This window comes from Pseudomaricurvus sp. (assembly GCF_965662505.1).
Classification (GTDB): Bacteria; Pseudomonadota; Gammaproteobacteria; order Pseudomonadales; family Cellvibrionaceae; genus Pseudomaricurvus.
This window is the reverse complement of the sequence record NZ_CBFIHX010000001.1, coordinates 1-57,671: the sequence shown is the minus strand read 5'-3', so window position 1 is coordinate 57,671 and position 57,671 is coordinate 1. Positions and strand designations below refer to the sequence as shown.

At 53.7% G+C, this 57,671-nt stretch carries 52 protein-coding genes (1 of these 52 running past the window's edge); 23 read left to right on the top strand and 29 right to left on the bottom strand.

Features of this window, described 5'->3' with window-relative positions; all coding sequences use genetic code 11:
* The 10 genes from ACTG33_RS00260 to ACTG33_RS00215 all read right to left on the bottom strand — a co-directional run.
* Positions 1–1,288 carry the 5' portion of a response regulator gene (locus ACTG33_RS00260; RefSeq protein WP_439133151.1) on the bottom strand. Its footprint begins 1,184 nt before the window's first position, so only the first 1,288 of its 2,472 coding nucleotides appear in the window; its start codon is at positions 1,286–1,288; its stop codon lies beyond the left edge, outside the window.
* 230 nt (positions 1,289–1,518) lie between these two features.
* The gene (hemW, locus tag ACTG33_RS00255) at positions 1,519–2,685 is read right to left on the bottom strand and encodes a radical SAM family heme chaperone HemW (protein ID WP_439133150.1); all 1,167 of its coding nucleotides are present in this window, start codon (positions 2,683–2,685) and stop codon (positions 1,519–1,521) included.
* 2 nt (positions 2,686–2,687) lie between these two features.
* Entirely contained in the window at positions 2,688–3,302 is a 615-nt protein-coding gene (gene rdgB, locus ACTG33_RS00250) for an RdgB/HAM1 family non-canonical purine NTP pyrophosphatase (RefSeq protein ID WP_439133149.1), read from the bottom strand.
* 96 nt (positions 3,303–3,398) lie between these two features.
* Positions 3,399–3,872: a DUF4426 domain-containing protein gene (locus ACTG33_RS00245; RefSeq protein ID WP_439133148.1), complete on the bottom strand. Its 474-nt coding sequence runs from the start codon at positions 3,870–3,872 to the stop codon at positions 3,399–3,401.
* Between the two features lie 142 nt (positions 3,873–4,014).
* The gene (gene metW / locus ACTG33_RS00240; protein WP_439133166.1) at positions 4,015–4,611 is read right to left on the bottom strand and encodes a methionine biosynthesis protein MetW; all 597 of its coding nucleotides are present in this window, start codon (positions 4,609–4,611) and stop codon (positions 4,015–4,017) included.
* Between the two features lie 83 nt (positions 4,612–4,694).
* The gene (gene metX / locus ACTG33_RS00235; RefSeq protein ID WP_439133147.1) at positions 4,695–5,840 is read right to left on the bottom strand and encodes a homoserine O-succinyltransferase MetX; all 1,146 of its coding nucleotides are present in this window, start codon (positions 5,838–5,840) and stop codon (positions 4,695–4,697) included.
* 247 nt (positions 5,841–6,087) lie between these two features.
* Positions 6,088–8,121: a dynamin family protein gene (locus ACTG33_RS00230; RefSeq protein ID WP_439133146.1), complete on the bottom strand. Its 2,034-nt coding sequence runs from the start codon at positions 8,119–8,121 to the stop codon at positions 6,088–6,090.
* 355 nt (positions 8,122–8,476) lie between these two features.
* Positions 8,477–9,073 (bottom strand): YggT family protein, encoded by a 597-nt coding sequence (locus ACTG33_RS00225; RefSeq protein WP_439133145.1) that lies wholly within the window; start codon positions 9,071–9,073, stop codon positions 8,477–8,479.
* Positions 9,074–9,159: 86 nt separating this feature from the next.
* A complete protein-coding gene (gene proC, locus ACTG33_RS00220; protein WP_439133144.1) occupies positions 9,160–9,984 on the bottom strand; it encodes a pyrroline-5-carboxylate reductase in 825 nt (274 codons plus the stop codon).
* Positions 9,985–10,106: 122 nt separating this feature from the next.
* Complete coding sequence (locus tag ACTG33_RS00215; RefSeq protein ID WP_439133143.1) at positions 10,107–10,817, bottom strand: YggS family pyridoxal phosphate-dependent enzyme; 711 nt, start codon at positions 10,815–10,817, stop codon at positions 10,107–10,109.
* Positions 10,818–10,916: 99 nt separating this feature from the next.
* Between ACTG33_RS00215 and ACTG33_RS00210 the strand changes: the two genes are divergently transcribed.
* From ACTG33_RS00210 to ACTG33_RS00170, 9 genes are all read left to right on the top strand, one after another.
* Positions 10,917–11,951, top strand: a complete 1,035-nt coding sequence (locus ACTG33_RS00210) for a type IV pilus twitching motility protein PilT (protein ID WP_439133142.1) — start codon at positions 10,917–10,919, stop codon at positions 11,949–11,951.
* 70 nt (positions 11,952–12,021) lie between these two features.
* Complete coding sequence (locus ACTG33_RS00205; RefSeq protein ID WP_439133141.1) at positions 12,022–13,164, top strand: PilT/PilU family type 4a pilus ATPase; 1,143 nt, start codon at positions 12,022–12,024, stop codon at positions 13,162–13,164.
* A 122-nt stretch (positions 13,165–13,286) separates the two neighbouring features.
* Positions 13,287–14,378 (top strand): hypothetical protein, encoded by a 1,092-nt coding sequence (locus ACTG33_RS00200; protein ID WP_439133140.1) that lies wholly within the window; start codon positions 13,287–13,289, stop codon positions 14,376–14,378.
* 167 nt (positions 14,379–14,545) lie between these two features.
* Positions 14,546–15,199, top strand: coding sequence for a GMP/IMP nucleotidase (gene yrfG, locus ACTG33_RS00195; protein ID WP_439133139.1), 654 nt, complete (start codon positions 14,546–14,548; stop codon positions 15,197–15,199).
* Between the two features lie 78 nt (positions 15,200–15,277).
* Entirely contained in the window at positions 15,278–15,664 is a 387-nt protein-coding gene (gene hslR, locus ACTG33_RS00190; RefSeq protein ID WP_439133138.1) for a ribosome-associated heat shock protein Hsp15, read from the top strand.
* Positions 15,665–15,755: 91 nt separating this feature from the next.
* Entirely contained in the window at positions 15,756–17,279 is a 1,524-nt protein-coding gene (locus ACTG33_RS00185; protein ID WP_439133137.1) for a S1C family serine protease, read from the top strand.
* Complete coding sequence (locus ACTG33_RS00180; protein WP_439133136.1) at positions 17,276–17,758, top strand: DUF4124 domain-containing protein; 483 nt, start codon at positions 17,276–17,278, stop codon at positions 17,756–17,758. Before ACTG33_RS00185 ends, ACTG33_RS00180 begins: the two co-directional genes overlap by 4 nt.
* A gap of 135 nt (positions 17,759–17,893) precedes the next feature.
* Positions 17,894–18,760 carry an Hsp33 family molecular chaperone HslO gene (gene hslO, locus ACTG33_RS00175; protein ID WP_439133135.1) on the top strand — a complete coding sequence of 289 codons (867 nt, stop codon included), beginning with the start codon at positions 17,894–17,896 and terminating at the stop codon, positions 18,758–18,760.
* Positions 18,761–18,961: 201 nt separating this feature from the next.
* The gene (locus tag ACTG33_RS00170; RefSeq protein WP_439133134.1) at positions 18,962–20,521 is read left to right on the top strand and encodes a phosphoenolpyruvate carboxykinase; all 1,560 of its coding nucleotides are present in this window, start codon (positions 18,962–18,964) and stop codon (positions 20,519–20,521) included.
* 151 nt (positions 20,522–20,672) lie between these two features.
* On the opposite strand, the gene ACTG33_RS00165 is transcribed toward ACTG33_RS00170, so the two are convergent.
* A complete protein-coding gene (locus ACTG33_RS00165; protein ID WP_439133133.1) occupies positions 20,673–21,482 on the bottom strand; it encodes a hypothetical protein in 810 nt (269 codons plus the stop codon).
* A gap of 32 nt (positions 21,483–21,514) precedes the next feature.
* Here ACTG33_RS00165 and ACTG33_RS00160 point away from each other — a divergent pair, with 32 nt between their 5' ends.
* The 4 genes from ACTG33_RS00160 to ACTG33_RS00145 are packed head-to-tail and all read left to right on the top strand — an operon-like array spanning position 21,515 to position 25,071.
* Positions 21,515–22,492, top strand: a complete 978-nt coding sequence (locus ACTG33_RS00160; protein ID WP_439133132.1) for a dialkylrecorsinol condensing enzyme — start codon at positions 21,515–21,517, stop codon at positions 22,490–22,492.
* Positions 22,493–22,498: 6 nt separating this feature from the next.
* The gene (locus ACTG33_RS00155; RefSeq protein ID WP_439133131.1) at positions 22,499–23,656 is read left to right on the top strand and encodes a beta-ketoacyl-ACP synthase III; all 1,158 of its coding nucleotides are present in this window, start codon (positions 22,499–22,501) and stop codon (positions 23,654–23,656) included.
* A gap of 1 nt (position 23,657) precedes the next feature.
* Positions 23,658–24,077 carry a hypothetical protein gene (locus ACTG33_RS00150; RefSeq protein WP_439133130.1) on the top strand — a complete coding sequence of 140 codons (420 nt, stop codon included), beginning with the start codon at positions 23,658–23,660 and terminating at the stop codon, positions 24,075–24,077.
* Positions 24,070–25,071 (top strand): BtrH N-terminal domain-containing protein, encoded by a 1,002-nt coding sequence (locus tag ACTG33_RS00145; RefSeq protein WP_439133129.1) that lies wholly within the window; start codon positions 24,070–24,072, stop codon positions 25,069–25,071. Before ACTG33_RS00150 ends, ACTG33_RS00145 begins: the two co-directional genes overlap by 8 nt.
* Positions 25,072–25,079: 8 nt before the next feature.
* On the opposite strand, the gene ACTG33_RS00140 is transcribed toward ACTG33_RS00145, so the two are convergent.
* The 6 genes from ACTG33_RS00140 to ACTG33_RS00115 all read right to left on the bottom strand — a co-directional run bounded on the left by ACTG33_RS00140 (position 25,080) and on the right by ACTG33_RS00115 (position 30,275).
* The gene (locus tag ACTG33_RS00140) at positions 25,080–26,039 is read right to left on the bottom strand and encodes a beta-ketoacyl synthase N-terminal-like domain-containing protein (RefSeq protein WP_439133128.1); all 960 of its coding nucleotides are present in this window, start codon (positions 26,037–26,039) and stop codon (positions 25,080–25,082) included.
* Positions 26,039–27,208, bottom strand: coding sequence for a beta-ketoacyl synthase N-terminal-like domain-containing protein (locus tag ACTG33_RS00135; protein ID WP_439133127.1), 1,170 nt, complete (start codon positions 27,206–27,208; stop codon positions 26,039–26,041). Before ACTG33_RS00135 ends, ACTG33_RS00140 begins: the two co-directional genes overlap by 1 nt.
* A 5-nt stretch (positions 27,209–27,213) precedes the next feature.
* Positions 27,214–27,483, bottom strand: coding sequence for an acyl carrier protein (locus ACTG33_RS00130; RefSeq protein ID WP_439133126.1), 270 nt, complete (start codon positions 27,481–27,483; stop codon positions 27,214–27,216).
* Between the two features lie 78 nt (positions 27,484–27,561).
* A complete protein-coding gene (locus tag ACTG33_RS00125; protein WP_439133125.1) occupies positions 27,562–28,734 on the bottom strand; it encodes an ABC transporter permease in 1,173 nt (390 codons plus the stop codon).
* A gap of 2 nt (positions 28,735–28,736) precedes the next feature.
* Positions 28,737–29,660, bottom strand: a complete 924-nt coding sequence (locus tag ACTG33_RS00120; protein WP_439133124.1) for an ABC transporter ATP-binding protein — start codon at positions 29,658–29,660, stop codon at positions 28,737–28,739.
* Positions 29,661–29,723: 63 nt separating this feature from the next.
* Positions 29,724–30,275 (bottom strand): methyltransferase family protein, encoded by a 552-nt coding sequence (locus ACTG33_RS00115; RefSeq protein WP_439133123.1) that lies wholly within the window; start codon positions 30,273–30,275, stop codon positions 29,724–29,726.
* 287 nt (positions 30,276–30,562) lie between these two features.
* On the opposite strand from ACTG33_RS00115, the gene ACTG33_RS00110 reads away from it, so the two are divergent.
* Complete coding sequence (locus ACTG33_RS00110; RefSeq protein WP_439133121.1) at positions 30,563–31,426, top strand: class I SAM-dependent methyltransferase; 864 nt, start codon at positions 30,563–30,565, stop codon at positions 31,424–31,426.
* Positions 31,427–31,479: 53 nt separating this feature from the next.
* On the opposite strand, the gene ruvX is transcribed toward ACTG33_RS00110, so the two are convergent.
* The 4 genes from ruvX to gshB all read right to left on the bottom strand — a co-directional run bounded on the left by ruvX (position 31,480) and on the right by gshB (position 34,606).
* Complete coding sequence (gene ruvX / locus ACTG33_RS00105) at positions 31,480–31,914, bottom strand: Holliday junction resolvase RuvX (protein WP_439133120.1); 435 nt, start codon at positions 31,912–31,914, stop codon at positions 31,480–31,482.
* Positions 31,915–31,916: 2 nt separating this feature from the next.
* Entirely contained in the window at positions 31,917–32,507 is a 591-nt protein-coding gene (locus tag ACTG33_RS00100; protein WP_439133119.1) for a YqgE/AlgH family protein, read from the bottom strand.
* A gap of 103 nt (positions 32,508–32,610) precedes the next feature.
* Positions 32,611–33,528 (bottom strand): energy transducer TonB, encoded by a 918-nt coding sequence (locus ACTG33_RS00095; RefSeq protein ID WP_439133118.1) that lies wholly within the window; start codon positions 33,526–33,528, stop codon positions 32,611–32,613.
* 127 nt (positions 33,529–33,655) lie between these two features.
* The gene (gene gshB, locus ACTG33_RS00090; protein ID WP_439133117.1) at positions 33,656–34,606 is read right to left on the bottom strand and encodes a glutathione synthase; all 951 of its coding nucleotides are present in this window, start codon (positions 34,604–34,606) and stop codon (positions 33,656–33,658) included.
* Positions 34,607–34,921: 315 nt separating this feature from the next.
* Here gshB and pilG point away from each other — a divergent pair, with 315 nt between their 5' ends.
* The 8 genes from pilG to ACTG33_RS00050 all read left to right on the top strand — a co-directional run bounded on the left by pilG (position 34,922) and on the right by ACTG33_RS00050 (position 48,194).
* A complete protein-coding gene (pilG, locus tag ACTG33_RS00085) occupies positions 34,922–35,317 on the top strand; it encodes a twitching motility response regulator PilG (protein ID WP_439133116.1) in 396 nt (131 codons plus the stop codon).
* Between the two features lie 180 nt (positions 35,318–35,497).
* The gene (gene pilH, locus ACTG33_RS00080) at positions 35,498–35,860 is read left to right on the top strand and encodes a twitching motility response regulator PilH (RefSeq protein WP_439133115.1); all 363 of its coding nucleotides are present in this window, start codon (positions 35,498–35,500) and stop codon (positions 35,858–35,860) included.
* A 17-nt stretch (positions 35,861–35,877) separates the two neighbouring features.
* Positions 35,878–36,474, top strand: coding sequence for a chemotaxis protein CheW (locus ACTG33_RS00075; protein ID WP_439133114.1), 597 nt, complete (start codon positions 35,878–35,880; stop codon positions 36,472–36,474).
* A gap of 444 nt (positions 36,475–36,918) precedes the next feature.
* Complete coding sequence (locus tag ACTG33_RS00070; RefSeq protein ID WP_439133113.1) at positions 36,919–39,171, top strand: methyl-accepting chemotaxis protein; 2,253 nt, start codon at positions 36,919–36,921, stop codon at positions 39,169–39,171.
* Positions 39,172–39,192: 21 nt separating this feature from the next.
* Positions 39,193–40,050, top strand: a complete 858-nt coding sequence (locus tag ACTG33_RS00065; RefSeq protein WP_439133112.1) for a CheR family methyltransferase — start codon at positions 39,193–39,195, stop codon at positions 40,048–40,050.
* A gap of 55 nt (positions 40,051–40,105) precedes the next feature.
* Positions 40,106–46,678, top strand: coding sequence for an Hpt domain-containing protein (locus ACTG33_RS00060; RefSeq protein ID WP_439133111.1), 6,573 nt, complete (start codon positions 40,106–40,108; stop codon positions 46,676–46,678).
* Positions 46,679–46,723: 45 nt separating this feature from the next.
* Entirely contained in the window at positions 46,724–47,677 is a 954-nt protein-coding gene (locus ACTG33_RS00055) for a chemotaxis protein CheB (RefSeq protein ID WP_439133110.1), read from the top strand.
* 16 nt (positions 47,678–47,693) lie between these two features.
* A complete protein-coding gene (locus tag ACTG33_RS00050; RefSeq protein ID WP_439133109.1) occupies positions 47,694–48,194 on the top strand; it encodes a chemotaxis protein CheW in 501 nt (166 codons plus the stop codon).
* A 38-nt stretch (positions 48,195–48,232) separates the two neighbouring features.
* Here the strand turns inward: ACTG33_RS00050 and ACTG33_RS00045 are convergent, their stop codons facing one another.
* The 8 genes from ACTG33_RS00045 to ACTG33_RS00010 form a co-directional block, all read right to left on the bottom strand.
* Positions 48,233–49,051: an MBL fold metallo-hydrolase gene (locus ACTG33_RS00045; protein WP_439133108.1), complete on the bottom strand. Its 819-nt coding sequence runs from the start codon at positions 49,049–49,051 to the stop codon at positions 48,233–48,235.
* A gap of 148 nt (positions 49,052–49,199) precedes the next feature.
* Positions 49,200–49,928 carry a 16S rRNA (uracil(1498)-N(3))-methyltransferase gene (locus ACTG33_RS00040; RefSeq protein ID WP_439133107.1) on the bottom strand — a complete coding sequence of 243 codons (729 nt, stop codon included), beginning with the start codon at positions 49,926–49,928 and terminating at the stop codon, positions 49,200–49,202.
* 12 nt (positions 49,929–49,940) lie between these two features.
* Positions 49,941–50,786, bottom strand: coding sequence for a methylenetetrahydrofolate reductase [NAD(P)H] (gene metF, locus ACTG33_RS00035; protein WP_439133106.1), 846 nt, complete (start codon positions 50,784–50,786; stop codon positions 49,941–49,943).
* Positions 50,787–50,854: 68 nt separating this feature from the next.
* Positions 50,855–52,255 (bottom strand): adenosylhomocysteinase, encoded by a 1,401-nt coding sequence (gene ahcY / locus ACTG33_RS00030; RefSeq protein WP_439133105.1) that lies wholly within the window; start codon positions 52,253–52,255, stop codon positions 50,855–50,857.
* A gap of 80 nt (positions 52,256–52,335) precedes the next feature.
* Positions 52,336–53,547 (bottom strand): methionine adenosyltransferase, encoded by a 1,212-nt coding sequence (gene metK, locus ACTG33_RS00025; RefSeq protein ID WP_439133104.1) that lies wholly within the window; start codon positions 53,545–53,547, stop codon positions 52,336–52,338.
* 102 nt (positions 53,548–53,649) lie between these two features.
* Entirely contained in the window at positions 53,650–54,645 is a 996-nt protein-coding gene (locus ACTG33_RS00020; RefSeq protein ID WP_439133103.1) for an ArsR/SmtB family transcription factor, read from the bottom strand.
* Positions 54,646–54,823: 178 nt separating this feature from the next.
* On the bottom strand, positions 54,824–55,369 hold the full coding sequence (locus tag ACTG33_RS00015) for a hypothetical protein (protein WP_439133102.1): 546 nt from the start codon (positions 55,367–55,369) through the stop codon (positions 54,824–54,826).
* A 490-nt stretch (positions 55,370–55,859) separates the two neighbouring features.
* A complete protein-coding gene (locus tag ACTG33_RS00010; RefSeq protein ID WP_439133101.1) occupies positions 55,860–56,222 on the bottom strand; it encodes a DUF3703 domain-containing protein in 363 nt (120 codons plus the stop codon).
* Positions 56,223–56,449: 227 nt separating this feature from the next.
* On the opposite strand from ACTG33_RS00010, the gene ACTG33_RS00005 reads away from it, so the two are divergent.
* Entirely contained in the window at positions 56,450–57,592 is a 1,143-nt protein-coding gene (locus ACTG33_RS00005) for a S66 peptidase family protein (RefSeq protein WP_439133100.1), read from the top strand.
* Positions 57,593–57,671: the final 79 nt, after the last annotated feature.

Sequence of the window (57,671 nt, the reverse complement as noted above, 5' to 3'; positions counted from 1 at the left end):
CAGTGGTGAATTTGAAGGCATTGCCAATGAGGTTGATCAGAATCTGTCGCAGGCGAGTGGGATCGCCAATGATGTGCACAGGCGTGGTGGGGGTGACGCTGCCCACCAGTTCGATACCCTGTTTGTTGGCGGTGGCACCAAACAGTTGGATGCAATCCTCAATCAGTTCTTCCAGATTAAAGGGGACGGTTTCCAGTTCCAGTTTGCCGGCCTCAATCTTTGAATAGTCGAGAATGTCGTTGATGATGGTCAGCAGGGTTTCGCCGGAGCGGTGGATCACATCCAGATAATGTTTCTGATTGTTATTAAGCGGGGTGTCGTGCAGCAGTTCGACCATGCCGATCACGCCGTTCATGGGGGTGCGGATTTCGTGACTCATGGTTGCCAGAAACTGGCTTTTGGCCTGGTTGGCTTGTTCGGCGGCCAGCTGTTCGCGACGACTCAGCAGCTTCTCTTCTTTGGCGGCCAGCAGTGCGGTCTCGACCGTGCGGCGTTTTTCAATATCTTCCAGCAGGGACTCGCGCATCTGATTGATGGCCGACACTACGTTGTCCAGTTCATCGGGCTCGGCATCGATGGGCTTGTTGCGTTTCAGGCGCAGACCGATTCCCAGATTTTCCAAAGTCAGTTGGCGGGCGTAGGAGGCGATGGTGTCCATGTGGTGGGTCAGCAGCGCACGCACCAGCAAGAGAATAAACAGACACACAATTAAGGTGGTGCTGCCCTGCACCAGACCAATGTACCAAGCGCGCTGCCATAGCTTCTGGTTCACGCTTTCGAGGCTGGCAGTGACGATCAGCGTGCCCAGTTCCTGTTTGGAATTGTCGTCGTTGAGCTGGCTGCTTCGGCTAATACTGTTGGCCGGGCCACTGGTGCCGGGGGTATAAATCAGCGGGTATTCTTTTACGAGAACGTCTCTGGTGACGCGGTCGACTTCCTCGATGCCCAGTTCCATGTCCAGTGCACTGGCCATCATGGCCTGTTCCTGATTGTTCCAGTCTCGCCAGACAACCGTCACTTGCACCACATCTTCCACTTCCAGAACGCTGTGGATTTGCACGTTCAGCTGTTCTTCGTCAAAGCTCCAGAGGCTTTTGGTGATGCTGGGCAAGGTGCTGATACGCACCTGATCGAGACGTTTACGCAACTCGGACACGTCGTCGTGGTAGCTGTAATACAGCTGCAGCAGGGTGCCGCCTATGGCAAACAAGGTGCTGGTCAACAGGATCAGCACCATCAGTTTGGTGGCGATCGGGTTGCGGTGTCGGTAGTCTCTTAATTTAGACATGGCAGCCTAGAGTGTACCTAATTACTCGCCGTTCAGTGTGACGGATTGTGCTGTAAACCCGACAGAACGATCATTATTTGAGTTTCAGTGTAGCAGTGGCGCGTATAGCTGTATCTTCGATCTTGGAGGCTTCAAGCGCCCAAAAGATACAAGTTTTGTGTTTCTTTCGACTGGTGTGTCTTTCCCGTTCGCGCGTCTTTCAGTTGGGGCTTCTTACAGGTTGTCGGCAGTCAGGGCTCATCCTCCATAAATTCCGCCAGCACCTGATTCAGGTAGCGCTGCCCCAGAGCCGTTGTCGATAAGCGTTGCTCATCTTGCTGTATCAGACCCCGCTGTCCCAGATCCTGCAGCTGTTCTCCGAGACTCTGTAGAGACAAACCCGTGCGTTCGGAAAACAGCGTGCTGTCCACCCCGTCCACCAGTCGCAGGGCATTCATCATAAACTCCAGCGGCAGATCCCGATCGGCAACTGTTTGCTGCTGAGCGGTGAAGGCTTTGTCCGGATTCAGGTAATGCTCCGGCAGTCGGGTCTTGTTCATCCGCAGAATAGTGCCCTGCTCCGGTTGAGTGATTTTGCCGTGGGCACCGGCGCCCAGTGCCAGATAATCGCCGAACTGCCAGTAATTCAGATTGTGACGAGACTGGCGTCCCGCCTGGGCGTAGGCGGACACTTCATATTGGCGATAGCCGTGCTGACCCAGCAGTTGTTCACCGGCCTGTTGAATATCGGCCAGCGCATCGTCCACTGGCAGTGTTGGCGGGCGGCTGTAAAACTCGGTGTTGGGTTCGATGGTCAGCTGGTACCAGGAGATGTGTTCCGGTTCGAGGCCAATGGCGGTGCGCAGATCCTGTTCCGCGTCGACGGGAGTCTGCTGCGGCAGGCCGTGCATCAAATCCAGATTGAGGTTGTCGAACCCCGCCGTGCGCGCCATCTCCACGGCGGACAGGGCTTCGCGCGCGCCGTGAATGCGCCCCAGCTGTTGCAGGTGCAGATCGGAAAAGCTCTGGATGCCAATGGACAGACGATTGATCCCCGCTGAGCGGAAACCGCGAAATTTTTCCTGCTCAAAGGTGCCGGGGTTGGCTTCCATGGTGATTTCGATATCGTCGGCAAAACCGATGTGGCGCTCGGCAGCGCTCAGCATTTGGTCGATGGCTGAGGGGCTGAACAAGCTGGGTGTACCGCCACCGAGGAAAATACTTTGCAGCGCCCTGCCCTGAGTCAGCGGCAAGCTTTGCTGTAGATCGTCCAGAACCGCGGCGACATACTCAGCCTCGGGCAGTTCGCCCGTCGCTTTGTGAGAATTGAAATCGCAGTAGGGACACTTGCGCACGCACCAGGGAATGTGGAGGTAAAGAGACAGCGGTGGCAGCACCAGCGGTGATGGCGACAACATTCTCAGGTCAAACGCTCGAGCAACTGCTGCATTGCCTTGCCGCGGTGACTGATGGCGTTCTTGTCGGCTTTGCTGAGTTCCGCGGCGCTGCAATCGTGTTCGGCAACGTAAAACAGCGGATCGTAGCCAAAACCGCCCTGCCCGCTGATCTTGTGGAGAATCTGCCCTTCCCAGCTGCCCTGGCAAATCACCGGTGTTGGGTCTTCGGCGTGACGCATGTACACCAGTACGCATTGGAAGCGCGCACTGCGCTCATGTTGAGCCAGTCCCTGCAGGCTGTTGAGCAGTTTCTGATTGTTGGCGCTATCCTTCTGATCGCCCTCTTCTCCGGCGAAACGGGAGGAATAGATACCGGGTTTCCCCATTAGCGCATCCACTTCCAGACCCGAGTCGTCGGCCAGTGCCGGCAGGCCGGTAGCGCGACAGGCGTGACGGGCCTTGAGAATGGCGTTCTCGACAAAGCTCAGGCCGGTTTCCTCGGCATCGCTGACGTTCAATTCGGATTGTGGGATTACGTCAAAACCGACGTCGGCCAGCAGCGACCGAAACTCTTTCAGTTTGCCGGCATTTCCGCTGGCCAGCACGATGCGCTGGGTCTGTGGGGTCTGATCTGTCATGTGGGGCAGCTGCTCCGGGGGTTGAGCGGTTCAGGTGATGATCCGAGCGAGTCTATTGATGATCCGAACGAGTCTATTCAGGAATCGTTTTCAGGGTCAGTCTTTATACAGCTTCTTGCTGAATTTAATCGGATAGGTCTTGCCGTCGTGGGTGACCTCAATATTGAAGTGCACGACTTCGTCATTGTTGCTGACGCGGATAGGCGCCAGATAGTAGACCGCATCGTGTTCCTTGATTTCAATGAATTCCAGTGTCCTCTGCTGCTGCATCAGGTTGGCGATGGAGCCGCTGACCTCGGCGGCCAGCCCTTTGCTGTTGCCGCCGTCCGTGCTTTTGATCAGTGCGATATTCAACAGGGATTGTCCCTTGCCGCGGGTAAGATTGTAGGCGCTGGCTACTTCCGGCTGTAAGAAGGTGCTGTTGAAGACGGTATGCAACACCTTGTAGTCACCGAAGGTGGTGAACTGGGAGTCGGCAGCGGCCAGATTGCTGCCCAACAGCAGGCAACACAGCAAGCTAAAACGGGCCAGCAGGCGGCTGGATTCCGGGGTGCGGGATGAGCAGATCATGTGGTGTCTCCTGATGCTGTCTACAGTGGTTGTCTTAGTTTAGCTTGCTATCTTTGGTCTGGCTTCGAACCGGCTTCGAACTGGCTCAGAGATGACGTCCGAAATGATTGGGACGCCTTTCCCGGAGCTTCAGCTTCTTCAGCTACCGATGCTTGCGCAGGTGATAGATGGCGGTTTCGCCAAACAGGTTGGGGCGCAAATCCTTCAGAAAGCGACTGAAGGGCCTCTCGGCCACCACCTGACGCTTGAGGATCTCGATATCCAGCTCGTGGCAGAGAAACTCAAAATCGTCAAAGGTGCAAAAGTGGATGTTGGGGGTGTCGTACCACTGATACGGCAGCAGGTCGGACACCGGCATGCGACCGTTGCAGAACAGGTGCCAGCGCGCCTTCCAATGACCAAAATTGGGGAAAGTGACAATGCACTCCTTCCCTACCCGCAGCATTTCTTCCAGTACTTTATGCGGTGCGTACATGGTTTGCAGTGCCTGGGTCATGACCACGCTGTCGAAGCTTTGATCGGCAAAGTTGTCGAGGCCGCGGTCCAGGTTCTGCTCGATCACATTCAGACCTTTACCAATGCAGGTGGTGATCTGTTCGGCGTCGATTTCGAGGCCGTAGCCGGTCACCTGCTTGTGGTCGCGCAGGTTTTGCAGCAGCGTGCCGTCGCCGCAGCCGAGATCCAGTACCCGGCTACCGGGTTCAATCCACGCTTGAATCACATCCAGATCAATACGCAGGGCATCGGGCGGCATACCGCTGGCGGCTGTGGCCGTATTTGAGAGTGTTGCTGAGGCTGAATTAGCGGAGTCTGAGTAGCTCATTAGTTGGTGCTCACTCCTTTCATATATTCCGTAAACAGGCGGTAGTAGCGATCGATGGGCAGCAAAAAGGCATCGTGGCCGTAAGCCGATTCCACTTCCGCGTAGCTGACCGCCTTGTCGGCACCGATCAGCGCATCGACGATTTCCCGCGAGCGCTCGGGGGCAAAGCGCCAGTCCGAGGTAAAGGACACCACCAGAAATCGACACTTGGCGTGACTGAACGCCTTGATCGGGTCGTCGCCGTACTCGCGGGCAAGATCGAAGTAATCCAGTGCTTTTGTCATCAAGATGTAGGTATTTGCATCGAACGAGCTGGAAAATGCATCACCCTGATAGCGCAAATAGCTCTCAATCTGGAATTCCACCGGTTCATCCAGACCCTGTTGGAAGCTGCCGGAGCGAAACTCACGGCCGAACTTCTGCCCCATGCCGTCGTCGGACAGGTAGGTGATGTGGCCAATCATTCGCGCTACCGACAGACCGTCCTTGGGGTAGGTCTCGTGTACCTGATAATCCCCCTCGTGGTACTTGGGGTCGGACATGATGGCCTGACGTGCAGTCTCGTTGAAGGCGATGTTCTGCGTGGTCAGGTTCATGGCTGAAGCGATCAGCACGCAGTGACGCACCCGATCCGGATATTCCAGTGCCCAGCGCATGGCCTGCATACCCCCGAGGCTGCCGCCGACGATGGCGGCCCATTGCTCAATGCCCAGGCGATCGGCCATGCGAGCCTGGGAGTGAACCCAGTCGCGCACCCGCAAGTTGGGGAAGTCCTTACCCCAGGGCTGGCCGGTTTCCGGGTTGATGGAGCGCGGTCCGGTCGAGCCGTGGCAGCCGCCCAGATTGTTGAGTGCGACGACAAAAAAGCGGTTGGTGTCGATGGGCTTGCCGGGGCCAATGTAGCTGTCCCACCAGCCGGGCTTGCGATCATCCTCGCTGTGGTAACCGGCGGCGTGGTGGTGGCCGGACAGGGCGTGACAGATAAGTACCGCATTGGATTTTTGCGCATTCAGCTCGCCGTAGGTCTCAATCACCAGATCGTAGGCGTCGAGCGTGCGGCCACTGGCCAGCTCCAGAGGCTGATCAAAATGCAGGGTTTGCGGTGTGACCACTCCGACAGAATCGTTGGCAAAGGGTGCGGGCATTGTATCTCTGGTTTCCTTGGGGTCTGGCGCGCAAGTCTAAAGTTGCCCCAGCCTGTCTGCAAGGGCTGGTTATTCGCTAGAAAGGGCTAAAAAAGGGCGCGCGTAAACCCGATAGCATATACCCGAACGCCGTTGGGGGATAGCCATCACAGGGTTTGGGGATAGCTATACAGGGGGGTGGAGATATAACCGTGGGGACCTTCAGAAATAGCGGTGTCTTCTTCAGTGAGACTGGTTTGATCCGCTATCAAGCAGTGCTCACCAGAGCCGCAGAGGCTTGCGCCGTCATGGATTTTCGGGTGCGGTGGGGCGGGGGTGCATCCTGCAGTAGCTGCGGAGGGCGGCAGGGTTGCAGGTCGAGGATACGTTCCAGTTCGGCAAGGCTTTCCCGCTGCTGTGTAATTTGAGTGCCCAGCGTTTGCAGACGCTGGGTCTGGCTACTCTGCTGCTGATTGAGGTGGGTAATGTGCAGCATTTGCTGATCGAGCAGGCTCTTCTGGTAGTGAGTTTCGTGGCTGAGGGGAGCCAGAGCCTCTTGCTTCCAGTGGTCGATGGCGGTGTTCAGGTCGGTGTTCATCGCCCGAACTTCCTGCACCAGGGAGTTGATAAAGCGGCCAATCACGCGCTGCTTGATGTTAAAAATATTGCCTAAAGAGCGTCGGAACTGCTGTGCCTGATGCTCCAGCTGACGCAGTCGCTGCATGTGGTTGCGCAATTGAAAACAATGGCTGCTGGCGTCTTCAGGGCTGCAGGAGTGGTTCTGGGCGCGCTCATAGATAGAGAGCAGGGTGGTGTTGGCTGTCCGGGTCTCTTTTTCGACGCGGCTCATGCGCTGTCGCAATTGCTGGAAAAAATCGTCGACGGCTTTGCTCAGCCCTACAAACGACCAGCTTTTCACCATGTCCTGGTGGGTGCTGCCAATCAGGCCTTCCAGCTGGAAGGAGGTGATGGGCGCGCGCAGCTGCTGGCAGTGTTGATCGATCTGGCGTTGATAGGTGCGCAAATCCAGTTGTTGACGGTGATACTGCTGGTGTTGCTTGCGGATGTCCCTGCGCAGAGACTGAACCTGGGCGTCGAATTGAGCGGGGCGATGCAGCTGTTGTTGCAGGCTTTCCAGTTCGCGATCGGCGCGAAACAGCTGGCTCTTGAGGTTGCTGCGGGTCGATTTGACGATGCGGGCGGCGTCGCTGAGGATGCGCTGGCCCGCCAGTTGCTGTTGATTGTGAGACAGCTGTTGAATCAGCAGGGCTTCCAGTTGCGGCAGGTTGCTGCGCTGTAGCAGGTCCTGATCCCGGCGGGCCTGAGCCAGCAGACCCTGTTTCGCCGAAATCGCGACCACGTTTTCTATCGGCTGTGACAGCATGCGCGCGGTCTGCTCGCGCAGGTCGTGAATGTTCTGTGCCACCGAGTCGGCTGACTCCAGATCGTCCCACAGTGCATCCACTTTATTGAGCAGCGCGATGGAGCTGTGTTGACCCTGCGCCGCCCGCAGTCCTTTCAGGTGATCCTGCCAGATGGTGACATCGCTGTAGCTCAGGCCGGAATCCGCCGCCAGCAGAAAGATGACGGCGTCGGCCTGCTGCAGGGTGCCCAGTGTCAGTTCAGGCTCATTGCCCAGTGCGTTCAGGCCCGGCGTGTCGAGAATGCGCAGGCCGTGGCGCAACAGCGGGTGGTCGAGATTGATCAGGGCGTGGCGCCAGCGGGGCACTTCCAGCAGTCCGTCCTGATTGGCACTCAGTTGTTGGGGATCAAAGCCCATCGCGCGGGCGTCACTGGCATCCACCAGTTTGACCTGAGAGATCGCGTTCATCGCGCGCTCGACGGATTCCGGATGCGCCACATCAAAAGGCAGAGTCACCCAGTTTTTTGGGATGCGCTTAAAGCTGTTCAGGCTGGTGGTGGTGCGGCGGGTTTCGATGGGCAGCAGTCGCACGTAGCCGGGGCCGCTGTGGTCGTCGGTCGGGGTGCCGGGGGTGTAGAAGATTTCGGTGGGGCACATGGTGGTGCGACCCGGTTTCGATGGCAGCAGTCGCTGGCCGTATTCGGTAAACAGCAGGGCGTTAATCAGCTCGGTTTTGCCGCGTGAAAACTCGCCGACACAGGCCACCGTAAAACTGCTGTTATCCAGCAGTGTCAGCGCTTGCTGCAAGCAGTGACGAGCTGCCTGGCTTTGGTTCTGGTGGTCGTTAAACCACTGCTGACTCTGGCGCAGTTGTTGACTGAAAATGTCTTTCCAGCGGGCGAACTCTGCCATGTGTTGATAGAAGGATGTAGCATCCATACGGTTTTGTGGCCCCAAGTCTTGTCAATGCTGTTGTTATTATTGTGTGTTGTCGCGGACGTTTGCAGACCGTTTTTTAACTGAGTCTGCCAACCAGATGGCCAGGCGCTTCTTTGGCGGCTGTGCGGTCTGGCACTGAAATCCTGAAACAACGATTCCTCATTAAAGCGGAAATAAGGCGGCTTTGGAAGGGTGGGGCGTGTGGGCAGGGGTAAAAGGCAACGCCGGTTCGTACAAAAAATAAGGCTTTAGTACGAGGTTGAGGGCTGTGCGTGCTCAGGGCTGTCGCTCACAGGCTGCGGCGTTAGCCTGTGAGTGTTGCACAGCAGTTCGAGAGGATTGCGACTGTGTGCAGTCAGATCCCCATAACCAGTTGTCGGGCAACGCCGCCCATGCCTGCTGCCGCAGCCAGGTATTTGATCAGGATCTGCACCACATTCAGGGCGAGAAAGGCGAAGATGGGTGAGATATCAATGCCGCCCATATCCGGCAACAGTTTGCGAAACGGCGCCATCACCGGCTCCACCAGCTGACGCACCAGCAGCAGGGCCGGATTGTCGCTCTGCGGCGCAATCCAGCTGGTAATCACCATGATCAGCAAACCCCAGAAAAAGATGTTGGCGGTCAGAGCCAGCAAGCCCACCGCGGACCACATCAGGGCGTAGAGGGGATTGATGATATTGCCGATGATGATCAGTGCGCAGACTTCGATGATCAAAAACTGCACGATCAAAGCCAGCAGCAGACCGGCTAAATCAATGCCCATGACGCCGGGAACAATGCGACGAATGGGGATCAGCAACGGGTTAGTGGCTTTCACAATAAACTGCGAAATGGGGTTGTAGAAATCCGCTCGCGCCAGTTGCAGCAAAAAGCGCAACATGATGACCAGTAGGTACAGCGACCCCAGAGTTTGTACGATTAAGGTGCCGATCTCCTGCATGGGCCCCATGGTTTTCTCCTTTTAAGTGTTAATGCTTCTGGCTCAAGTGCACTTCATCAAGTACATCTCAGCCCGAGTTTGCGTGAGGGGCGAAATTACTTGGCGCCCAGTTCCCTGGCCATTTCCCGAGAGCGCTCGGCACAGGTATCCATAGCCTTGGCAACCACATCGCGCAGTTGGCTCTCTTCGAAAGACTGAATGGCCTTCTCGGTGGTGCCATTGGGGGAGGACACCCGACGACGCAGTTCAATCACATCCACATCGCTGTCCTTGGCCAGCTTGGCGGCACCCAGCGCGGTTTGCAGGGTCAGCTCGGTGGCGTTTTCGCGACTCAGTCCCTGAGCGACACCGGCGTCGATCATGGCTTCCATCATCAGGAAGTAATACGCGGGGCCACTGCCGGACACGGCGATAACGGAGTCAATCAGGTCTTCGCTGGCGGTCCACTGGACGATGCCCACCGCTTCCATGATGTCCTGAGCGATGGTTTTTTGCTCGTCGCTGGTACGCTCGTTGGCGTACAGACCGCTGGCACCGGTCTGTACCAGCGCCGGAGTGTTGGGCATGCAGCGCACGATGGCCAGATCATTGCCCAGCCAGGCGTCCAGGCTGCGGATGTCGATGCCGGCGGCAATAGAGATGATCAGCGGTTTGTGCGCCAGATGAGGCCGCAGGGCAGTACACACCTGCTCCATAACCTGAGGCTTTACTGCCAGCAGAATCACGTCGGAGCGCTCCGCTGCCTGGGCGTTGTCGCTGGTAGTGACGACCGGGAAGTTATCGGCCAGCTTGTCCAGTGTGGGCTGATAGGTATCGGTGGCGGTGATTTGACCCGCGCCGTAACCTTTCTGGACCAGTCCGCCGATGATGCTGCTGGCCATGTTGCCCGCGCCGATAAAAGAGATTTTTGTGTCTGTCACGTGATCTTCCTGCGTTGATGTTCAGTGTGTTCGATAACCGCTGTTAACCGCCAAGGGTCCTTTATTCGTAAGGTACTCTTTATTCGTAAGGTACTCTTTGTTCACATAAACCAAGGCCGCTGTCAGGGCGGTGTTGGCCGTTTGCCAAAAATATCCGTGCCGATTCGCACCAGGGTCGAGCCGGCGGCAATGGCCGCTTCCAGATCACCGGACATGCCCATGGAAAGAGTGTCCAGGTGGGGGTGGTGTCGACGGATCTCCGGGTTTGATTGTAGTCGTTTCAGGGTGTTGGCCAATGGCAGCAGTGCCTGTTGTTGCTGCTCAAAATCGTCTCGGGGTGCGGGAATGGCCATAAAGCCCCGTACACAGATATGGGGCAGATCACTCAGGCTTTCAAGCAGATCGTCCAGATCATCCAGTAAAACGCCGGATTTTGTCGGTTCGCTATCCACATTGACCTGCAGGCACAGATTGATCGGAGGCAGCTGCTGAGGGCGCTGGTCATTGAGCCGCACGGCGATTTTGGCGCGATCCACACTGTGAACCCAGTCAAAGTTTTCGGCGATGGCGCGTGTTTTATTGGATTGTACAGGACCAATAAAGTGCCATTCGATGGTTAAATCCTTAAGCTGTTGCTGTTTCTCCAGCGCTTCTTGCAGGTAGTTTTCCCCAAAACACCGCTGCCCCGCCAAATAGGCTTCACGAATATCGCTGGCGGGCTTGGTTTTACTGACGGCAAGTAATCGTGCGCCATCGGCCGGGCGCCCGCAGGCGCTCAGTGCGCTGGCTATGCGATCGTTGACTTGTGCTAGGTGGGTAGGAATCTTAGGCATATACTTGGTACATTATGGGTCTGACTTGGGGTGGACGCTCGATCAGTTCGGGACTGTTTGCAGTATCAGGCAAAAAAAAGCATTTAATAAAGGCTGTTTATGGATATTACGGAACTCTTGGCGTTCAGTGCCAAACAGGGCGCTTCGGATTTACACCTTTCTGCGGGACTGCCACCCATGATTCGGGTCGACGGCGACGTGCGCCGTATTAACCTGCCCGCCATGGAGCACAAACAGGTTCATAGTCTGATCTACGAGATTATGAATGACAAGCAACGCAAGGATTTTGAAGAGTTTCTGGAAACCGATTTCTCCTTTGAAGTGCCCGGTGTGGCGCGTTTCCGGGTCAACGCCTTTAACCAGAACCGCGGTGCCGGTGCGGTGTTCCGGACCATTCCATCGAAAGTTCTGACCATGGAAGAGCTGGGCATGGGGCAGGTGTTCCGCGATATCTGTGCGGTGCCACGGGGGCTGGTACTGGTGACCGGGCCGACCGGTAGTGGTAAATCCACCACCCTGGCGGCGATGATGGATTACATCAACGACCACAAATACGAGCACATCCTCACCATTGAAGACCCCATCGAATTCGTACACGAATCCAAGAAATGCCTGGTGAACCAGCGGGAAGTGCACCGCGACACCCACGGTTTCTCGGAAGCCCTGCGCTCAGCGCTGCGGGAAGATCCGGATATCATCCTCGTGGGTGAGATGCGGGATCTCGAGACCATCCGTCTGGCGCTGACGGCCGCGGAAACCGGCCACCTGGTGTTCGGTACTCTGCACACCACCTCGGCGGCGAAAACCATTGACCGGATTGTGGATGTGTTCCCCGCCAACGAAAAATCCATGGTGCGCTCCATGCTGTCGGAATCCCTGCAAGCGGTAGTTTCCCAGACCCTGCTGAAACGCAACGGCGGTGGTCGGGTAGCGGCTCACGAAATTATGCGGGGTACCTCGGCGATTCGTAACCTGATTCGCGAAGACAAGGTGGCACAGATGTACTCTGCTATTCAGACCGGGGGTTCCCTGGGTATGCAGACCATGGATCAGTGTCTGGCGGATATGGTGGCGCGACGCATCATCAACCGCGATGTGGCTCGTGAGAAGGCCAAGATGCCGGATAACTTCTGATTACAGAAGTGTGAATTAACTGCGGGTTACACCAAAAAGCTACGGGTTAAATTAACAAAGGAATAAGACGATGGATTTTGAACGCCTGCTGGCGCTGATGGTAGAGAAAGGCGCTTCGGACTTGTTTATCACCGCAGGTGTTCCGCCTTCGATGAAACTCAATGGTCGTGTGGTGCCTGTCACCACCACACCGCTGTCACCGGAAAAAGCCCGGGAAACAGTGCTGTCGGTGATGAACGAAAAACAGCGCCACGAATTTCTCGAGAGCAAGGAGCTGAACTTTGCCGTCAGCGCCCGTGGCATCGGTCGTTTCCGTTGCAGCGCCTTCTATCAGCGCAACCTCGCGGGCATGGTGTTGCGTCGTATCGAGACCAACATTCCCAAGATCGATGATCTGGGGTTGCCGGAAGTAATCAAAGAGCTGGCCATGACCAAGCGTGGTCTGATCATCTTTGTGGGGGCCACCGGTACCGGTAAGTCCACTTCGCTGGCGGCGATGATCGGTCACCGCAACCGCAATTCCAAAGGTCACATCATCTCCATCGAAGACCCCATCGAATTTATCCATCAACATCAGGGCTGTATTGTCACCCAGCGGGAAGTGGGCATTGATACCGACTCCTTTGAGGTGGCCCTGAAAAACACCCTGCGGCAGGCGCCGGATGTGATTCTGATTGGTGAGGTTCGCTCGCGGGAAACCATGGAGCACGCCATCGCCTTTGCGGAAACCGGTCACCTGTGTCTCTGTACCCTGCACGCCAACAACGCCAACCAGGCGCTGGATCGCATCATTCACTTCTTCCCGGCGGATCGTCACCGTCAGTTGTGGATGGATTTGTCCCTCAATCTGAAAGCCATTGTCGCCCAGCAGCTTATCCCCACTCCCGACGGTCAGGGGCGCCGCGCCTGTCTGGAAGTGATGCTCAACACCCCGCTGGCGGCGGATCTGATCCGCAAAGGCGACGTGGTAGAGCTGAAAGCGCTGATGACCAAATCGTCCGAGCTGGGCATGCAAACCTTCGATCAGGCGCTGTTCGAACTCTACGATCAGGGCGAGATTACCTACGAAGATGCGCTGTCTTACGCGGATTCCCCGAACGATCTGCGTCTGATGATCAAGCTGGCGTCGGAAACGGACTCGGAGTACCTGTCCAATGCCGCCGATGAGCTGAGCATTCAGGACGATGAGGACGATCGTTCGCGGTTGTTCTAGTTCAAGCTTGTTCTAGTTACGCTTGTTCTAGTTCACGCTCAGATATCTGGCATTTGATATAAACCGCAGAGGCGGACAATCCGCTTCGTCTCTGTCTTGTTTTTGTTTCCCTCGGGTTTTGCATGAGTTTATTAACCCTCCGCGCGGGCGCCAGCGCCTACCGTCAAATTCAGCGCGACGGTCTGTCGCCGGAACACATCAGCAGTGTCTTTGGCGCCTCGGGCGCCGCCAAGTGGCTGGCCATCTATGGGCTCGATCGGGCGATCTTTTCGGAATGGCTGCCAGCGGTAGAAAATCCCATCAATCTGTTCGGCACGTCTGTCGGCGCGTTTAAGCTGGCGGCTGCCTGTCATCGGGATGCGGGGCAGGGGCTGGATGCGCTGGCCCACGCCTACATTCAGCAGAGCTACCCCAAAGGCGTGACCCCCGACGAGATTGAGCGGGAGTTTCGCAAAATTCTCGAGGTGACCATTAACGAGGAGCGGGTTGCCGAGGTGTTGTCGCACCCGACGTTTCGCTTTGGCTGTGGAGCCGTGCGCTGCCACGGCGGGCTGGCCAGTCCCAGTCCGCGGCGGCAGGCGGCTTCCTGCAGCAAGGCGGCGGTGAACAACATGAAGGGTCGGGCGGCGCTGCGCAACAAGCTGGAGCGGGTGGTGTTTCACGATCCGCGAACGACCTTTCCTCTGGCCGTTCACAACGGTGTCGCCAGTGATGGCTACCGCACCGAGGCGGTGGCCTTAAACCCTGCCAATACGGCTCAGGCACTGAAGGCCTCCGGCTCCATTCCAGTGTATATGCACAGCGTGAACGACATCCCTGGCGCTGGTCGCGGCGTCTATCGCGATGGTGGGCTGCTGGATTACCACCCGGTGCCCGGCAGTTTTTGGGGGGAGGAAGACGGGCTGATTCTCTACCCGCACTTTTACCCGGACTGCAAAGTGGGCTGGTTTGACAAGTTTCTGCCCTGGCGCAAGGCCGCGCCGCAGCTGCTGGATAGGGCGGTGATGGTCACTCCCAATCAACATTTCTTCGCCGATACGCGTCTCGGACGGGTGCCGGACCGTCAGGACTTCGCCAAATTTGCCAGCAACGATACCGAGCGCATTCGCTTGTGGCAGGAAGTGGCGGACAAAAGCCATCGTCTGGGTGAAGAGTTCCTGGAAATGGCGTCGTCCGGGGATCTGGCAGCACGGGTGGAGCCGCTCGGCCCGTAGTCGTTTGCCCTCTGTATCTGCAAGCCTGTCTTCTTATCTGTCGTTGGGGCAGAGACGAAATTCGGCGCATTTTTAGGCGCTCTCTGTCGCTTTCAGGCATAATCTGTCCCCGTGGCTGCTGTTTGAAGTAGCCATTTGATATACCGAGACCGGAGCTTCTGTTTTCCATGATTAACTGGAACGAGATCGATACCGTCCTGCTGGATATGGACGGCACCCTGCTGGACCTGCACTTTGATAACTACTTCTGGCTGACCCATTTGCCCAAACGCTACGCCGAAACCTACGGTGTGGATGAGTCGGAGGCCATGGCCAAGCTGGAGGCGCACATCAAGGCGCACGAAGGCACGCTCAAGTGGTACTGCCTGGAGTTCTGGTCGGAATCACTGGGGCTGGATATCCGCAAATTGAAGGAAGAAGTACAGCACAAGATTCAGATTCGCCCGTTTGTGGTGGAGTTTCTGCAGGCCTTGAAGGCACAGAACAAACGTCTGGTTCTGATCACCAATGCCCACCCGCAGAGTCTCGATCTCAAGCTGGAAATCACCGCCATCGACCAGTGGCTGCATATGGTGATCTCTTCCCACGAATTCCAGCAGCCGAAAGAGGCGCAAGAATTCTGGCAGGCGCTGCAGGAGCGCGAACCCTTTGATCCCGAGCGCACTTTGTTTGTCGATGACACCCTGCGCGTGCTTGATTCCGCGCGGGAATTCGGTATCCGTCATTTGTTGTGTCTGCATCAGCCGGACAGCCAGCGCGAGCACCGCCAGATCACCGAATACCCTGCCATCCACCATTTTGATGAGGTGATGCCCCGTTGAGTGAGATGGCTAACGTTTGATGGAAATGGCTAGCGTTTGAGAGAGACAGCTAAAGTGCATGAACGAGGGTGCCAGTGAATGGATAAGGTACGATTAGACAAATGGCTGTGGGCGGCGCGCTTTTTTAAAACCCGCAGCTTGGCCAAGCAGGCCATCGACGGCGGCAAGATTCACTGCGACGGTCAGCGAGTGAAACCCAGTAAAGAGATTCCTCTGGGGGTGAAGCTGACCATTCGTCAGGGCTGGGATGAAAAGGTGGTTGAGGTTATTGCCCTGTCGGATCAGCGCCGCGGCGCGCCGGAAGCGGCGCTGCTCTATAGGGAGACCGAAGACAGTATTGCCAAGCGCGAGGCCGAAGCGGCTCAGCGCAAATTGATTCGCGGTGCGGGTGTAGGGCCTGAACGGCGCCCCACCAAGAAGCAGCGACGTCAGATTCATCGTTTTCTGGAGCAGGATGATTCCTGAACCGGCTCTTTATCGAGCGGTTTCGGACGGTTTATCAAGCGGTTTGGGGCAGTGTGTTGAGCGATTTGGGACAGTGAATGGAGGAAGTCTTTTGAGTACAGGGACGCTACACAGCGGTTTTCGCAATCTGTTCAGTCTGGTGTTGTTTGGGTTGTTGTGTCTGAACGTGCAAGCTGCTGGTAATACCAGCGTTGAGCGGCTGAAGGACGCGGTGGTGAAAATTCACACTACCTCGACTCCGGCGGACTATTTCACGCCCTGGCGGTTGTTGAATGCCAAGCAGAGCAGCGGCTCCGGCTCGGTAATCAGCGGCAACCGGATTCTCACCAACGCCCATGTGGTGGCCGATGCCACCTACATTCAGGCGCAAAAGCACGGCGATCCCCACAAATACCTGGCGCAAGTGGCGTTTATCTCGCACGAGGCGGATCTGGCGATTCTGGAAGTTCTGGAACCGGGCTTCTTTGACGGTCTGCGGCCTCTGGCGGTGGGCTCCCTGCCTGAGCCATTGCAAGATGTGTCCGTGTTTGGCTATCCGTTTGGCGGTACCACGCTGAGCATCACTCGCGGTGTGCTGTCGCGCATTGAGCATCAGTACTACGCCCACGCCGGTGGCTATTTCCTGGCAGGGCAGATCGATGCCGCCATCAATCCCGGCAATAGCGGCGGTCCGGTGATTGTGGATAACAAAATTGTCGGTGTGGTGATGCAGAGCAACACCAGCGGTCGGGCGGAGAATCTCGGCTATTTTGTGCCCCCCAGTGTCATCAAACACGTACTGGAAGACGCCAAAGACGGTCGTCACGATGGCTTTCCGGACCTCGGGTTCCGCACTCAGGATCTGGAGAGCCCCGCCATGCGTCAGGCCTACGGGGTGGCGGATCGGGATGGCGGCATTTTGGTCGCCCACGTGTTCGAAGACTCCTCGTCCTCGGATAAAATCCTGCCCAATGATGTGATTATGGCCATTGATGGCTTTGACATTGCCGACGACAGCAGCCTCGAATTCCGCAATAACCTGCGCACCAACTTTAAGTACGCCATCGATCAGTATCACCGCGGGGATGAAGTCGATATTCATCTGGTGCGTGACGGCAAAGAGGTCAAGGTAACGCTGATAGCCGGCGCCAATCGCAACTTCAGTCTGGTGCGTGAGCAGGCGTTCGAGCAGACGCCGGAATATCTGGTGTATGGCGGGGTGGTGTTTGTGCCGCTGAACATGAATCTGATCAAGCGCTGGGGCGCCGACTGGCATCGGCAGGCGCCGGTGGCGTTTCTCAACGCTCGCGAAACCCGCTCCAGCGCGGACAAAGAAGAGCTGGTGGTGGCGTTGAAGGTGTTGGCGGCGGATGTGAACCTGGGGTATCACGACTGGAAGAACTGGATTCTGGAGTCCGTCAATGGTGTGCCGATTCGCAACTTTGAGGATTTCTGTGAGCAGATAGTGAATGGCACAGAAGCCAATACTGTTTTCCGCGATGAGGGAGGCTTTCAGATGGTACTGAATCGTCAGCAGGCTCTGACCAGCGAACAGGTAATTTTGCAGCGTTACCGCGTTCCCCGAGCCAATGGTTGTCATGTGGCAGTGGAGGATGGAGAGGAGGCAGCGCCGTGAATTCATTAGCATTCAGTCGATCAGCATTCAGTCGATCGGTATGGAAGCGGGCAGCGCTCTTGGGGCTTCTGGTGATGCTGTGTGGCTCGGTGAGCGCCGAGATTTATCAGTGGCGCGACGCCAGCGGCAAGCTGCATTTCAGTGACAAAAAGCCGAAACAGCAGGCGGCGAAAGACATCTCGCATACGGTCAGTGATATCAACATGGACGACAGTGCCGTGGAGCGGGAAAAGCTGGAGCGGCTGTTCAAGCCCGAAACTCCGGAGGAGAAAGCTCTGCGCCAGAAGGAGGCGGGGCGTCAGGCCAATCGGGAAGAAAAACAGCAAAAGCAGTGTGAACAGGCGCGCAACTATCTGGATGCATTGAAAGGCCCGGTGTACTTCGTCCGTGAAGATGGCAGCAGTTACGACATCAGCGAAACAGAGCGGCAGCAGCGGGTGGCAGCGCTGGAAGGGCAGATCAAACGCCATTGTCTGTGATGGCGGTCTGCACAGTCAGGCTAACAGTTCGCTCGGACTATCTGTTCTCTCAGGCTATCTGAAAAGACGCAAGCCGTGATAAAATCGCGACCCGATTGACGAGTGACCCGAGATACCATGCCCAGCTGTGATTTAATGCAACGCTTCCTCTTTGACCAGACCGACATCCGCGGTGAAGTGGTCACTCTTTGCGACAGCTATCAGCAAGTCCTTGAAAACAATCAGAAATTACCTTCACGGGTACAGTCGCTACTGGGCGAGTTTGTCGCCGCAGTGAGTCTGTTATCCAGTACCTTGAAGTTTGACGGCATCCTGACATTGCAGGCGCGGGGCGATGGTCCGCTGCCACTGATTATGGCTGAATGCAGTCATCACAAGGCGGGTCGCGCCATCGCCGAAGTCGATCCCGAGGCGGACTTTTCGGCGTTTGAAGGTCAGAATCTGCAATCTCTGGTGGGGTCCGGCATGCTGGCGATCATCATCGATCCCGACAAAGGCAGTCGTTATCAGGGCATTGTGCCGCTGGATCACCCGGATCTCAGTGCTTGTCTGCAAGGTTATTTTGACCAATCCGAACAGTTGCCCACTCGATTCTGGCTCGCCAGCGACGATAAAGCCGCGACGGGTTTGATGCTGCAGGCCCTGCCGCAACAGGTGGCCAGCGCCGATGACAATCGCGATCAATGGGAAACCGTGGTCCAGTTGGCCAGCACTCTCAAAGATGAAGAGCTGCTGACCTTGGAGCACACCGAAGTGCTCTACCGTTTGTTCCACGAAGAGCAGGTGCGGTTGTTTGACCCCGCCGCGGTGCGGTTTGAGTGCAGCTGCTCCCGGGAGCGATCCGCTAATGCCTTGGTATCACTGGGCCGCAACGAAGTGGAAGCACTCTTGGCAGAGCAGGATCTGATCAGCATCGACTGTCATTTCTGTAACCAGACCTACGCGTTTGGCGCGCAAGACCTCGATGAAATCTTTGGCGGTGAACAGCATTCATTGCATTGATTAAAAAAGCGGCAGAATGGGATCGATTCGCATATTGTTTTCTGACATAATGGCGCCCCCAAAATTCTAACTATTCTCCGGACAACGTATCCGGGGAAAGAAAATACTGACTATGACTGCCCTGTGCGATGGTTTTGGCTCCCGGCTAAGGCCTGCACGTTAGGGATTAACAGGCCACAAGCTGACAGGACTATTAAAGAAATGACACAGATTGATGATGCGGCTCCGACCGTTTACACCGACCTTACGACTGCCGAACTGGTCGAGCAGGCTCTGAAGCGTGGTGAGGGTTATCTTTCTCACACCGGTGCTCTGGTTTGCGAAACCGGCGAGCGTACTGGTCGTTCACCTGCTGATCGCTTCACTGTTGATGAGCCTTCTACTTCTGAAAGTATCGATTGGGGCTCTGTAAACCGTCCTTTCGCTGCTGACAAATTCGATGCTCTGTGGAGCCGTGTTGAAGAACACCTTTCCACGGTTGATACGTTTGTGTCACACCTGCACGTGGCTGAAGATCCCGAGCACTACCTGCCAGTTAAAGTCTCTACCGAGACTGCCTGGAACAACCTGTTCGGTCGCAACATGTTCATCCGCACCGAGAATTACAACCCGAAGGGCAAGGAAGAGTGGAGCATCCTGCATGCAGCCAACTTCCAGTGTGATCCAGAGCGCGACGGCACCAATTCCGAAGTGGCTGTGATCGTGAACTTCGCTCAGCGCAAAGTACTGCTGGCTGGCGCTCGCTACGCGGGCGAAATGAAGAAAGCCATGTTCTCCGTACAGAACTTCCTGCTGCCTGAAAAAGACGTTATGCCTATGCACTGCTCGGCTAACGTTGGCAAGGAAGGCGATACTTGCTTGTTCTTCGGCCTGTCCGGTACCGGTAAAACCACCCTGTCTGCTGACCCTGAGCGTTACCTGATCGGTGATGACGAGCACGGTTGGGCGAAAGGTGCGGTCTTCAATATGGAAGGCGGCTGCTACGCCAAAACCATCGATCTGTCTCAAAAGAACGAGCCTGTAATCTGGGATGCCATCAGATTCGGCGCCATCGTTGAGAACGTGGTTCACAACGACAAGCGCGAGCCTGATTACTGCGACACCAGTCTGAGTGAGAACGGCCGTTGTTCTTACCCGCTGGAGCACGTTGAAATGCGCGTTCTGGAAAACCGTGCCGGTGAGCCAAAGAACGTTATCTTCCTGACCTGTGATGTAACCGGTGTTCTGCCTCCTGTTTCTATCCTGTCCAAAGAAGCAGCGGCTTACCACTTCCTGTCCGGTTACACCGCTCGTGTTGGTTCTACTGAGGTAGGTGCCGAAGCCGGTATCAACCCAACCTTCTCTACCTGTTTCGGTGCGCCTTTCATGCCGCGTCCTGCGCGTGAATACGCCGAGCTGCTGATGAAGCGCATCGAAGACTTCGGTTCTAACGTCTACCTGGTGAACACCGGTTGGACTGGCGGTTCCGGTGGTGCTGGCGGTGCAGGTTCACGCTTCCCAATCCCTGTGACCCGTGCGGTGGTTGCTGCGTGTCAAAACGGTTCTCTGGAAGGCGTTGCCACCGAGACTCTGGGCGTAATGAACTTGCAGGTTCCTGTTGAGGTTCCTGGCGTTGATGCCGGCTACCTGAACCCGCGCAATGCCTGGACTGATCAGGCTGCTTACGACGATGCCGCTGCCAAGCTGGCAGGTCTGTTCGCTGAAAACATCAAGAAGTTTAACGTCAGCAGTGACGTTGAAGCGGCGGGTCCTAAAGCGTAATGCTAAAGTGATCACCACAGCTTGATGTGAAAAAGGCCGCTTACGCGGCCTTTTTTGTGTCTGCTGTCTGGTGATCCGTCTGCCTTGTTTCGAGGTCCGCTAGATAGCGGTGGGTATGCGTCGGTCTTAACTTGTGGCCTGGTGTGGGATGTTAAATGACGCTTTCGTACAGAGTGTTAAATTGCCCGCTGCTGAGCACTTGATCATCCTGTCGCAACAGAAAGGAACAACTGGCCGCCTGTGGTTGTTGTGCCAGCAGGGTGACTTCCACCTGACAGGGCTGTAGTGGACGAATTCCCGGTTGCGTCCGGTAGCAGATCATTTCCCGGATTCCGATAATCATTGCCTTGCGAAATCCGCGGGTTGCGTCGTTCCCGTTTTCATGGCGCAGAGACAGGATGCCATGACAGGCGAGTGCCTGTGCGGCGTATTCAAGCGCAGCCCAGCAGGAAAGCCAGCCATCGCGACCGAGAGGGTGAGGTTGTTGTGGAGTGGCGAGGCAGGCAATCCGCTGTGGCTCCCAGGTCAGTACCTGTTGCAGCAGGCGCATACTGCCTGAGTGAGGCAGCCTCTCATAGACATCGGAAAGCTCTTCAGGTATTTCCAGCGAAGCCTTGCTGTCAGACGCTATTGCCGCTGAGTCGAACGTGGTCGGGGGTACGTATTTCGGTTCTGTTACAGTATAATTCAGCACCCCTTTGACCACCGGACTGCCTTTTTCTGTGCCGATAAAACGGTATTCAGCGGGACTTTTTTGCTGATACTGGACGTCAAGTTGTTGGCCGGGCTCCAGCGGGGCACTCAAGCGAATGTGTTTTGCGGTATTGATGTCCAGGCCGGTTTCCTGTGATAGCCGGTGCGCAACTTCATCCAGCAATAACGCGGCAGGCACCATCGGCATGCCGGGAAAGTGTCCGGGTATCGCAGGGTGCGTGTCTGGAATTATCAATGGGTTTTGCATGCTGGCCACCGTCTAGGGAATAGTCGTTAATTATGAACAAAGTATTGGTCGTACACTATTCCCAAAGTGGGCAACTCAGTGACATCGCCAGGCAGTTTACCCAGCCGTTGGTGGATGCGAAAGATGTGACGGTGGAATTCGAGAATGTCTGTCCGCAAACACCCTACCCATTTCCCTGGCCATTCTTCCGTTTTCTGGATACCTTCCCGGACTCGGTGTATTTGGATCCACCCCCCATCCTGCCGCTCAAGGTGTCCGCGAACGAAGAGTTCGATTTGATCATCATTGCCTACCAGGTCTGGTTTTTGTCACCATCTTTACCGATGACGGCTTTTATGCAGAGCCGAACAGCCAAAAAACTGTTGAAGGACAAGCCGGTAGTGACTTTGATTGCCTGTCGCAACATGTGGCTATTGGCTCAGGAAGAAATGAAAAAAATGATCGCTGGTTTGGGCGGTCGTTTAGTCGGTAATGTAGCGCTGGTCGATGAGGCCGGTAGTGTTGGCAGTTTTTTAGCTACGCCGGTGTGGGTGCTGACCGGTAAAAAAGGACCGCATCTGGGCGGCTTGATTCCGAAAGCCGGTGTTGCGCCAGAGAAGGTGAAACGCTGTGACCGTTTTGGAGCTCGCATTCTTCAATGGTTCCGTGAAGGCCGGACGTTGGATCAGGACTTATTAAAAAACCTGGGTGCGGTGCAGGTCGAAGAGTCGTTGATTGCCAGTGAAAAAACCGGTCGCCGTGCGTTTAGGTTGTGGGGACGATTGTTTCGGGCCCTGGGACCTGCCGGGGCGTTATCCCGCCAATGCCTGTTGGTGGTTTACGCCGTTTTTCTGGTGGTATTAATCCTAACGGTCGTGCCACTGAACATGTTGTTGAACAAATTACTGGCTCCTCTGATGCGCAAGCGTATTGAAGCTCAGAAAGCCTACTTTGCCGAGCCTTCGGGCTCTGCTTCTGAAATCGTCGATGATCCGATCGTGCGGGTTCAGGAAAGCGAATACATTAGATAGTCTGTTATGAACTCTGTATACATTAACGATATTGCTGTTTTACTGCCCAATCAGCCGGTGGATAACGACAACATGGAGCGGATACTTGGTCAGGTTGGCAGCCGGCCTTCCCGTGCCCGTCGTTTAATTTTGCGCAGCAATGGCATTCGCTCACGCTACTACGCGATTGATCCGGAAACCGGTGCAGCGACACACAATAACGCCCAGTTGACAGCCGCCGCGATTAAAAATCTGGAAAATGAGGCCTTTACGCTGGAGCAGATGGACTGTCTGGTGTGCGGTACCAGCATGCCCGATCAGGTGATGCCCAATCATGCGGTGATGGTGCATGGGGAGTTGGCATCATCCAGTTGTGAGGTCGTGGCTACCGCGGGTGTCTGTGTTGCCGGCATGACGGCGTTAAAGTATGCCTGGATGGGAGTGGCCAGCGGCCAATATCAGAATGCAGTAGCGACGGGGTCTGAAGTGGCTTCGGCGGTGTTGCGCAGTCATCTGTATGAAAAAGAAGTAGATGCAAAAATTGAAGCGCTGCAGAGTCATCCAGAGATTGCTTTTGAGAAAGATTTTTTGCGCTGGATGCTATCCGATGGCGCAGGCGCAATTCGACTGCAACCCAAGCCGGCCACTGCGGGTTTGTCGTTGCGCATTGACTGGATGTTCCAGCGTTCCTATGCCAACGAGCAGGACGCCTGTATGTACAGCGGGGCTCAAAAGACTGAAGATGGCCACCTGGTCGGCTGGAAAGAGTGCGCACCGGACACCTGGCTGTCCGACTCGGTATTTGCAATTAAGCAAGACGTGAAGCAACTGAATGAAAACATCATTCACTATACCGTCGAGAAACCTCTGGCAGAGTTGATTGAAGACAAGCAGCTGCGAAGCGCCGATGTGGATTTCTTTTTACCGCACTACTCTTCGGAATTTTTCCGAGACAAGTTGGCAGCGGCATTATCGTCAATGGATTTCCACATTCCGTTTGATCGCTGGGCCACTAACCTGACCACCAAAGGCAATACCGGATCGGCTTCCATCTACATTATGCTGGAAGACTTGTTTCGCTCCGGTCGCTTACAAAAAGGTCACAAAATTTTGTGTTATGTGCCGGAAAGCGGCCGTTTTTCATCATCATTTATGATGTTGACGGTCTGTGATAATCAGGGATGATATGAAAAAAACAGAGGTACCTCAGGACCATTCCCAGTCGTTGGCCGGACAGCGAAAGCCTCTCTATGTGCTCGATGAAAACGGACGCTACACCACCGAATTGTCCAGTGGTTGGGACGCAGAAGAAGTCGTTCTACATCAGGCTTTGGAGCAATTCCAGCAGCAGGCTAAAGACGCGTTACGTCGAGGCATCGCTGGCGAAACCTCGCCACTGGAATATCACATGTACACCAAACGTATGGATGTGACGGTGTTGGCGCAGAGTACCGGTCTGTTTAAGTGGCAGGTGAAGAGGCATTTCAAACCCGCCGTCTTCCATCGTTTGTCGACAAATAAATTGTCCCGTTACGCTTACGTTCTTGGATTATCCGTTGACGAACTGCAACAGCTTCCTGCGACCGGAGTGGATGCTGATGAATAGCATGGCGTTTCAACATCAGCAAACAGCTCATTGCGAAAGTGGAACTGCTGCGGCCCTGCTTCGGCATGCAGGACTGGATCTGTCGGAACCGATGGTTTTTGGTTTGTCGGGGGCGTTGACCTTTGCTTATCTACCGTTGCTGAAAGTGGGTGGCATGCCATTGATGGCCTATCGATTGCCACCGGGGCGTGTGATTAAAGGTCTGACATCACGCCTGAACATCGATATGAAGTATGAACGCTTCCGGCGACCGGAACAGGGCATGGACGCGTTAAACAATCATCTGGATCAGGGGCGCCCGGTCGGGCTTCAAACTTCGGTGTTTTGGTTGCCGTATTTCCCGGAAGATATGCGTTTTCATTTTAACGCCCACAATCTGGTGGTGTACGGCCGTGATGACGATCGCTATCTCATCAGTGATCCGACGTTTGAAAAGCCGGTGGAAGCGGATTATGAATCCCTGCAGCACGCCCGTTTCGTTAAGGGAATGCTGGCTCCCAAAGGCTTGCTCTATTATCCAAAGACCATTCCGCAAGCGCCTGACCTGGGTGGTGCCATTACCAAAGCCATTCGCGGCAACGTCAATATGATGCTGCGTACACCGCTGCCGATCATCGGTGTGCGGGGCATTCGTTTTGTCGCCAAGCGAATCCGTAAACTGAGCGCTGCTAGAGACGACGCTTTTGGCAAACTATTCATTGGTCACATGGTGCGTATGCAAGAAGAAATCGGTACCGGGGGCGCGGGTTTTCGTTTCCTTTACGCATCCTTTTTGCAAGAGTCGGCGGCCATCCTGAATAACCCGGCATTGGCCGACGCCTCACTGTTGTTTACTGACATCGGTGATGAGTGGCGACGCTTTGCATTATTCGCAGCAAAAATGCTGAAAGGACGCATGCCTCTGGATTATGGCAAGTTGGCGGATCAGCTGTTAGTGGTTGCGGATATGGAAGAGCAGGGCTATCGCAAACTGGGTGAAGCCCTGTCCGAATAAACGGATAGCTAACCTGACTTTTTGATTCGGATTGCGTGAAAGCGATGATCTTCATCGCGGTGCAGGGTGATCAATGTGGTCGGAGCGCCGGTCTCTTTCAGCCTTTCGTTCTCCGCAAAATGCGCAATGACTCCGGCGGTGAGTGCGGGCGAATAACACATTTCCAACCTCATTGATGGTAAATACGACGGCCAGGCTGCTATCAGGGAATCCAGCTGGTTTTGCGCTTGAGCCTGTTCCCTGGTGAGCGCCTCAGCCGATAGAATACTCGAGTAATGCATAAACCTGTTTCGGATGGTGTCTTCGGGAGTGGCGCTCAACCAGTCAATGGCCTCGCGTGCATCACCGAGTGTGATCACTTCCTCTATGGTCGCTAGAGATCTTTCCCCATCGCTCTCCCCGTGTTCTGATATCGAACGACGAAGCAACAACCAGTGACTGGCTTCGGCGAGGGAAGTGCTGGCCTCAACGTTGAGTCGTTGGCGATGATCCGTCAGTGGGTAGGGCATTTCATCGGCGATGCCGACAAGAATCTGCTGGGTGTTTCGGCTGTTCAAATCCAGTTGAGCCATTTGCAGCACCGCTTCCGTGGAGGCATCGGCTCGGGACAAGAACAGATTTTTGCCTTCCAGTCCGAGGTTTTTCCCCACGTAGTATCCCGCTGAATTGCTGAGCGTGTTGATAAAGTGAGCCGGTTTGGGGATCTGTCCGTGCTTGATCATTTGTGTTTGGACATTGATGGTATTGCTGACAGAAGCGAAGCGGGAGCCAATGTAGAGGCCGGTATTGGTTTCGAGTTCCATATCCTGAACGCAGCGGCTTGAGCCGATCAGGCACAGTTGGGTAAAGCGATCGATACGACGGAAATGTTGGTTACAGGTTCGCTTTACCTCGTGCTTTAACGTGTCGGGTTCAGAGTTGTCATCCACGGGAGCGTAATAATTGCCGACGGCCACAATATCCAGCATCAGATACTTGCTCCGGAACGTAAAATCAAACTGCAATTGTTACCACCAAAGCCAAAAAAATTCAGCATGTAGTGTCCAGTAGGGGCGCTCTGTGGTTGCCGGGAGGGGATGACGTCCAGCGTCGGGTCGCTGTCAGTAAAACCCGCGCTGGCAGGCAATTGTCTCTGTCGCAGGCAGCCGGCCATCAACACGGTTTCCAATACCCCGCAGCTGCCCAGTGTATGACCGATGTAGGACTTCAGCGAAAAAAACGGCGGTACCTTGGTAAAGGTCCTGCGCATTCCGGCCGCCTCCCCGTCATCATTGAGCGGACTGGCAGTGCCGTGAGCTTTGACGGCGATAATGTCTTCCGGTTGCAGCTGGCAGGTATTCAAAGCCTCCTGCATTACGGCTGCAATAGATGAGCCGTCGGGGTTAGATGCTGAGATAGAGTGGCTGTCGCATCCGCTGGCACCGCCACTGACAATAATGCCGTTGTTCTCCGTGGTGGTGGCTTTTAACAGGATGCACGCGCAACCTTCACCCAGCACCAGTCCGCTGCGATCTATATCGAATGGTTTCATGGCTTCGTGCGTGAGTAATTGCATGCCGTAGAAACCTGACAGGGTTGTGACGTTAAACGTTTCCAGACCGATCACCAGTGCGTACTCGTGATGACCCTGAGTGATGCTGTCCACGGCGCTGAGCAGAGCATTGGCTCCAGCGGTGCAGGCTGTATTAAATGTGAAATCCGGACCGTTGAGTTGATACTTTTTGCGCAGGTGTTTTGAAATCAGAGTGAAGCCATCCAGCGGCAATGGTTGTGCCGGAGTGCCACTTTGATCTTCATTTTCGAGAGCCTGGCGGTAGATCGCTTCACCAATACCTATGCCATAGGACGAAGAGCCGATAAAAATGGGCAGTGTCTTGCGTTTCGCCGATGAGATTTCGCTATTGGCAAAAGCTTCTTCCAGGGCCCGGTCGAGCAGGGATTGAAAATGCTTAATGGCGTCTTGGTCGGATGAGTTGCCTGCAGACAGGAAAGCCGCTTCCACGGGTTCGTTAAAGCCTTCCAGTGATTGCAGAGCAAACCTTCCCTGGCCGGTATTGAGCGCGTCCAGATTCGTTGCCAGACCCTCCCCCAGAGTGCTGACAATGCCGCTTCCTGCAATTCCGGCCTTCACGGTCATAGTGCTTACCCTGCCAGAATAAAGTCAGCCAGCGCATCCACTGACGCGAGCGCCATGCGGGTCTCGTTGCCGCTGTCGATGTGTTTTCCGTATCGGCTTTTGACTTCGAGAGAAATACTGAGGGCATCCAGTGAATCCAGATCGAGACGGCTCTCTTCGCCGATCAGACGCTCGTGATCATCAATCTCATGGCTCTCCACATCCACATCACACTCTTCGACAATGAGTTGTTTCAGCTCGCTGAGCAGTTGTTGTTTGCTTGAATTGTCTGTCATCGTCTCGGCCTGCAAAAAATCAGTAGTGGTGTATAAAAAGGTCTGTGTAAATTCAGGAGATTATAAAAGGCTAAAGTCTCAGTGCGACTGTCTGCGTAGGGAAGCCCAGGCAGACAGTGCCAACATTGCCAGCGCAAAGCCCAGCAGTGCTGCGGCTTCCGGCATAACATCCATCAGTGTGCCGTTGCGCAACAGAATATCAAAAAATCCATCCAGTCCCCACGCCATCGGCGAAGCGTCGCTCAGGGTTTGCATGACCGGCGGCATGATAAAGCGAGGCACCATCACGCCGCCGATGGCGGCCATGATGATATTGCATATGCCTGAAAAAATAGTCGCCTGTTCAATGGTATTGGCCACCTCCGCCACCAGCAGGGCGTAGGCCACTGCGGCGAGACTGGCGCAGACGGAAATCAGGGCGAGTCCACTCGGGCTGTTACCCAAATGCAGGCTGTCGCCACCCAGTGCCGGCACCAGATACACGCCGATCAGCAGCATGATCACGACCTGTAAAAGGTTGATGCAAAAATAGGGAATCAACTTGCCCAGCAGCATTAAGTGGCGTGGAAATTCCATGGTGCGCAGTCGGTCAAGCGTGCCTTGCTGGCGCTCATTGATTAATGTGGTCGACAACGGGATGGCGATAAAAAACATGGCAAACAACATCCATGCCGGCACATTTTGTTGCACGGAGGAGGGCTGAACATTACCGGAACCGTAGAGTGAGCGGGTGTTAATAAAGTTACCGCTTTTGATGTCGTCGGTAAGGTCAGGCTCGTTTAGTGAATCACTCAAGGCTTTGGCCAAAAACAGCTCGTTCAGTTTTTGCTGCAACTGCGCTTCTACCAGCTGAGCCAGGACCGGCGTTACACCGGGAGCTGTTTCCAGGGATACCGGCTTGCCATTCTCGGACAGCTTTTGCTCAAAGTCGGGCTGGATAATGATCAGAAACTTGGCGCCATCTCTGGCGACTTCAGCGCGTACGACCTCCTCACTTTGAGCACTGTGCAAGCGTTCAAAATTACTCAGCTGTTCAATCTGCTCGACGAACTTTTGACTGGATGTGTTGTTGTCTTTGTTGAGCAGATAGTACTCAATATCGATGTTTTGATTGCTGGCGTACTGATTCTGCAGTGCAAATGTCATGATCAGAATAAACAGCGCAGGCATGGCGAACAGTAACAATAGGCCGTGTAAATCCCGTTTTAGCAGGCGCAGTTCTTTGACGACAAAATTCAGTAATTGATTCATGGTCAGTCTCGCAGCGCTCGGTGGGTGAGATTCAGAAACAGCTCTTCGAGGTTGTCTGAGCCATAGCGCAGCCGATGAACCTCGACAGACTCCCGCTGCAATGCAGTCATGACCTGGTACAGATCATCATTGCTTGAAACCGGCAGCACCAGTTGCAGGTTGTGTTCATCGTAGGGCGAAGCTGATGAGAGGGCAGTGTGCTGTTGTGGCGTTAGAGGTTTACCAAGTTCAATAAACAAGGTGTCGTGACTTTGGGCATCCAGCAGTTGTGTTAAAGGTCCTTGTATCAGCACCTGGCCGTGATCAATGATGGCAATATCCGTACACAGGTGTTCGACCTCTTCCATGTAGTGCGAGGTATACACCACGGTAGTACCGTCTTGGTTCAGTCGTTTAATGGCTTCTAAAATAAAGTGACGGGAATGCGGATCGATACCCACCGTTGGCTCGTCCAGCAGTAACAGACTGGGTTGATTCAGCAGGCCGATGGCCAAATTGAGACGTCGTTTTAAACCGCCGGACAATGTCTCCGCGCGATCTTTGAGGCGATCGCTGAGTCCGGTGACTTCCGCAATCGTCTCTATACGTTGACGGGCATCGGATTTTCCGAGCCCCAGTGCCGCCGCAAAAAACTTCAGGTTTTCAATCACCGACAGGCGAAAATAAAACGCGTATTCCTGTGGCACCAGTGCAATGTCCGATTTACGCAAAGACCGGCTTTTACTGATGTCCTGCCCGTTTATGCTCACAGCGCCTTCGGGGCAAGGGAGCAATCCGCTGAGGATAGACAGCAAGGTAGTTTTGCCTGCGCCATTGGGGCCGAGCAAACCAAACAGGCTGCCTTTGGCAACGTTCAGGTCTATGTGCTTGAGTGACGCTGTCGTCGCCCCCTGATATTGATAATGTAATTGCTTAATGGAAATCACGTATCGACCTGATTTGGGCAAATAAAAGAGCAGGAGTTGGCAAAAGAGCCCCGATGATGGGTGCTATAAAAGAAAAGGGATGAGCATCTTGTTCGACTGCTGGTAACGCAGATAATTTTCGCCAAAGAATTGCCGGTTTTCCTTTTCTTCCGCCAAAATGGTACAGATCAGAAAGAGGCTGACTTCGGTGGCGATGGCTGCACTCAACAGCGATGGATCCTGAAAAAACAATCCCCAGCCCAGTAGCAATAAAGAGGTATACATGGGGTGGCGCACGTAGCCATAGACGCCGTCGGTAATTAGCTGCAAGGTGTTTTCAAAGGTGAAGTTTTCCGGAGCGTCCTGACGCTTTGCCTGTCCGGCCTGCTTGAGCTGCCTCAGTGAGATGATGACAACAGCCAGTGAGCTGAGCATCAGTGCGCCGGAGATAAGACGCATCGGGCTCAGCAGATCCCGGTCGTCAAACTGGATATTGAGCAGAGCCAGAGCCAAAATGCCTTCGAAGGCAAAAAAACGATAAAAGCCGTGGCAGCGGGGATTCAGCAGTTGATGGCGGCAAATCACCAGCAGGATGCCGCTGACGATCAAAAATATAAGGGTTTGTGGTGTGATCATAGCTTGGGGCAAGTCTGTTGTAGGTTATGTCGAGAGCGCGGTGCTCTTGAGCCCAAGCCGCCCATTATACAGATTGGCGTGCGGGTAACGACAGCAATGGGTACACCGGAGGGAGTAAGGGATTGAAAGATATCTCCCAGCCTATATTATTCCGCTCCGGATTATCCGACCTCAACGGCTATCGGCGCTACCGTTGGTTGGGTGGTAAGCATCTAAAGTGAGAGTATTGGCAGAGTAATTTGAATGAAGGAATCAGGCGAGTGACAGAGGCGAGACTAGTGAGGGCAATGGAGAGCACCAAGGCGAGTCTGCCGGATCCCGTTTCGCCTTCTTGGTCGGAAATGACTCTGCCGAAAGCCTGGCTTGATGAATTGGACATGTTCAGCCGCGAGGGGCTGAATCGCTTCTGGCGGCGCATTTTCTCCAAAAAGAAACAACCGGTGACGTTGCCGAAGGGCCTTTGCGGTGCGGACTGCATTCCCAAGTACGCCTTGCAAGATTTTCACAATTTGCCGAACGGGGTTTACTCCCAACGGCTGAGCCGCGGTTATATCACCGGTTTTGACGTCAGTATGCTGGGTCACGTTGAGCGGGGTCGGCAATGGATTGCGCAGGCGCTGAGTGACGGTGACAGTTTTCTGGATTTGGGTTGTGGCGGAGGTAAAACGGCGGCGGCGATTGCCAGTGTCGGTGCCAGCGACGTCTGGGGTCTGGACCCTAGCCCCTATCTGCTCAAGCATGCGGCGGCCGATCATCCAGGCATTCGATTTGTTCAGGGGGTGGTTGAGGACTTGCCGTTCAGTGATCAGCGCTTCGACGGCGTTGCTGCCTGTTTTCTCTTTCACGAGGTGCCGCCACGCTATATTCAGCAGGCGTTGCAGGAAATTGCCCGAGTGCTGAAACCCGGCGGTCGGCTGGTGATTATGGAGCCTTCAGCGGAGCAGTACTATGCGGGCTGGCGGGACATCATCCGCCGCTATCGTTTCAGTGGGCTTTATTTCAAGTGGTTGGCGGGCTTTGTCTACGAGCCCTTCGTCAGAAGCTGGCACGAGTTTGATCTTCAGCAAGGGTTGTCGCAGGTGGGGCTTGAGCTGGCCGAAGACACGATGGGCATGCCAGTGCGCAGCATTGTGGCGGTCAAGCCAGGTTAGTGCTCAATCCGATTGACGGGTTTTAATGTCTGTCAGTTGTCAGTTGTCAGTTGTCAGTTGTCAGTTTGCTGGTGCATCCAGCTTTCCAGAATCAGTCGGGCGGCGATGGAATCGATGGGCGCCTGACCGTAGTTGCCCTTATGGCCGCGCTCGGCGGCTTCTTCCTTGGCGGCAAACGTACTCAGACGTTCATCCACCATCTCGACACGCACACCAAAACGACCGTGCAGGCGGTTGCCGAACTTGCGGGCGCGAGTGCTGAGCTCGCTTTCACTGTCGTCCATATTTAGCGGCAATCCGACCAGTACCAGGTCGGGTTTCCACTCTTGCAGCATTTTTTCGACGTCTTGCCAGTTGGGAACGCCATCGCGCGCCTTCAGGGCCGGCAGTTCGCTGCTGGAGTGTGTCAGGGTTTGTCCACTGGCGGCGCCAATGTTTTGGGTGCCGTAATCAAAAGCCAGCACAGCGAGGTGGTCGGGTTGGGGCATAATCAGGCGTGGCCGGCGGTGCCGGAAATAAGGTTCAGGTCAATTCCGAGGCTTTTTGAGGCAGCGCTCCAGCGGTGTTCAATGGCGGTATCAAAGACAATGCCGCTATCGGCGGGGATGGTCAGCCAGGCGTTATCGGCTATTTCGTCCTCAAGCTGCCCTGCTCCCCAGCCGGCATAGCCGAGAGACACCAGATACTTTTCGGGGCCTTCGCCGAGGGCAATGGATTCAATGATATCCCGGGAGGCGGTCAGAGCAATGTCGCTGGAGACTTTCAGGCTGGACTCCCAGCTGAGTTCAGGACTGTGCAGAATAAAGCCGCGTTCCGGCTGTACCGGTCCGCCGCTGAGCACGGGAGCCGAGGGGTTGTAGCTGTGTTCGCCACCGCAATCCAGTTGTTTGTAGACTTCCGCCATATCGAGATCCAAAGGCTGGTTGATGACCAGCCCCATGGCGCCACTTTCGCTGTGATCACAAATGTAGGTGATGGTGTGCGAAAAGATGGATTCATTCAGACTTGGCATCGCGATCAGGAAGTGATTGCGCAAATTGCCAATCTGCTGGCTTTTGTCTTGTGCTTTTGTCTGTGTCATAGATTCAGTATTGGGGGCTGACACAGGGAAAACAAGTAAATTTTTGTGTTCAGCGGTAGTTTAATGAGGCTGAAACCGCTTGGTGGGCCAGCGGCGGGCTGAATTATTTCCGCGAGGAGCTAGTTGCGAGCCCGTTCAGCTCGAAATGCCAGGTGCGAATAATTTCAAGTTGGTCGGCATCTTTACGGATTTCGGGGGGAAATGGCTGGAAAGGGGCCGCCATGTGGACAATTTGCAAAGCGGCGTTGTCGAGAATGTTGTGGCCGGAGGACTGCAGAATCTCCACTGACAGGATGGTGCCGTTAGGGCGCAGAATGGTGGCCAGGCGCAAGGTGCCAAAAATGCGCTGCTGAACGGCTTCTTCCGGGAAATTGCGGTTGCCGACAAACTCGATTTTACGCACCCATTCATTGAGATAGGCCGCATCGGTTGAGGCGCGGGTGGCGACAGAGGTGATTCGGCGGATACGCGGGCGCTTGGCAATCGCCTGGCGCTGGCGGTCCAGCTTGGCTCTCAGGCTGGCGATTTCCGCGCTCAGTGGGGTGTCCTGAGCGTCTTTACCCTCCTGCTTGTCCTGATCTTCCTGATCCGGGGCGGTGTCCTGCTTCTGCACTTTAAAGCTGCTGCTGTTCTCGGTGACGACGGGTTGCAGTTTGTCTTTCTGAGTCGGAGTGACCGCGCGCACCTGAGGTGTGGGGTTGATCTCCTGAATGCGGGTGTCGTTAATGGGAGCCAGCTGGTCGGTGGTCATTTGCCGGGCTTGTTCGCCGGTGCCGCTGGCTTCCTGGTTGGCCTGCGCGAGAAAGTCTGCCTTGTCTGGCGCTTTGTTGCTGGTGTGGGTGGCCAGAGTGATGTCCAGGGTGGGCGTGGGTTTGCCGCCGATATCCGCTTTGAACGAGATGCCCAGGATCAGCAGAGCGTGCAGCGCCAGGGCGAGGAAGAGGGTAAAGCTCAGGCGATCGACGGTGTCCACCGCAGTGGTGTTGAGCGGCTCGTTGATGGCTGGTGTGGACTCGGACAAGGTGCTGGTTCTCGGTGCTTCTTATGATGGTTATGTGCTGTATCTACGGATTATTCACGGGCTGTCTATGAGCCATGGAAACTATCTATATGCCATGGAAACTATCTATGTGCCATGGAAACTATGACTAACCTGCCAATCGCTGCTCAATGGCATCCATCAGACGGCCGCCGATATTCGTGTCGTAGGCGCGATCAATTTCACGAGCGCAGGTCGGGCTGGTCACGTTAATTTCGGTCAGGTAGTCACCAATAACATCCAAGCCGACAAAAATCAGACCTTTTTCCACCAGACTGTCAGACACCTGGTCGACGATCCACTGGTCTCTCTCGGTCAGCGGTTGCGGGACTCCGGCGCCCCCGGCCGCCAGATTGCCCCGGGTCTCACCTTTAGCAGGCACGCGAGCCAGCGCGTAGGGGACGGCCTGGCCGTCAATCACCAGGATTCGTTTGTCGCCAGCTTTAATCTCGGGAATGAACTTCTGCGCCATAATCATCTGTTGGCCGCGTCCGGTCAGGGTCTCCAGAATGACGCCAATATTCGGGTCATCGGCTTTGCAGCGAAAGATTCCTTCGCCGCCCATACCGTCCAGCGGTTTGAAGATAACATCCTGATGTTGTGCGTGAAATTCGCGCAATTGTTGGCTGTCACGGCTTACAAGGACCGGTGGGCAACACTGCGGGAATTGAGTGGCAAAGATCTTCTCATTGCAGTCGCGCAGACTTTGTGGGCGATTGACGATCAGAGTGCCAAGTCGCTCTGCGGCTTCAAGGATATAGGTGCTGTAGATGAATTCGTTATCAAACGGAGGGTCTTTACGCATCAGAATGACGTTCAGTTCCGACAGATCCCTGGTGTGGGCGTCTTCCAGCTCAAACCAATGTTGGGGGTCGGCAAATACTTTAAGTTGGCGCATGCTGGCACGAGGCAGGCCATTATCGAGGAACAGATCCCGCTGTTCCATGTAAAAGAGTTCACACCCTCGTTCCTGTGCTGCGAGCAGCAGACCCAGAGTCGTATCCTTGAGGTAAGTGATGCGTTCGATTGGGTCCATAACGACCCCAAGCTTGATTGTCATAGTGCCACTCGCAGGAGGGAAGTAAATCCAGCCCAGTAAGGTAAGACCTTAGGCGCCGTAAAGCAACTGTAACCTCGAAGTTTGAGACTTGGCTGACGAGTTGCAAATTTTGACGACAAAGGCAAGCGTCTGTATCACGAAACAGAAGAAAAGGTTTCTTCTCTGGTGACTTATAGATTATGGGGAAAGAGTGTGTTAAAAAGTTAGTCCGCTAGTGTGTCGATAGGGGATCGGCACGCTGGTGAGAGTAGATAAAGCGATAAGAATTTAAAAAAACAGGTTATATAGCAATAACAAAGACGAAGGTCAGTGTGTATGGACGTGAATCTCGAAAGCTTGAAAGTGATGGTGATAGACGACAGTAAAACCATCCGCCGGACAGCTGAAACTCTTTTGAAAAAAGCGGGTTGCACCGTTGTGACCGCGACCGACGGTTTTGATGCTCTGGCCAAAATTGCTGATACCCGACCCGATATCATTTTCGTCGACATCATGATGCCGCGTTTGGACGGTTACCAGACTTGTGCGCTGATCAAAAACAACAGTGAATTCAAGTCGACGCCGGTTATCATGCTGTCCAGTAAAGATGGCTTATTTGATAAGGCCAAAGGGCGCATTGTGGGTTCGGATGAATATCTCACCAAGCCATTCAGTAAAAGTGAGTTGCTGGGCGCAATTGAGGCTCATGTGCCAGCTCGTAAGGCATCCTGAGGCTGGTTCTTGAACGGTCTTCACTGCAATAAGTAGAGATCGACGGGAAAGAGCCTGCTGGCATTACCAGTAAATTTGACCTCGAGCCTGACTACCATTGGTCAGGCGATAGTAACTTGGGGCGATAATAACAAGCCGAAAGGCTGATTATAGATGAAGCATTTTTAGGGGGTTGGTTTTATGGCAAAAGTACTCATCGTTGATGATTCTCCTACGGAAACTTACAAGCTCACCAGCATTCTGGAGAAGAATGGCCATTCGGTTATCGTAGCCGAAGCGGGTGAAGCGGGCGTAGCCATCGCAAAGAAGGAAATGCCAGACGTCGTTCTGATGGACATCGTTATGCCTGGCCTCAATGGTTTTCAGGCAACACGTCAATTAAGCAAGGCGGCAGAGACATCTCATATCCCGGTGATCATCGTCACCACCAAAGATCAGGAAACCGATCGGGTGTGGGGGTTGCGTCAGGGCGCCAAGGCTTATCTCACCAAGCCGATTGAAGAAAAAGTTTTGATGGATGTGATTGGCGAGGTTCTGGCTTAAGCCGGAAGTCCGGAGTTATGTCAGACAATCAAACAGAATCAGGCAATCAGGCTGACGATCAAGGCCAGACCAGTGCACAAAGTCAGGCGGCGTTTCAGGCGCTGATCAATCTGGCGATGCAAAGCCGCCGCTCGGCGAAAGGTTTGCCGGCTCAGGTGGACATCACACCGCACTGGAGTGGCATAGGCTTTGAGCTCATGGGTCGTCGCTTTGTGGCGCCGATGGGTGAAGTCAGTGAAATGCTTGAAGTGCCTTACTACACCCGTTTGCCTGGTGTTAAACCATGGGTGAAAGGTGTTGCCAACGTGCGCGGCCGGCTGTTGCCAGTCTGCGATCTCGCGGTGTTTTTAGGGGATCGAATACATTCCCCTCGCAAGCAGCAGCGCATCCTGGTGTTGGAAAATGACGACCTGTACACCGGTTTACTGGTGGATCGGGTTTTCGGTATGCAGCACTTTCCCGTCGATACTTACCGTGCAGAGTTGAGCTATGAGCAGCAAGATGCAGCCTCATTCAGTGAGGGGTGTTATCTGAATGACGGGGTCGAATGGACGGTGTTCCGCCCGGAAAGGCTCTGTGCCGATGCACAATTTCTGAATGCAGCCCAGATTTAAAATTTATTGGGGTTTGCCAGTCTTTGGTTGAGAAGCGCCCAGGTGCTGTGAGTAATCAGGTGCTTTGAGTGATTAAGATGCAGCAAGTTTCGAAGGTATATCGGGTTGGTGTTCATGCGCTGACTCGACAAGAACGTCAGGTCGGGCAATATAACCTGAAAGTGATAGTAAGACAGTTCAAGCAGTAAAACCGTTACATGCAACACAAGTTTACGACACAGATTTACAGCGCAAGTTTGCAGCGTAAATTTACAACGCAAGTTTACAACGCAAGTTTACAACAACAGCAGGGCGCTCATTGACGAGCGACCCTAGAAGTAAGCCAGTGGTGAGATGGGTAAATGCAGAGCGTGAAGGCTTCAGGATGGCCGGATGTTCTTAACTTTCCTCTCTCCTCCACGAGGTTACAGGTAATAAACGCAACGTCGGTCAGGAGCGCGTAGCATGAAAATTCAGTCCAGAAACCTTTTCGCTGCCGTCAGGGCAAACAGAACCATGACGGTTCTGGTTATTGCCCTGTTATTGGCATTGGTGGCTACGGTCGCCAGTGTCATTATGGTGCAGCGCGAAGCCAATCGAGATCAGGAATATCTGCAGTTAACCGCAGAGCTTCGGGCCTTGTCCTACCGGGTAACCGCCCTGTCCAGGGAGTCGACCTCAGGTAATGAGCAAGCCTTTACCGAGTTGCAGAGCGTATTGAACAATATGGATACAATCTGGAGTAAGCTGCAGGCCAGTGACTCCACTTTGCGTCCTGCTTTGAACGAAGAGGTGGCTGGTTATGAAGGTGTCTGGCAGCGAGTGAAGTCTTCCGCTGATACCATTATTTCCAACAAAGACACGATCATCTTCCTGAATGACGTGGCAACAACACTGAACGAATCCCTTCCCGAATTGCAGGCAGAGCACAACTATATTGTTGAAATTCTACTGGAAAACGGCGCACCTGCGGATCAGGTGGCCGTGGCCCAGATGCAGTCCTGGCGTGCAGAACGGATCGGTCGAAACATCGATAAGATGCTGCGTGGTGGAGGCGATGCCAATAAGGCGGCGGATCAGTTTAACCTCGATGCCAACTTGTTCGGTAAGGTTCTGACCGGTATGAAGAGCGGTGATGCTGCGATGAGTATCTCGAAGGTGACCGACCCGGACGCAGTAGAATCCTTGAGAGAAATTGGGGATTTGTTTGAGTTTGTAAGCTCCTCGGTGAAAGAAATCTTTGAAGCGTCTCCGGCACTGTTTAAAGCCCGTAGCGCAGCCGATTCTCTACTCGACGACGGCCCGGTTCTGCTGGAATCCTTGAGCAAACTGTCTGACGGTATTGGTCAGCTGTCCAGTCAGCGTCAGCCAAACAACACCACCTCGCTGATTCTGGGTGGCATTGTTGTTCTGTGTTTGCTGTTACTGGCGTATCAAATCTATAGCGGTACCAACCGTCGTCTGGAAGAGACCGCAGAAACCAACGAGCGAAACCAGAGCGCAATTTTGCGATTACTGGATGAGCTTGCCGATTTGGCAGATGGTGACTTGACCACCACCGCAACCGTAACCGAGGACTTCACCGGTGCGATTGCTGACTCCATTAACTACACCATTGACCAACTGCGTGTACTGGTTTCCCGAATTAACGAAACGGCGGTGAACGTATCCTCTGCTGCACAGGATACCCAGCAAACCGCACTGCATCTGGCAGAAGCATCTGAGCACCAGGCGCAGGAAATTGCCGGTGCATCAGCGGCTGTGAACGAAATGGCCGTCACCATTGACCAGGTATCTGCTAACGCCGCCGAATCGGCAGCGGTTGCGGAGCGGTCGGTATCGATCGCAAACAACGGTTCTAAAGTGGTACAGAATACCATCCACGGGATGGATACCATTCGTGAGCAGATTCAGGATACCTCGAAGCGTATTAAACGCCTGGGTGAATCCTCGCAGGAAATTGGTGACATCGTATCTCTGATTAACGACATTGCTGACCAAACCAACATCCTCGCACTGAACGCTGCGATTCAGGCATCGATGGCGGGTGACGCCGGTCGAGGCTTTGCGGTAGTTGCGGATGAGGTTCAGCGTCTTGCGGAACGTTCTGCTGCCGCAACCAAGCAGATTGAGGCGCTGGTTAAAGCGATTCAGAACGATACCAACGAAGCTGTTATCTCGATGGAGCAAACCACTTCGGAAGTTGTTCGCGGGGCACGTCTGGCACAGGATGCGGGTGTTGCACTGGAAGAAATTGAAGGGGTATCCACCAGTCTGGCAGACTTGATTCAGAACATTTCCAACGCGGCACGTCAGCAGGCATCGTCTGCGGGCCATATCTCGAACACGATGAACGTGATTCAGGAAATTACTTCTCAAACCTCCTCCGGTACTGCCGCAACGGCCGGCTCGATTGGTACTCTGGCCGAAATGGCACTGGATCTGCGTGAGTCGGTTGCTGGCTTTACTCTGCCGGAAGAAGCCTTCAACGAGACAGTTGATCAGAGCAGCTACTCAGTTGGCAGCGTTGATTTCTCTATGTCTGACGATGTTCTGGATGATGTCCACAGCACTGGTTCCGAAGAGCAGGATCTGGGCGACGGTATTGATCTGGAGCTGTCTGACAGTGACTCCGAGGCAGAAGAAATTGAAAGCTTTGATCTGCCGGATGATCTTCTGGATACCGAAGAGCAAAGTAATAAGTCGACCACGGCTTGATGTGAAGAGAACGGTTGAGGTATGACGACGTGGTCACTGCAAACAGCTCCGGAGCTCTCAGACTTACAGTTTGAGCAGTGGAATAAACTGTTGGAAGCGCGAACCGGCATTCAGGTCGCGCCCCATCAGCGCAGCTTTTTGCAGATCCAGCTGTCCCGCCGTATGCGGGAACTGGGCATCAAACACTACGCTCAGTACTACGGTCAGGTGTCATCGGGCGTACAGGGGATGGTGGAATGGTCGGTTTTGGTCGATCGCCTGGTGGTGAAGGAAACCAGTTTTTTCAGACACCGGGACTCCATCGAATTTGTTCGCCGCTTTTTACAGAACCGCATCAACAATCAAAGCCTGAGCGACAGTTTTGAAGTCTGGAGTTTGGGTTGTGCCACTGGCGAAGAGCCCTACTCTCTGGCTATGGTCATCAATGACTGCTTTGAATTGGCGGGCTTGGATCCTTATCACGGCATTACCGCAACCGACATCAGCCAGCCAGCGCTACAGTCTGCCCGCGAAGGCATTTATGGCAAGCGCAAGTTAGAGCCCATCGCGACCGATGAGCAAGCGCGCTATTTTAAGCCCTGTGACGGTGAGCGCGAGAGCTATCAAATCGTTGACAAGCTGAGAGATCGTGTTTGCTTTTCACACGGTAACGTTCTCAGTGTGGCTGAGATGCCGATGGTGAAAATGGACATCATTTTTTGTCAAAACGTGCTGATTTATTTTCGACGCTGGCGCCGCCGCGAAATTCTCAACGAGTTGGCTACGCGCCTCAAGCCTGGTGGTATTTTGATGATTGGTCTGGGCGAAATGGTTGACTGGACACACCCGAATTTACAGAGAGTTGCGGATGAGCGTGTGCAGGCTTATGTATATGTCTGATGGTAAATTGATCGTGCCTGGACAAAAAAGAATAAACCAAGGGGATGCCTGACTAATGGCAGATAACCGAAATTTTGCAGCTTTAGAGTGGGTCATCGGTGAAATCGATGAGACCCTGAAGCAGGCTCGCCAGTCACTGGAAGCCTATGTGGATAATCCCCAGGATTCCACGCGTATCCGCTTTTGTCTGACTCATATCCATCAGGTGCACGGCAGTTTACAGATGGTGGAGTTTTTCGGTGCTGCGTTGCTGGCCGAAGAAATGGAAGCCATTGCGCAAGCGTTGATGAATGACGAGGTTAGTAACCAGTCTGAAGCCCATGAAGTATTGATGCGCGCAATTTTGCAGCTGCCTATCTATCTTGATCAGGTGAAGGCCAAGCGCAACGACGATCCTGGCAGTTTGCTACCGATCCTTAACGACTTGCGTGCTGCTCGCGGTTCAACCCTCTTGTCAGAAAGTCAGTTCTTTAATCCGGATATTGCCGCAGCCAAAGTAATTCAGGGTAAGAAAAACCCTGCACAGGCAAACCCTGAGCAATTTAAAGCGATAATAGAAAAACTCCGCAAAATGTATCAGTACGCGGCAGCGGGTGTGATTCGTGGCGTTAAGGTCGAAGAAAATCTCGATTACCTGCAGAAGGTGTTTGCCCGCTTGTACAGCCTCACGGCCGGCACGGGGCGGCAGCGCTTGTGGGATATTGCTCTGGCTGTTGTCGAAGGATTAAGTGACGAGCAAATAGAAATCAGCGTGTCTCTGAAAACGCTGATGCGCCAGCTCGACAAAGAGATCCGCTTACTTGAGCAACATGGTGTTAAAGCACTGAAAAGCTTTACCCGTGATGAGCTGATAAAAAACCTGCTGTACTACGTGGCCCGCAGTCAGGCAAATACTCCGCGCGCCGATCGCCTGCGTCAGGAGTTTTCCCTGCATACCGCGCTACCGGAACAATTGCCAGTTGAGGAAGATAGCTCCCCGTTTTCTGGTCCTGATCCGGAAACCATGCGCACCGTGGTCGGAGCTCTTAACGATGAATTGTCTTCCATCAAAGAGGCCCTGGATGAAGGCCTTTCCGGTGATGACGCGTCGGTATTGAGTGAAGCCTTGCCTGTCATGAAGCGAGTGGCTGATACCTTGGCCGTGCTTGGTGTTGCTGATCTTCGCAAAAAGATGCTGACACAGGTTGAGCATCTCGAAGCTGCCATTGGTGAAAACAATGTTAGCGACAGTCTTTTGACTCAGGTTGCCGACGAAGTTCTGGCTGTTGAACAGAGTCTGGATATGCTGGCCGCAGCCACCAGTACTCCCGGAGGACAGCCTCAGTCTACTCAGCAGATTCATATTAGCCAGGCTCAGGAAACCGTCTTGCGTGAAGCGCGCAACGGTCTCGAGCATGCTAAAGACGCAATCATCGAATACATCGCTTCCCAATGGGATCGTTCGCACCTTGCGGGCGTGCCTCAGCAGCTGGAAGAGATTCGCGGGGGCTTGGCGATGATTCCCCTGTCGCGTCCCGCTGCCATTCTCAAAGGTTGTAGCCAGTATATTGAAACTGAATTGCTGGCCAATGAAATCACCCCGGAGTGGAGTTCACTGGATACCCTGGCGGATGCGATTGCCAGTGTTGAGTATTTCCTCGAGCGGTTGAGTGGTGATCGCGACGACGATGACGATGTTCTGCTAACTCTCGCCGAAGAGAGTATTGACTCTCTGGGCTATGGGATTGCCGGGACTGCTCCGTCATCCCCAGCGGCGCCAAAGCCGCCGGTAGATGCTGCCAGGGTGTTGGAAAAATTCACTGCTGTCGAAAGCGTTGCGGTCGATACTCTGCCCCCTGAAGCACCAGCGGTTGATGAAGAGACTACAGAAGTTCAGCTGACAGCCTCTGACGATATTGAGGTGGGTGGTGAAACTGAAGAAGAACGGACGATTGAGTCGCCATCCGAAGAAGAGCTTTCTGCTTCTGACGATAATGCAGAAGAGTCTGTTGATGTTGATGCCACGCAGGAGCACACGGGGTCTTTTGAAACTGAGTGGTCGGCTGCAGAGAGCACTGAAGCAGAATCCGCAGAGACTGTAATCACTGAGACTCTATCCACAGAAGCTATATCCACAGAGACAATATCCACAGAAACGAATGATGAGACCGGCTCCGAATCGGAAGAGTCTAGTGAAGCTGAGAATGTCAATTCTGAGGCTGAAGACGATGAAGTCGACGAAGAGATTCTGGAGATCTTTGTTGAAGAGGCGGGTGAAGTTCTCGAAGCCATTGATGAGTTTTTCCCTCAGTGGGCCCAAGACTTTGACGATAAAGATTCTCTGACTGAATTCCGCCGCGCGTTCCATACCTTAAAAGGCAGTGGCCGTATGGTTGGGGCGAACGATCTGGGCGAGCTCGCCTGGTCGATTGAGAATATGCTTAATCGCATTCTCGACGGCAGTGTTGCTTCTCACGCGGTACAAGTCGAACTAATTACCCGTGTCCGGGCTATCCTGCCTGAATTTATCCATGCTTTTGAAAACAAACTGCCGAACCCCAATCCGGAATTGGCAGAGCAGCTTGCAGCGTGGGCAGAAGCCATTTGTCGTGGTGAGCAGCCGGACGAGCTATTGGGTACTGACTCAGCTAGTGCTGCGTCAGAGTCTGACGAAGCCAGTGTGCCTGCGAACGAGCCGGTAAAGCAAAGCTTCTATGAAGACGATGATAGCGACGATGACGGTGGCGAAAGTAACGCCATCCTCTGGGAAATTTTCGGCTCTGAAGCCATTACTCACTTGCAAGTGGTTGAGCAGTTTATAGAGGAAATGCAGGAGTCTGCACCACTCTATACACCTCCCAGCGAAGGCATGCAGCGCGCACTTCATACCCTCAAGGGCAGCGCGCACATGGCCGATGTTCACGACATCGCTGAATTGGCGACTCCGTTGGAGCGTTTCGCCAAGGAGTTGCGTACCTATCAGGTAAATATCGATGACGATATTTTGCAGTTGTTCAAGGATGGTGTGGCCTATACCCACGAGGCGCTTGAACAGATTCGTGGCGGTGGGATTGCGACCATTGCCAAGCTCAGTCAGTTCCTTGCTCGCGTTGCCGAGCTGCGGGATTTGTCGGTAGGTCCGCTGATTCGTCAACAGGAGCAGCGCGAAGAAAAAGTTATTGATCCCAAACTGTTATCCATCTTTATGGCGGAAGAAATGAATCTTCTGCTGGATGCTGACGTCCTGATTTCGCAGTGGCGCCAGGAGCCGGGACAGCCAGAAAAACTGGATTTGCTCATTGCTGAGCTGAATACTCTGGCGAAAGGTGCCGAGCATGCCCACCTGCTGCCAATGTCTTTGGTCAGCCGACAGTTGGCCGCTATCTATCAGGCGGCAGGTGACGATCTCAGTGGCCTGGGGCACGATGATTTTGAAACGTTACTGGTTGCCCATGAAAAGCTGCTGGACATGGTGGATGCTGTTGCCGCGGGGCAAAACCTGCAGGAAACAGATGAAACTCTGGATCAACAGTTAAAAGCGCTGCAGCAAATGCTGGAAGGCGCTACAGCGAATACAGTACCTGATACTGATGCCGACGCTGAGGGTGAATCAGATACAGAAGCGTTCAAGGAATGGTCGGTCGAAGAAGAATCTTCGTCGGATCTGGATTCAGCCCCCGATAGTGCTGAAGAACTTTCCGATCAGGAACTCTCTGATGCGATTGAAGTTATTGACGTCAACGAAGCCTCCGAGCTGGACGTCGATGTGGCTGAAGGATTTATACAAGCGGTTGGAGAGCCGGTCTCTGAAGGTGATCAGAGCGCCTCTGACGATGATCATAGTGTCTCTGTCGATGATTATAGTGTCTCTGTCGATGTGCCGAGCAGCTCAGAAGATGGCAGCAAGACTGATGACCCAGAATTGGACATCACGTTCGAGTTTGATAGCACGGACGTTGCAAGTGATTCTGCATCAGTATCAGAATCGGTTGAGTCTGAGTCTCACGAAGAGACAGACTCAGCTGTCGATGAACCCTCTGAACAAGACGCTCCAGTGCCATTCGTTTCAACCGAGACGGCAGTGCCAGAGGTCGACGAAGCCGCAGAAGAAGAGCTGGATGACGATATTGATCCCGAAATCATCGAAATCTTTCTGGAAGAAGCCGATGAATTGATGGAGGAGATAGAGCAGGCGGTTCACGACTGGTCAGAGGATTGGTCCCGCACGGATTGCTCAGAAGAACTTAAACGCGCTCTGCACACCTTGAAAGGTGGTGCTCGTCTGTCGGGCATGACCGCGCTGGGGGATGTGTCTCACGATTTCGAAACAGATGTCATCAATCTCTCGGACAACGCGCAAGTCACTCAAGATTTCTTTGACCGCGTGAATGTCTATCAGGATCAGCTGCTGAAAGGTATTGAAGACGTAAAAGCGGGTATGGCGGGCGAAGGCAGTCTGTCACAGGCTTTGACGGCCAGTCTGAGCTCGGCTGATGATCAGTCAGTGACCACCGAAACCGCAGCACAAGACGAAATCGAGGCGCAGCAATCTGCAGAGTCTACGGGTGAAGGGTCCCCGGAAGAGCCGGTCTCTCCTGCGGATCCGCAGAAGTCCGAAGGTTCTGCCGAAAACAATTCGGCATCGGTTTTACCTTTCACGCCGAAAGACAACGTACCGGTTGTCAGCGGTGAAAGCTTTCAGTTGCCACCGACGAAGCCAGAAACCGCTGGTGGCAATGGCTCCTCTGTGTCTGCGCCCATGCAGACCAAACGCAGTGCGCCGCAAGAAGTGGTAAAAGTGTCTGCCGAGCTGCTTGAAGAATTGGTGAACTTGGCTGGTGAGACCTCGATTAGCCGTGGCCGGATGGAAGAGCAGGTCAGTGAACTGGGCTTTGCCATTGATGAGATGGACTCGACCATTGCCCGTCTGCAAGAGCAACTGCGTCGTCTGGATATTGAAACCGAAGCACAGATTCTTTTCCGTCAGGAGCAGATGGCCGAGCAGGATGAATTTGATCCGTTGGAAATGGATCGCTATTCCCAATTGCAGCAACTGTCGCGTTCACTGATTGAGTCCGCGTCGGATTTAATGGATTTGAAATCGACGCTGTCGGACAAAACACGCGATACTGAAACCTTGTTGCTGCAACAATCCCGGATTAACACGGATCTGCAAGAAGGCCTGATGCGTTCTCGCATGGTGCCCTTCTCTCGTTTGGTTCCCCGTCTGCGCCGTATTGTGCGTCAGGTATCCGGTGAGTTGGATAAGCGGGTTAACTTCGAACTGGATAACGTCGAAGGGGAGTTGGATCGTACCGTTCTGGAGCGCATGGTGGCGCCACTGGAGCATATGCTGCGTAACGCAGTGGATCACGGAATTGAACCTTCCCGAGAGCGTACTGCGGCGGGCAAATCCGAATCTGGCCGAATTGTATTGACCGTCGGTCGTGAAGGCGGTGATGTTATTTTGCGCCTGATTGATGACGGCCGTGGTATTAACCTCGAGCGTGTGCGTGAAAAAGCGATTGAGCGTGGCCTGATGAGTGAAGAGGCTAAGCTCAGTGATCGTGAAATCATGCAGTTTATTCTCCACGCCGGATTCAGTACGGCGGAATCCGTGACCCAGATTTCCGGTCGCGGTGTGGGTATGGACGTGGTGCACTCCGAGATCAAGCAGTTGGGCGGCGCCATGTCGATCAACTCTCGCGCCGGTGAAGGCACTGAATTTACCATCCGACTGCCGTTTACCGTATCGGTTAACCGTGCTTTGATGGTGCGGATTGGCGATGACCGCTATGCCATTCCGCTCAATACCATTGAAGGTATTGTGCGTGTCAGTCCGTTTGAGTTGGAGCATTACTATCAGGACCCTGAGGCCCGATTTGAGTACGCGGGTGAGCAGTACAAGGTCAACTACCTGGGGAATCTGCTCAACAGCGATGCGCGTCCGAAACTGGAAGGGCAGGCGATGCCATTGCCGGTTGTTCTGGTGCGTACGGCTCAGCACGCGGTGGCGATGCAGGTCGATATGTTGATGGGCAGCCGCGAAGTCGTGGTGAAAAGCCTGGGTCCTCAGTTTGCCACGGTGCTGGGCGTCTCCGGTGCCACGGTCATGGGTGATGGTAGCGTCGTGGTAATTCTCGATCCGCACGCCATGATCCGTCAGGATGCCGCGCTGCTGCACGATACCGAGATGTTGATGTCTCCGGTTGAAGAAGTGATTGAAGAGAGAGTTAAAACCGTCATGGTTGTGGATGACTCGGTAACCGTACGCAAGGTGACCAGCCGTTTCCTCGAGCGTGAAGGTTATGAAGTCATCACGGCGAAAGATGGTGCTGATGCACTGCTGCAGCTGCAGGATCATATTCCGGACGTCATGCTGTTGGATATCGAAATGCCTCGCATGGATGGTTTTGAGGTGGCAAAAAATATTCGTTCCAGCAGTCGCTTGAAGCATATCCCGATTATTATGATTACTTCTCGTACGGGCGACAAACACCGCGAGCGGGCTTTCTCTTTGGGTGTCGATCGCTATCTCGGCAAACCGTATCAGGAAGACAACCTGTTGCGGAATATCCTGGCAGTGACAGGTGAGATCGATGACAGCGAAATGGCCGATGAGAGTGCAGACGCTCCTCTGGAAGAGTAATCTCACCAGAGAAGGCCTGAGGTACTGCAAGTTGAGGTGCTGCAAGTGACAGCTAAAACGCTGCAGTTGGGTCTGGTTGTCGATTCTGCAGCTCAACTGAATGTGCTTCGTCCGCTGGTGGCAGAAAGCGGCCACAAGGTGGCTGTTAGCCTGCTGGCCGAAAACTTTGCCAGTGATCTCAGTAATCGGCAGATACAGTTGGTGGATGCCTGGCTGGTGATACTGCCACTGGAAAGCCCCAGCTGGAACGCCATTGATGACTGGCTGGAACAGCTGCAATTGCCCGTGATTATTGACGATGGCGGAGACGCTGCACCGGGCGGAGTGAATCATGATGCCTGGCGTCGTCGGGTGTTAAATAAGCTGCAGCAGTTGAATGGATCCATCAATCTGGAGCAGCATTCTGCGGGCGCGGCCAAGACCATTTGGGTGTTGGCCGCTTCCACGGGCGGGCCGGAAGCGGTCAGAGAGTTCTTTCAGGCGTTGCCGGACGGGCTCGATATCGGGTTTGTTTACGTACAGCATATCGACACCGGCTACGAACAATCGCTGGTGGATATGGTGAATCGACACAGTCGCTATCAGGCTTACCCCGTGGCTGATGGTGATGTACTTTACGCAGGCTCTACGGCCATTGTTGCCGGACAGCAATGGATTGATTTTCTCAGCAACGGAACCGTCGCCGTCAGGCCTGAAAAATGGCCGGGGGTTTACAGTCCGGCAATTGATCAGGTATTTGCCAATATGGCGCGCTGTTTTGGCTCGCGCTGCAATGTCATCGTCTTCAGTGGTATGGGCGACGATGGCGCGGCCGGGGCACGCCTTGTTCACCAGCAGGGCGGACAGGTGTGGGCACAGCAACCCGAAGGTTGTACTGTGGCTTCCATGCCCGAATCGGTGATTGCAGCGGGACTGGTTTCAGTGACCGGAACACCGAAAGAACTGGCGGCGCAACTGACACGACACATACGATCGTCGCCCAAGATGTTTAATAAGTAATAACAGGTAAGAGATCATGGACAGCGCGTTAAAAACCATCGAACAGTTTGCTCCGGACGTTGTGCCGAGCCTGATGATACCGCTGGCAGAGCGGACACTGCTAGCGCCAACGGTATCGGTTGCCGAGATGGTTCCGTACGCTGCGCCTGAAACGATTAATGACGCACCGGATTGGTTGTTAGGCTATTTCTTGTGGCGGGACGTTAAAGTACCTTTGTTGTCTTTCGAAATTCTTTGCGGTGAAACTCAACCCGAGTTACAAGCCAAAAGCCGGATCGCAGTTTTTAACAATACGGGTGTCAGCCCTGATTTGCCGTTTGTCGCTGTGCCGACCCAGGGTATTCCGAAGCTGGTTCGTGTGAGTGAAGAAGACATCAGTATGATGGAAGACCGAAGCTGTCGAACCTTTGAGCGGATGCACGTGACGTTAAGCGGTGAAGAAGTACTGATTCCCGACGTCAGCGCTCTGGAACAGGTTTATCTTGACTGGCAAAATGGGTACGTGGGTCAGAGCTAGGCTCTGACCAGTTAGGTGCAGTCTCTTTTTGGGGTGGGCTACACCTGATGTTGTTTTAGATCGACGTCCAGACAGGATGCAACCAGATTACGTTTGCTGAAGTTATACCGGCTGAGTACCCCCATCGCACCCTCTTTACCCAGTAGACGAGTGGTCATCTCTTTCAGTCCTAACCCTTGTGCGTTTAATGTCTGAGCCTGTTCAGCGAGGTTCGTTAGGTAGTCGTATTTTTCTCCCAGCTTTTGTTGACCGTTTTCCACAATTCCGCGGTGGGGACAGAGTATCGTGTCGAAATCGTGTGACAGGGTAAAGCGGATGCTGTCGAGTAATAGCGGAATGGATTCGTCGCTGCGCAACAGTTTCAAATAATTGGCGATGTAGAGGTCGGCACTGAACAGCCAGCCGCGATCTTCCATCAGGTAGCAAGTCATGTCCTTGGCGTGCCCGGGGGTAAACAACGCTTTGGTTTTTTCAGTGCCAATGCGGATGTCATCAGACAGCGGTTGAGCGTCTGCCAGTCCACAACGCCCCCAAATAAATCGCTGCATTGGCGGAATCTTGAAGCCGCGCTTTAATATGTCGATGGTGAGTGCAGGCGCGTTTGGCTGGATACCCGTGAGTTGGTGAATGGCTCCCGCATTGCCACTGTGGTCTTCATGATGGTGAGTCAGCAATAACTGTTCAAGCGGTCTGGATTCTATAAACGGTTTAACGTATTTCCATTGATTGCTCGGGCCGGAATCAATGATTGTGTCACCCAGTCGGTAAACAATAAACGAGGTATTGATGCCGAGATTAACTCTCCCGACGCGCAGGCCGACTAGGTCTCTGTGTTGATATCGCTGCATCACAGACATGGTGGGATCAATACCTCTAAAGTTCGGGGGTAGAGCTGGATTTAATAGATCGAGCTGAAGTTTATCCTAGCAGCTCGTGTGGGGCAGAACACTGGTTAAAAAGGGCGGATTACTGACGCAAAAGGACAGACTAAACGGAGTAAGGTGGTTAGCTAAGATCGCCCCAGAGGTATTGCAGCACGCTGATGGCCGCAATGGGTGCGGTCTCGGTACGGAAAACCCGGGGGCCGAGAGCCAGAGGCAGAAACTCTTGCTGCTGCGCTCGCTGAATTTCAGCTGCGGACAGACCACCCTCAGGTCCGATCAACAGGGCGACAGATGTGGGTTTGTCAGATTTTGCCAGAGAGGTGTCCGTGCGGTGATGCAACACAAACCGCGATGCTTCAGTCACGGAGGGCAACCAGTCTTCAAATCGTTGTGCCGTCTGTAGTTGTGGCAGCGTGTTGCGCTGACACTGTTCGCAGGCGGAGATGAGAATCTGTTGCCAGTGTTGTTGTTTCTTTTCCAGCCGTGGGCCGGTGAGCTTGACTTCTGTGCGTTCTGTGAACAAGGGTGTAATCCTGGCAGCGCCCAGCTCCGTGACCTTTTGCAGTACCCAATCCATGCGTTCGCCGCGGGAAATACCAATGCCTAAATGAATAGGCAGTGGCGATTCGCGTTCCACGTCGTCAAACGACGCAATTGAAACGCGAACCTTCTTTTTTCCGACGTCACTGATGGTTGCGGTGTACTCGCCACCCTGGCCATTAAACAGCACCAGCTCCCGGCCGGCTTGCATGCGCAACACCTTGCCGACATGGCGAGACGCATTGTCGTCCAGCTCGATATCGCTATCGACCTGTAAAGGTTGCTCAGTGTAGATACGAGGTATGCGCATAAAAAACGACGATCAGCTGTCCAGTCCCAGGTTTTTCACAATGGCGGCTGTGGGTTCAACCTGATTCATGGTGTAAAAATGCAGACCGGGTGCGCCATTTTCCAGCAGGGTTTCACACAACTCGGTGACCAGATCCAGACCAAAAGCCTTTACGCTGGCGGTATCATCGCCAAAGCTTTCGAGGCGTTTGCGAATCCAGCGGGGAATATCAGCACCGCAACCATCACTGAAACGAATCAGGTTTTTGTAATTCAGGATAGGCATGATGCCTGGGTAAATCGGATTGGTAATTCCGGCTTTGTCACACTGATCCATAAAATAAAAGTAGGCGTCAGGGCTGTAGAAGTACTGAGTTAATGCACTGTCAGCGCCAGCGTCGAATTTACCTTTCAGGTAACCAATGTCGTCGTTGTAGCTAGTGGCTTCCGGATGGATTTCCGGATAGGCTGCAACTTCCAGTTGGAACGCATCACCGAAATGTTCACGGATAAACGCGACCAGTTGATTGGCATAAACCATCTGAAACGCGCCGCCCATACCTGAAGGCATATCACCACGCAGTGCCACAATGCGGTCGACACCGGCGTCTTTGTATTCCTGCAGTAGCGCTTTCATGGTGGTTTCGTCATCGCCACCAAAAGACAGGTGAGGTGCGACAGCAATGCCATCCTGTTTGAACGTGTTGATGATACCTTTGGTGTTGTCACGTGTGGAGCCGCCGGCACCATAGGTTACGGAAAAGAATTCCGGATTAAGGGTGTTTAATTCGTCACGTACGGTCAGCAGTTTAGCGCGGCCTTCGTCGGTTTTGGGCGGGAAGAATTCAAAGCTGAGACGCAGGTTTTCGTTGTTACTCATGATCATTACTCAATGTCTTTGCCAGGCGCAAAGCGCCTGGCGGTTGTACGGTCGGGTGTTATTTCCGATCAGTACTTATAGCTTTCTGGTTTAAATGGACCGTCTACATCGACGTGAATGTAGTTCGCTTGGGTTTCAGTCATGCGCGTGATGACACCACCGAAGCCTTCCACCATATCTTTGGCCACTTCTTCGTCCAGCTTTTTCGGCAAGACTTTGACGTAGACCTCGGACGACTTTTCCTCTTCCATCAGATTGGCAAATTTACGCTCGTACAGATAGATCTGTGCCAGCACCTGGTTGGCGAAAGAACCGTCCATAATGCGTGATGGATGACCGGTAGCGTTCCCTAGATTCACCAGACGTCCTTCGGACAACAGGATCAGATGATCGTTACTGCTTTTGTCGCGGTAAATTTTGTGCACCTGTGGTTTGACTTCATCCCACTCGTAGTTGTCGCGCAGGAAGGCGGTATCGATTTCGTTATCAAAGTGGCCAATGTTACATACCACAGCGCCATTTTTCAGTGTTTGCAACATGGCGGCGTCACAGACATTGATGTTACCGGTGGTAGTGACAACCAAATCAGTAGTGCTGAGCACGGCTGTATTGATGTCAGCGACCTCGCCAGTATTGACGCCGTTGTTGTAGGCGGAAACCACTTCGAAACCATCCATACAGGCTTGCATGGCACAGATTGGATCAATCTCGGTAACCTTAACGATCATGCCTTCCTGACGAAGTGATGCGGCAGAACCTTTACCCACATCACCGTAGCCGATAACCAGCGCTTTTTTACCGGCCATCAGGTGGTCGGTGCCGCGCTTGATAGCATCGTTGAGAGAGTGACGACAACCATACTTGTTGTCGTTTTTGGATTTGGTGACCGCATCGTTGACGTTGATGGCGGGTACTTTCAGCTCGTTCTTTTCCAGCATTTCCAGTAGACGGTGTACACCGGTGGTGGTTTCTTCAGAAATGCCGTGAATGTCGTTCAGCAGTGCAGGGTACTTGCTGTGAACCATTTCGGTCAGATCGCCACCATCGTCGAGAATCATGTTGGCATCCCAGGCTTCAGTGCCGTCTTTTTCCGACAGAATGGTTTGTTCAATACACCAAAGAAACTCTTCTTCGGTCTCACCTTTCCAGGCGAATACAGGAATGCCGGCAGCGGCAATGGCTGCAGCCGCATGATCCTGAGTTGAGAAAATATTACAGGACGACCAGCGCACGTCGGCACCCAGGTCCACCAGAGTTTCAATCAGCACGGCGGTCTGAATGGTCATGTGGATACAACCCATGATCTTGGCACCGGCCAGAGGCTGTGCGTCTTTGTACTTGCGACGCAGCGCCATCAGTGCAGGCATCTCGCCTTCAGCGATGTCGATTTCTTTACGGCCCCAGGCGGCGAGTTGGTTGAACTCGGCTTCGTTGGCAGCGGCAACTTTGTAGTCTGTAAAAGTAGTCATGATTAATCCTCTTCTGCCAGCCTGTGGCTGGCGTATGTCAAAATGAATTCAGGCGACGGTTTGTGGCGACCATGAGTCTGTTAAGCCAGTGCGGCTTTCAGCTCGTCAACCTTGTCGGTTTTTTCCCAGGTGAAAGCGGTAAAGGTTTCAGATTTTTCTTCGCCGTTTTCTGTCCAGGTGTATGTGTGTTCAAACGGCTCGCGACCGAAGTGTCCGTACGCGGCGGTCAACTGATACATCGGGTGCAGCAAATCGAGCATGGTGGTGATGGCGTAAGGGCGCAGGTCGAACGTTTTACGGATGGCGCCGATCAATTCGTCATCACTGACTTTGCCAGTGCCGAAGGTATTGATCGAGATAGACGTCGGCTCGGCTACACCAATGGCGTAGGACACCTGTACTTCACAGCGATCCGCGAGACCGGCAGCCACGACGTTCTTGGCGACATAGCGACCGGCGTAGGCTGCAGAGCGGTCTACTTTGGACGGGTCTTTGCCGGAGAAAGCGCCGCCACCGTGACGAGCCATGCCGCCGTAGGTATCAACAATGATTTTGCGCCCGGTCAAACCGGCATCCCCAACCGGACCACCTATCACAAACTTGCCGGTAGGGTTGATGTGAAATTGCGTCTCGGCGTGCAGCAACTCAGCGGGCAGGACGTGCTGAATGATGTTTTCCATCACTGCGATACGAATATCTTCTTGAGTCACTTCAGGGTTGTGCTGAGTCGACAGTACCACGGCGTCGATGGCAACAGGCTTACCGTCTTCGTAACGCATGGTGACCTGGCTTTTGGCGTCGGGACGCAGCCACGGCAGAATGCCGTCTTTACGTAACTCAGCCTGACGTTCCACCAAGCGGTGAGAATAATAGACCGGAGCGGGCATCAGTGAATCGGTTTCGTTGGTGGCGTAGCCAAACATCAGCCCCTGGTCGCCGGCACCCTGATCTTCAGGACGGGCGCGATCAACACCTTGGTTGATATCCACCGATTGTTTACCGATGGCGTTCAGAACTGCACAGGTGGCACCGTCGTAACCGACATCGGAACTGTTGTAACCGATGTCGGTGATGACATCGCGAATGATGTCTTCAAGATCGACGTAGCAGGACGTGGTCAGTTCGCCAGCGACAATCGCCATACCGGTTTTCACCAGCGTTTCTACCGCAACGCGGGCATATTTGTCGCGGGCAAGAATGGCATCCAGGACGGCATCAGAAATTTGATCCGCCATTTTGTCGGGATGGCCTTCCGACACAGACTCGGAAGTAAATACGGAATACTCAGACATGAATGGCATGCTCCTTTAAAAATGACCGCACCTGCGGTTGAACAATCTTTTATTCGGACATGAGTCCAAAATCTCTGTAAAACTATTGATTAGGTTGAGGGATCAGGCCGAGGGCTTAAAAAACTGCCTGACCTGAATCTGAAAACCATTGCGCAACGCCATATACTGGCTTTGCCCTTCCTGCAGCCCGGCGAGTTGCGCCCAGCTGGAAAAATCGTCAGGCTCAAAGCCGAGCCATACATCACCACAGGCATCTCGCGCCCACTGTTGGTCGTGGTGACACAAGTCGGCGACTAACAGGCAGCCCTGCGGATTGAGCAGTTGACTGATGTCGTCAAACAGGTGTGCCGGTGACGGCACGTGGTGCAACACCATGTTGATGACGACACAATCGGCATTCAGTGCCAGTTGAACCGCGGCTTCGGTGTCGCCATGAATACATTCAACATTGCTGAGTTGATGCTCAGAGGCAAAGACTCGAGCCTTGTCGAGCATCGACTCTGAGTTGTCCAGGGCTATCACCTGAGTAAACCTTGAGGCCAGCACTGACAGGAACTCTCCTTCGCCGGGTCCTACTTCCAGCGCCGTCTGGTGCTGTGGCAATGACGTATTGGTCAGCATCTCGGTAACGGCTTCCGCATAGACCGCATGACTGGCGATCAAATCCTGCTGCGCCCGGAACTTTGCGGCGTTGTCACTGAAAAACGCCTGCGAAGCGGCAGCCCGCTCCTGTTGTATTGTCTTGAGCTGAACATGATATTCATCCGCCAGCGGGTTCTGATCCAGTGTATGAAACAGGCTGTCCAGCAGTTGGCGGAAGGGCGATTCAGCGCCAGGTAGCGCTCGGCGGTAGAAAATCGAGTTCCCCTCCCGGCGGGTTGCCACCAGTCCGGCGTTGGCGAGCACTTTCAGGTGGTGGCTCATGCCAGACTGCTTAATGGCAAAAATTCGGCTTAGCTCCATTACTCCGAATGAATCTCGCGCCAGAAGTCGCAGAATCTCCAGCCGCAAGGGGTCTCCGGCGGCCTTTAATGTGGCTGCCAGGTCGCTGGTTAAGGGGCTTTCGGCGAAATTTACCGTGGATAACAACTGAGACATGCAGAGCAGTCTAGCAGGGGAGTCAATCTATATCAAAATATTTTGATATAGATCTGTTCTGGTGACTCTTGTTCGATGGCTATTTCTCGTTCAAAAACGTAACCGGGCACTGAAAAGTGCCCGGTTCGCAGTAACTAGTCATGTAAAAACTAGGGATTAGCCATGTAAAGATTAGGGATCAGAAGTGATAACCAATGCCCAAGACGTATGCAAAAGCGCCATCGTCAAAGTTGTCTTCGGCTTCGTCGCCATCGCTAAAGAAGAATTGATATTCGGCACGTCCCATAATAAAGGTGCTTTCAAGCACATAGTATTTGAGACCAAATTCTATACCGGCGAAAGCGCTGTCTTTGACCCCGTCACCATAGATACCACCCAGGCTGGCACCGACAAAGGGGCGCCAGGCACCGTCAAGGAAGTGGTAATCCAGATAGCCACGGGTGCTGCCGTTCCAGAAATCATCGGTGGCATCTTCACCTTCAATGTCTGCGTAATTGATGCTTTGACGTATACCCCAGACCATGTGGGAAGAGGTGTACCAGCCGATATCCGCAGATGCGCCCATACTGCTGTTGTCGAAATCCTTATCGCTGGTACCGGTTCCTGAAAGTGTGAACTCCCTGTCTCCACTGCTAGGCCCAACACTCTCTTGAGCAAAAGCCACGGCCGGAAGCGCACTTGCTAAAACGCCAATGGCCAAAAGATTTTTAGTGAATGTTTTCATCTTGACTCCTTACTTGACTTTACATCTTCGCATCAAATTTTCTTGTTATCTGCGAAAAGGGTTAGCCATTAAAATGAGGAAGTTACGAAAAGCTTTTTACCCAACGAAAAGACCTGAGCTTTTCATGTCAAAGCGTAGCACTGGCGAGTGTGTTCGCTACATTTTGATACAACGATTGTCGTTATTTTTCTCACAAACGTTACATCGTTCACTGAAAATGGCGTGATAAATGAAAGGGGTGAAAGGTGCGATTTGAGCAAAAAAGTTTGAGTCAGATAATGCATTAAATATCAGTGAGGATAGGGATGACAAGGGCTATAAGATTCGGAAGCTTCCAGAGTTTCTCTCATAACTTTTTATGTTTTTATGGTTTTGTTTTTTTTATTATGGGAAATTACTTTTCCATCTAAAAATAGAAAGTTCAGTTGAAAATTGATAAACAGTCTGTAAAAAGTATCAAGATAAAATATGTCCAACCCTGATTGATGGCTCAGAGCTTTGCGTTCAGAATAATGTCGGCCAGGGACTTATCAACTGGCAAGGATTTAAAAGGGCTGATATTGGCTCCGCCGCTGTTACCTTTTGGAATCATGCCGAAAGCAGTTTTGGTGGCCGCGCCAATGATTCTCAGAAGTTGTCCCCTGATTTCAGGTGTGTCTTTTTCTTTCAATCCCCATAGCAACATGTGGTAGTGAACTTTCACGTGCCAATAGGTGGATTCCTGTCCGAGAATATGCGCATTCTCCAGATGTTTAAAAGCTTGTTGAGAAGCACCGTTAGTCATTTGGATGTCGGATTTCGTCAGCTCGGCTTGAACAAAAGGGGTAATGTGTTTGGCGAAGTAACAGTTCATGTTGTTAGTATCCCTGGTCAATCTGAAATCGTGATTTGGTAGTAGATTTACCTTTTATAGACCTTTCCCCAAGGGGAATGTCCAGCGGGTTAATGTATGGCGAAGTGAAAGAGGAAGATCGTGTCTTTTCTTTTTTGTTTTAGCAGTACGAATTGGAAGTACGAAGTGGCGCATTCTGAACTATTCTTTACCGTAAGAAATATCAATTTTTACACTAAGGAGTGAGGGTGAAACGCAGAGATCTGGTCAAATATGGACTGCTGACAGGAGTTTCTGTGGCAGGATGCACCAACAACTCCGGACCCGTCAGTAACTTGCAGGCGGTGGAGCCAATTTCAAAGCCTGACACCGTTGATTCTTCGAAGCCGGCTGAAACGAAACCGGTAGAACTACCTGATAGATCACAAGCGATTCATTATCCTCAGGCGCTGAAGCGTGGAGATACCATCTGTTGTGTCTCTCCGGCGACGGCTATTTTTGAGCGCAGTCTGGTGGATATGGCCAAAGAATCCCTGGAAGAAGGGGGACTAAAGGTCAAACTGGGTGAGCACATTCTGGACCAAAATGGTTATCTGGCCGGGACCGATCAGAATCGAGCCAAAGACATTAATGAAGCCTTTGCTGATCCCGAGGTGAAAGCCATCTTTGCGTTGCGCGGCGGCTGGGGCAGCAACCGAACTTTGCCGTATCTGGATTTTGAACTGGTTAAGAACAACCCCAAAATATTTATGGGCTTCAGCGACATTACGACCTTGTTGAACGCTTTTTATCACAAGGCGGGGCTGGTCACGTTTCATGGCCCAGTGGGGTTTACCCACTGGAATCCCTATCGATTTGATTACATCAATCGTCTGATTTTTCAGGGGCAAAGCGTCAAGTATGTGAACGAAGATCGCAGTGGTCCATTGATCGTCACGGGGGATAATCAAATTCGCACCATCAATTCCGGTGTCGCTGAGGGTCGACTGGTGGGAGGAAATATGAGCGTCTGGCTATCCCTGTCAGGCACGGACTATCTGCCGGATGTCGATGGCAAAATCCTGTTCTTCGAAGACGTGAACGAATCGGTCTATCGCATCGATCGCTACCTCTCGACTCTGAAACTCAACGGCACACTGGATCGAGTTGCTGGTTTGATCTTCGGCTACTTCAGAAAACCCCGAGGCCAGAAAGATCGCGAGGTCATGGTGGGCTCGTTTACCCTCGCCAATATCGTAGAGCAATATGTAAAGCCCTTGGGCATCCCTTGCTACATGGGCGCACAGATCGGTCATATTCGCCACAATCAAACCTGGCCTGTCGGGGGCCTGGTGAGAATGGATGCGAATGAAGGTACGTTGCAATTACTGGAGCCGGCGGTGACGGTGTAATCTGCTACTTTCTGCGTTTATTCCTTACAACATAGGATTTTCCGGAACCTTTTTTGATGTCAAATAGATCAATTGCCTT

Excerpts from the sequence above, each read along its gene's own strand:
- ACTG33_RS00225 (WP_439133145.1), bottom strand. The coding sequence starts at position 9,073 with ATGGGGCCCATGCAGGAGATCGGCACCTTAATCGTACAAACTCTGGGG.
- ACTG33_RS00060 (WP_439133111.1), top strand. The coding sequence starts at position 40,106 with ATGGCAGATAACCGAAATTTTGCAGCTTTAGAGTGGGTCATCGGTGAA.
- rdgB (WP_439133149.1), bottom strand. The coding sequence starts at position 3,302 with ATGACAGATCAGACCCCACAGACCCAGCGCATCGTGCTGGCCAGCGGA.
- ACTG33_RS00155 (WP_439133131.1), top strand. The coding sequence starts at position 22,499 with ATGAACTCTGTATACATTAACGATATTGCTGTTTTACTGCCCAATCAG.
- ACTG33_RS00145 (WP_439133129.1), top strand. The coding sequence starts at position 24,070 with ATGAATAGCATGGCGTTTCAACATCAGCAAACAGCTCATTGCGAAAGT.
- hemW (WP_439133150.1), bottom strand. The coding sequence starts at position 2,685 with ATGTTGTCGCCATCACCGCTGGTGCTGCCACCGCTGTCTCTTTACCTC.
- ACTG33_RS00170 (WP_439133134.1), top strand. The coding sequence starts at position 18,962 with ATGACACAGATTGATGATGCGGCTCCGACCGTTTACACCGACCTTACG.
- ACTG33_RS00165 (WP_439133133.1), bottom strand. The coding sequence starts at position 21,482 with ATGCAAAACCCATTGATAATTCCAGACACGCACCCTGCGATACCCGGA.
- ACTG33_RS00150 (WP_439133130.1), top strand. The coding sequence starts at position 23,658 with ATGAAAAAAACAGAGGTACCTCAGGACCATTCCCAGTCGTTGGCCGGA.
- ACTG33_RS00210 (WP_439133142.1), top strand. The coding sequence starts at position 10,917 with ATGGATATTACGGAACTCTTGGCGTTCAGTGCCAAACAGGGCGCTTCG.
- ahcY (WP_439133105.1), bottom strand. The coding sequence starts at position 52,255 with ATGACTACTTTTACAGACTACAAAGTTGCCGCTGCCAACGAAGCCGAG.
- ACTG33_RS00140 (WP_439133128.1), bottom strand. The coding sequence starts at position 26,039 with ATGCTGGATATTGTGGCCGTCGGCAATTATTACGCTCCCGTGGATGAC.
- ruvX (WP_439133120.1), bottom strand. The coding sequence starts at position 31,914 with ATGCCCCAACCCGACCACCTCGCTGTGCTGGCTTTTGATTACGGCACC.
- ACTG33_RS00205 (WP_439133141.1), top strand. The coding sequence starts at position 12,022 with ATGGATTTTGAACGCCTGCTGGCGCTGATGGTAGAGAAAGGCGCTTCG.
- gshB (WP_439133117.1), bottom strand. The coding sequence starts at position 34,606 with ATGACAATCAAGCTTGGGGTCGTTATGGACCCAATCGAACGCATCACT.
- metX (WP_439133147.1), bottom strand. The coding sequence starts at position 5,840 with ATGCCCGCACCCTTTGCCAACGATTCTGTCGGAGTGGTCACACCGCAA.
- ACTG33_RS00045 (WP_439133108.1), bottom strand. The coding sequence starts at position 49,051 with ATGTCTGTGATGCAGCGATATCAACACAGAGACCTAGTCGGCCTGCGC.
- pilH (WP_439133115.1), top strand. The coding sequence starts at position 35,498 with ATGGCAAAAGTACTCATCGTTGATGATTCTCCTACGGAAACTTACAAG.
- hslO (WP_439133135.1), top strand. The coding sequence starts at position 17,894 with ATGCAACGCTTCCTCTTTGACCAGACCGACATCCGCGGTGAAGTGGTC.
- ACTG33_RS00135 (WP_439133127.1), bottom strand. The coding sequence starts at position 27,208 with ATGACCGTGAAGGCCGGAATTGCAGGAAGCGGCATTGTCAGCACTCTG.
- metF (WP_439133106.1), bottom strand. The coding sequence starts at position 50,786 with ATGAGTAACAACGAAAACCTGCGTCTCAGCTTTGAATTCTTCCCGCCC.
- hslR (WP_439133138.1), top strand. The coding sequence starts at position 15,278 with ATGGATAAGGTACGATTAGACAAATGGCTGTGGGCGGCGCGCTTTTTT.
- ACTG33_RS00110 (WP_439133121.1), top strand. The coding sequence starts at position 30,563 with ATGGAGAGCACCAAGGCGAGTCTGCCGGATCCCGTTTCGCCTTCTTGG.
- ACTG33_RS00075 (WP_439133114.1), top strand. The coding sequence starts at position 35,878 with ATGTCAGACAATCAAACAGAATCAGGCAATCAGGCTGACGATCAAGGC.
- ACTG33_RS00040 (WP_439133107.1), bottom strand. The coding sequence starts at position 49,928 with ATGCGCATACCTCGTATCTACACTGAGCAACCTTTACAGGTCGATAGC.
- ACTG33_RS00245 (WP_439133148.1), bottom strand. The coding sequence starts at position 3,872 with ATGATCTGCTCATCCCGCACCCCGGAATCCAGCCGCCTGCTGGCCCGT.
- ACTG33_RS00100 (WP_439133119.1), bottom strand. The coding sequence starts at position 32,507 with ATGACACAGACAAAAGCACAAGACAAAAGCCAGCAGATTGGCAATTTG.
- ACTG33_RS00050 (WP_439133109.1), top strand. The coding sequence starts at position 47,694 with ATGGACAGCGCGTTAAAAACCATCGAACAGTTTGCTCCGGACGTTGTG.
- ACTG33_RS00115 (WP_439133123.1), bottom strand. The coding sequence starts at position 30,275 with ATGATCACACCACAAACCCTTATATTTTTGATCGTCAGCGGCATCCTG.
- ACTG33_RS00230 (WP_439133146.1), bottom strand. The coding sequence starts at position 8,121 with ATGGATGCTACATCCTTCTATCAACACATGGCAGAGTTCGCCCGCTGG.
- ACTG33_RS00130 (WP_439133126.1), bottom strand. The coding sequence starts at position 27,483 with ATGACAGACAATTCAAGCAAACAACAACTGCTCAGCGAGCTGAAACAA.
- ACTG33_RS00160 (WP_439133132.1), top strand. The coding sequence starts at position 21,515 with ATGAACAAAGTATTGGTCGTACACTATTCCCAAAGTGGGCAACTCAGT.
- ACTG33_RS00010 (WP_439133101.1), bottom strand. The coding sequence starts at position 56,222 with ATGAACTGTTACTTCGCCAAACACATTACCCCTTTTGTTCAAGCCGAG.
- ACTG33_RS00015 (WP_439133102.1), bottom strand. The coding sequence starts at position 55,369 with ATGAAAACATTCACTAAAAATCTTTTGGCCATTGGCGTTTTAGCAAGT.
- ACTG33_RS00215 (WP_439133143.1), bottom strand. The coding sequence starts at position 10,817 with ATGCCTAAGATTCCTACCCACCTAGCACAAGTCAACGATCGCATAGCC.
- ACTG33_RS00125 (WP_439133125.1), bottom strand. The coding sequence starts at position 28,734 with ATGAATCAATTACTGAATTTTGTCGTCAAAGAACTGCGCCTGCTAAAA.
- yrfG (WP_439133139.1), top strand. The coding sequence starts at position 14,546 with ATGATTAACTGGAACGAGATCGATACCGTCCTGCTGGATATGGACGGC.
- ACTG33_RS00070 (WP_439133113.1), top strand. The coding sequence starts at position 36,919 with ATGAAAATTCAGTCCAGAAACCTTTTCGCTGCCGTCAGGGCAAACAGA.
- metK (WP_439133104.1), bottom strand. The coding sequence starts at position 53,547 with ATGTCTGAGTATTCCGTATTTACTTCCGAGTCTGTGTCGGAAGGCCAT.
- ACTG33_RS00200 (WP_439133140.1), top strand. The coding sequence starts at position 13,287 with ATGAGTTTATTAACCCTCCGCGCGGGCGCCAGCGCCTACCGTCAAATT.
- ACTG33_RS00020 (WP_439133103.1), bottom strand. The coding sequence starts at position 54,645 with ATGTCTCAGTTGTTATCCACGGTAAATTTCGCCGAAAGCCCCTTAACC.
- ACTG33_RS00065 (WP_439133112.1), top strand. The coding sequence starts at position 39,193 with ATGACGACGTGGTCACTGCAAACAGCTCCGGAGCTCTCAGACTTACAG.
- pilG (WP_439133116.1), top strand. The coding sequence starts at position 34,922 with ATGGACGTGAATCTCGAAAGCTTGAAAGTGATGGTGATAGACGACAGT.